55 protein-coding genes (2 of these 55 cut by a window edge) are annotated in these 57,671 nt (G+C 48.1%); 28 read left to right on the top strand and 27 right to left on the bottom strand.

Annotated features, from left to right (window positions below):
• The 4 genes from fmt to V5J35_RS12045 all read right to left on the bottom strand — a co-directional run.
• Positions 1 to 249, bottom strand: the beginning of a protein-coding gene (gene fmt / locus V5J35_RS12030; RefSeq protein ID WP_354007365.1) for a methionyl-tRNA formyltransferase. 696 nt of this gene lie to the left of the window's left edge; 249 of the gene's 945 nt are visible here — the first part of the coding sequence; it begins with the start codon at positions 247 to 249; its stop codon lies off the left edge, out of view.
• A gap of 115 nt (positions 250 to 364) precedes the next feature.
• Positions 365 to 2,026 carry a hypothetical protein gene (locus tag V5J35_RS12035; protein ID WP_354007366.1) on the bottom strand — a complete coding sequence of 554 codons (1,662 nt, stop codon included), beginning with the start codon at positions 2,024 to 2,026 and terminating at the stop codon, positions 365 to 367.
• 73 nt (positions 2,027 to 2,099) lie between these two features.
• Complete coding sequence (gene def / locus V5J35_RS12040; RefSeq protein ID WP_354007367.1) at positions 2,100 to 2,609, bottom strand: peptide deformylase; 510 nt, start codon at positions 2,607 to 2,609, stop codon at positions 2,100 to 2,102.
• Between the two features lie 137 nt (positions 2,610 to 2,746).
• The gene (locus V5J35_RS12045) at positions 2,747 to 3,169 is read right to left on the bottom strand and encodes a hypothetical protein (protein WP_354007368.1); all 423 of its coding nucleotides are present in this window, start codon (positions 3,167 to 3,169) and stop codon (positions 2,747 to 2,749) included.
• A gap of 212 nt (positions 3,170 to 3,381) precedes the next feature.
• Between V5J35_RS12045 and V5J35_RS12050 the strand changes: the two genes are divergently transcribed.
• Genes V5J35_RS12050 through dprA form a run of 3 tightly spaced genes read left to right on the top strand, consistent with a single transcriptional unit; the run spans position 3,382 to position 5,565 of the window.
• Positions 3,382 to 4,416 carry a LysM peptidoglycan-binding domain-containing protein gene (locus tag V5J35_RS12050; RefSeq protein ID WP_354007369.1) on the top strand — a complete coding sequence of 345 codons (1,035 nt, stop codon included), beginning with the start codon at positions 3,382 to 3,384 and terminating at the stop codon, positions 4,414 to 4,416.
• Positions 4,413 to 4,601: a hypothetical protein gene (locus tag V5J35_RS12055; protein WP_354007370.1), complete on the top strand. Its 189-nt coding sequence runs from the start codon at positions 4,413 to 4,415 to the stop codon at positions 4,599 to 4,601. Before V5J35_RS12050 ends, V5J35_RS12055 begins: the two co-directional genes overlap by 4 nt.
• Entirely contained in the window at positions 4,552 to 5,565 is a 1,014-nt protein-coding gene (gene dprA, locus V5J35_RS12060) for a DNA-processing protein DprA (protein WP_354007371.1), read from the top strand. Before V5J35_RS12055 ends, dprA begins: the two co-directional genes overlap by 50 nt.
• Positions 5,566 to 5,799: 234 nt before the next feature.
• Here the strand turns inward: dprA and V5J35_RS12065 are convergent, their stop codons facing one another.
• Complete coding sequence (locus V5J35_RS12065) at positions 5,800 to 7,242, bottom strand: hypothetical protein (protein ID WP_354007372.1); 1,443 nt, start codon at positions 7,240 to 7,242, stop codon at positions 5,800 to 5,802.
• 655 nt (positions 7,243 to 7,897) lie between these two features.
• Here V5J35_RS12065 and purE point away from each other — a divergent pair.
• From purE to V5J35_RS12095, 6 genes are all read left to right on the top strand, one after another.
• Complete coding sequence (gene purE, locus V5J35_RS12070) at positions 7,898 to 8,404, top strand: 5-(carboxyamino)imidazole ribonucleotide mutase (protein ID WP_354007373.1); 507 nt, start codon at positions 7,898 to 7,900, stop codon at positions 8,402 to 8,404.
• A gap of 1 nt (position 8,405) precedes the next feature.
• Positions 8,406 to 9,002, top strand: coding sequence for an L-threonylcarbamoyladenylate synthase type 1 TsaC (tsaC, locus tag V5J35_RS12075; protein ID WP_354007374.1), 597 nt, complete (start codon positions 8,406 to 8,408; stop codon positions 9,000 to 9,002).
• Positions 9,003 to 9,040: 38 nt separating this feature from the next.
• On the top strand, positions 9,041 to 9,970 hold the full coding sequence (gene hemF, locus V5J35_RS12080; RefSeq protein ID WP_354007375.1) for an oxygen-dependent coproporphyrinogen oxidase: 930 nt from the start codon (positions 9,041 to 9,043) through the stop codon (positions 9,968 to 9,970).
• Positions 9,970 to 10,821, top strand: a complete 852-nt coding sequence (aroE, locus tag V5J35_RS12085) for a shikimate dehydrogenase (RefSeq protein ID WP_354007376.1) — start codon at positions 9,970 to 9,972, stop codon at positions 10,819 to 10,821. Before hemF ends, aroE begins: the two co-directional genes overlap by 1 nt.
• On the top strand, positions 10,821 to 11,474 hold the full coding sequence (locus tag V5J35_RS12090; RefSeq protein WP_354007377.1) for a YiiX/YebB-like N1pC/P60 family cysteine hydrolase: 654 nt from the start codon (positions 10,821 to 10,823) through the stop codon (positions 11,472 to 11,474). The genes aroE and V5J35_RS12090 overlap by 1 nt, the downstream gene beginning before the upstream one ends.
• A 114-nt stretch (positions 11,475 to 11,588) precedes the next feature.
• Complete coding sequence (locus tag V5J35_RS12095) at positions 11,589 to 13,343, top strand: Fic family protein (RefSeq protein ID WP_354007378.1); 1,755 nt, start codon at positions 11,589 to 11,591, stop codon at positions 13,341 to 13,343.
• 69 nt (positions 13,344 to 13,412) lie between these two features.
• On the opposite strand, the gene speB is transcribed toward V5J35_RS12095, so the two are convergent.
• The 10 genes from speB to V5J35_RS12145 form a co-directional block, all read right to left on the bottom strand.
• On the bottom strand, positions 13,413 to 14,330 hold the full coding sequence (gene speB, locus V5J35_RS12100) for an agmatinase (protein ID WP_354007379.1): 918 nt from the start codon (positions 14,328 to 14,330) through the stop codon (positions 13,413 to 13,415).
• Positions 14,327 to 15,250, bottom strand: a complete 924-nt coding sequence (locus tag V5J35_RS12105; protein WP_354011287.1) for an adenosylmethionine decarboxylase — start codon at positions 15,248 to 15,250, stop codon at positions 14,327 to 14,329. The genes speB and V5J35_RS12105 overlap by 4 nt, the downstream gene beginning before the upstream one ends.
• A complete protein-coding gene (gene speA, locus V5J35_RS12110; RefSeq protein WP_354007380.1) occupies positions 15,250 to 17,262 on the bottom strand; it encodes a biosynthetic arginine decarboxylase in 2,013 nt (670 codons plus the stop codon). The genes V5J35_RS12105 and speA overlap by 1 nt, the downstream gene beginning before the upstream one ends.
• A 50-nt stretch (positions 17,263 to 17,312) precedes the next feature.
• A complete protein-coding gene (gene speE, locus V5J35_RS12115) occupies positions 17,313 to 18,209 on the bottom strand; it encodes a polyamine aminopropyltransferase (protein ID WP_354016532.1) in 897 nt (298 codons plus the stop codon).
• A 575-nt stretch (positions 18,210 to 18,784) separates the two neighbouring features.
• The gene (gene oppF, locus V5J35_RS12120; protein ID WP_354007382.1) at positions 18,785 to 19,780 is read right to left on the bottom strand and encodes a murein tripeptide/oligopeptide ABC transporter ATP binding protein OppF; all 996 of its coding nucleotides are present in this window, start codon (positions 19,778 to 19,780) and stop codon (positions 18,785 to 18,787) included.
• Positions 19,777 to 20,751 carry an oligopeptide ABC transporter ATP-binding protein OppD gene (oppD, locus tag V5J35_RS12125; protein ID WP_354007383.1) on the bottom strand — a complete coding sequence of 325 codons (975 nt, stop codon included), beginning with the start codon at positions 20,749 to 20,751 and terminating at the stop codon, positions 19,777 to 19,779. Before oppD ends, oppF begins: the two co-directional genes overlap by 4 nt.
• Positions 20,752 to 20,761: 10 nt before the next feature.
• Entirely contained in the window at positions 20,762 to 21,706 is a 945-nt protein-coding gene (gene oppC / locus V5J35_RS12130; RefSeq protein WP_354007384.1) for an oligopeptide ABC transporter permease OppC, read from the bottom strand.
• Positions 21,706 to 22,632 carry an oligopeptide ABC transporter permease OppB gene (oppB, locus tag V5J35_RS12135; RefSeq protein WP_354007385.1) on the bottom strand — a complete coding sequence of 309 codons (927 nt, stop codon included), beginning with the start codon at positions 22,630 to 22,632 and terminating at the stop codon, positions 21,706 to 21,708. Before oppB ends, oppC begins: the two co-directional genes overlap by 1 nt.
• A gap of 24 nt (positions 22,633 to 22,656) precedes the next feature.
• Positions 22,657 to 24,276: a peptide ABC transporter substrate-binding protein gene (locus V5J35_RS12140; protein WP_354007386.1), complete on the bottom strand. Its 1,620-nt coding sequence runs from the start codon at positions 24,274 to 24,276 to the stop codon at positions 22,657 to 22,659.
• Positions 24,277 to 24,525: 249 nt separating this feature from the next.
• The gene (locus tag V5J35_RS12145; RefSeq protein ID WP_354007387.1) at positions 24,526 to 24,984 is read right to left on the bottom strand and encodes a hypothetical protein; all 459 of its coding nucleotides are present in this window, start codon (positions 24,982 to 24,984) and stop codon (positions 24,526 to 24,528) included.
• Between the two features lie 177 nt (positions 24,985 to 25,161).
• Between V5J35_RS12145 and V5J35_RS12150 the strand changes: the two genes are divergently transcribed.
• Positions 25,162 to 27,045, top strand: coding sequence for a hypothetical protein (locus tag V5J35_RS12150; RefSeq protein WP_354007388.1), 1,884 nt, complete (start codon positions 25,162 to 25,164; stop codon positions 27,043 to 27,045).
• Positions 27,046 to 27,261: 216 nt separating this feature from the next.
• The gene (gene soxR / locus V5J35_RS12155; protein WP_354007389.1) at positions 27,262 to 27,762 is read left to right on the top strand and encodes a redox-sensitive transcriptional activator SoxR; all 501 of its coding nucleotides are present in this window, start codon (positions 27,262 to 27,264) and stop codon (positions 27,760 to 27,762) included.
• Between the two features lie 110 nt (positions 27,763 to 27,872).
• Here soxR and V5J35_RS12160 read toward each other — a convergent pair whose 3' ends face one another.
• The 3 genes from V5J35_RS12160 to V5J35_RS12170 form a co-directional block, all read right to left on the bottom strand.
• On the bottom strand, positions 27,873 to 28,463 hold the full coding sequence (locus V5J35_RS12160) for a YhgN family NAAT transporter (RefSeq protein ID WP_354007390.1): 591 nt from the start codon (positions 28,461 to 28,463) through the stop codon (positions 27,873 to 27,875).
• 104 nt (positions 28,464 to 28,567) lie between these two features.
• Positions 28,568 to 28,846, bottom strand: coding sequence for a hypothetical protein (locus V5J35_RS12165; protein ID WP_354007391.1), 279 nt, complete (start codon positions 28,844 to 28,846; stop codon positions 28,568 to 28,570).
• 60 nt (positions 28,847 to 28,906) lie between these two features.
• The gene (locus V5J35_RS12170) at positions 28,907 to 29,449 is read right to left on the bottom strand and encodes a gamma carbonic anhydrase family protein (protein WP_354007392.1); all 543 of its coding nucleotides are present in this window, start codon (positions 29,447 to 29,449) and stop codon (positions 28,907 to 28,909) included.
• A gap of 198 nt (positions 29,450 to 29,647) precedes the next feature.
• On the opposite strand from V5J35_RS12170, the gene prlC reads away from it, so the two are divergent.
• The gene (gene prlC, locus V5J35_RS12175; RefSeq protein ID WP_354007393.1) at positions 29,648 to 31,684 is read left to right on the top strand and encodes an oligopeptidase A; all 2,037 of its coding nucleotides are present in this window, start codon (positions 29,648 to 29,650) and stop codon (positions 31,682 to 31,684) included.
• On the opposite strand, the gene V5J35_RS12180 is transcribed toward prlC, so the two are convergent.
• Positions 31,685 to 35,095 carry a hypothetical protein gene (locus tag V5J35_RS12180; RefSeq protein ID WP_354007394.1) on the bottom strand — a complete coding sequence of 1,137 codons (3,411 nt, stop codon included), beginning with the start codon at positions 35,093 to 35,095 and terminating at the stop codon, positions 31,685 to 31,687.
• A gap of 226 nt (positions 35,096 to 35,321) precedes the next feature.
• Between V5J35_RS12180 and V5J35_RS12185 the strand changes: the two genes are divergently transcribed.
• Positions 35,322 to 35,603: a YheV family putative zinc ribbon protein gene (locus tag V5J35_RS12185; protein ID WP_354007395.1), complete on the top strand. Its 282-nt coding sequence runs from the start codon at positions 35,322 to 35,324 to the stop codon at positions 35,601 to 35,603.
• Between the two features lie 2 nt (positions 35,604 to 35,605).
• On the opposite strand, the gene V5J35_RS12190 is transcribed toward V5J35_RS12185, so the two are convergent.
• Positions 35,606 to 36,256, bottom strand: a complete 651-nt coding sequence (locus V5J35_RS12190) for a hypothetical protein (RefSeq protein WP_354007396.1) — start codon at positions 36,254 to 36,256, stop codon at positions 35,606 to 35,608.
• 1,131 nt (positions 36,257 to 37,387) lie between these two features.
• Between V5J35_RS12190 and coxB the strand changes: the two genes are divergently transcribed.
• Genes coxB through V5J35_RS12210 form a run of 4 tightly spaced genes read left to right on the top strand, consistent with a single transcriptional unit; the run spans position 37,388 to position 41,673 of the window.
• Positions 37,388 to 38,590: a cytochrome c oxidase subunit II gene (gene coxB, locus V5J35_RS12195; protein WP_354007397.1), complete on the top strand. Its 1,203-nt coding sequence runs from the start codon at positions 37,388 to 37,390 to the stop codon at positions 38,588 to 38,590.
• A gap of 10 nt (positions 38,591 to 38,600) precedes the next feature.
• Complete coding sequence (gene ctaD, locus V5J35_RS12200) at positions 38,601 to 40,184, top strand: cytochrome c oxidase subunit I (protein WP_354007398.1); 1,584 nt, start codon at positions 38,601 to 38,603, stop codon at positions 40,182 to 40,184.
• Between the two features lie 15 nt (positions 40,185 to 40,199).
• Positions 40,200 to 40,772, top strand: a complete 573-nt coding sequence (locus tag V5J35_RS12205; protein WP_354007399.1) for a cytochrome c oxidase assembly protein — start codon at positions 40,200 to 40,202, stop codon at positions 40,770 to 40,772.
• Positions 40,773 to 40,782: 10 nt separating this feature from the next.
• Complete coding sequence (locus tag V5J35_RS12210) at positions 40,783 to 41,673, top strand: cytochrome c oxidase subunit 3 (protein WP_354007400.1); 891 nt, start codon at positions 40,783 to 40,785, stop codon at positions 41,671 to 41,673.
• A gap of 9 nt (positions 41,674 to 41,682) precedes the next feature.
• Here the strand turns inward: V5J35_RS12210 and V5J35_RS12215 are convergent, their stop codons facing one another.
• Positions 41,683 to 41,898, bottom strand: coding sequence for a DUF2909 domain-containing protein (locus V5J35_RS12215; protein WP_354007401.1), 216 nt, complete (start codon positions 41,896 to 41,898; stop codon positions 41,683 to 41,685).
• A gap of 112 nt (positions 41,899 to 42,010) precedes the next feature.
• Here V5J35_RS12215 and V5J35_RS12220 point away from each other — a divergent pair, with 112 nt between their 5' ends.
• From V5J35_RS12220 to V5J35_RS12265, 10 genes are all read left to right on the top strand, one after another.
• Positions 42,011 to 42,727, top strand: a complete 717-nt coding sequence (locus V5J35_RS12220) for an SURF1 family protein (protein ID WP_354007402.1) — start codon at positions 42,011 to 42,013, stop codon at positions 42,725 to 42,727.
• A gap of 67 nt (positions 42,728 to 42,794) precedes the next feature.
• Positions 42,795 to 43,343: a hypothetical protein gene (locus tag V5J35_RS12225; RefSeq protein WP_354007403.1), complete on the top strand. Its 549-nt coding sequence runs from the start codon at positions 42,795 to 42,797 to the stop codon at positions 43,341 to 43,343.
• Positions 43,344 to 43,416: 73 nt separating this feature from the next.
• Positions 43,417 to 44,451, top strand: coding sequence for a COX15/CtaA family protein (locus V5J35_RS12230; RefSeq protein ID WP_354007404.1), 1,035 nt, complete (start codon positions 43,417 to 43,419; stop codon positions 44,449 to 44,451).
• 11 nt (positions 44,452 to 44,462) lie between these two features.
• Positions 44,463 to 45,350, top strand: a complete 888-nt coding sequence (cyoE, locus tag V5J35_RS12235; protein ID WP_354007405.1) for a heme o synthase — start codon at positions 44,463 to 44,465, stop codon at positions 45,348 to 45,350.
• 152 nt (positions 45,351 to 45,502) lie between these two features.
• Positions 45,503 to 46,462 carry a hypothetical protein gene (locus V5J35_RS12240; RefSeq protein ID WP_354007406.1) on the top strand — a complete coding sequence of 320 codons (960 nt, stop codon included), beginning with the start codon at positions 45,503 to 45,505 and terminating at the stop codon, positions 46,460 to 46,462.
• A gap of 104 nt (positions 46,463 to 46,566) precedes the next feature.
• Entirely contained in the window at positions 46,567 to 47,229 is a 663-nt protein-coding gene (locus V5J35_RS12245) for an SCO family protein (protein WP_354007407.1), read from the top strand.
• Between the two features lie 132 nt (positions 47,230 to 47,361).
• The gene (locus tag V5J35_RS12250; protein WP_354007408.1) at positions 47,362 to 48,270 is read left to right on the top strand and encodes a manganese-dependent inorganic pyrophosphatase; all 909 of its coding nucleotides are present in this window, start codon (positions 47,362 to 47,364) and stop codon (positions 48,268 to 48,270) included.
• A 141-nt stretch (positions 48,271 to 48,411) separates the two neighbouring features.
• Entirely contained in the window at positions 48,412 to 48,888 is a 477-nt protein-coding gene (locus V5J35_RS12255) for a lipid A-modifier LpxR family protein (protein WP_354016391.1), read from the top strand.
• Positions 48,806 to 49,369 (top strand): lipid A-modifier LpxR family protein, encoded by a 564-nt coding sequence (locus V5J35_RS12260; protein ID WP_354016392.1) that lies wholly within the window; start codon positions 48,806 to 48,808, stop codon positions 49,367 to 49,369. The genes V5J35_RS12255 and V5J35_RS12260 overlap by 83 nt, the downstream gene beginning before the upstream one ends.
• Positions 49,370 to 49,496: 127 nt before the next feature.
• A complete protein-coding gene (locus V5J35_RS12265) occupies positions 49,497 to 50,879 on the top strand; it encodes a MipA/OmpV family protein (protein ID WP_354007410.1) in 1,383 nt (460 codons plus the stop codon).
• A 62-nt stretch (positions 50,880 to 50,941) separates the two neighbouring features.
• Here the strand turns inward: V5J35_RS12265 and znuB are convergent, their stop codons facing one another.
• The 6 genes from znuB to V5J35_RS12295 all read right to left on the bottom strand — a co-directional run bounded on the left by znuB (position 50,942) and on the right by V5J35_RS12295 (position 56,269).
• Positions 50,942 to 51,730: a zinc ABC transporter permease subunit ZnuB gene (gene znuB / locus V5J35_RS12270; protein ID WP_354011288.1), complete on the bottom strand. Its 789-nt coding sequence runs from the start codon at positions 51,728 to 51,730 to the stop codon at positions 50,942 to 50,944.
• 14 nt (positions 51,731 to 51,744) lie between these two features.
• Entirely contained in the window at positions 51,745 to 52,503 is a 759-nt protein-coding gene (gene znuC, locus V5J35_RS12275; RefSeq protein WP_354007411.1) for a zinc ABC transporter ATP-binding protein ZnuC, read from the bottom strand.
• Between the two features lie 49 nt (positions 52,504 to 52,552).
• Entirely contained in the window at positions 52,553 to 53,062 is a 510-nt protein-coding gene (locus V5J35_RS12280; RefSeq protein ID WP_354007412.1) for a Fur family transcriptional regulator, read from the bottom strand.
• A gap of 107 nt (positions 53,063 to 53,169) precedes the next feature.
• Positions 53,170 to 54,702, bottom strand: a complete 1,533-nt coding sequence (locus V5J35_RS12285) for a hypothetical protein (RefSeq protein WP_354007413.1) — start codon at positions 54,700 to 54,702, stop codon at positions 53,170 to 53,172.
• Positions 54,703 to 54,758: 56 nt separating this feature from the next.
• Positions 54,759 to 55,757 (bottom strand): homoserine kinase, encoded by a 999-nt coding sequence (locus tag V5J35_RS12290; protein ID WP_354007414.1) that lies wholly within the window; start codon positions 55,755 to 55,757, stop codon positions 54,759 to 54,761.
• A 116-nt stretch (positions 55,758 to 55,873) separates the two neighbouring features.
• A complete protein-coding gene (locus V5J35_RS12295; RefSeq protein WP_354007415.1) occupies positions 55,874 to 56,269 on the bottom strand; it encodes a DUF2782 domain-containing protein in 396 nt (131 codons plus the stop codon).
• Positions 56,270 to 56,369: 100 nt separating this feature from the next.
• Here V5J35_RS12295 and polA point away from each other — a divergent pair, with 100 nt between their 5' ends.
• A protein-coding gene (gene polA, locus V5J35_RS12300) for a DNA polymerase I (RefSeq protein ID WP_354007416.1) crosses the window boundary here: on the top strand, positions 56,370 to 57,671 show its beginning. Its footprint extends 1,491 nt past the window's final position; only the first 1,302 of its 2,793 coding nucleotides appear in the window; the start codon lies at positions 56,370 to 56,372; the stop codon falls past the right edge of the window.

Below are 57,671 nucleotides of genomic sequence, written 5' to 3' on the forward strand. Positions count from 1 at the left end.
GTCGGCATCCAGGGCAGCCAGTTCCTGCTGTGCGGCTTCATCACGCAGCGTCTTTGGCTGGTAAACCGGAATGTTATGCAGCAATGCCAGCTCTTTGACCGGGCTCGGCTTCAGTTTGCGTCCCCGGCCCGCAGGGCGGTCTGGCTGTGTGTAGACCGCAATAACTTCATGGTGCGAATCAAGTACTGCTTGCAGATGTGCACTGGCAAACTCCGGCGTACCGGCAAAGACGATTTTCAGGCTTTTCATTTCGATATTCGGGACTTATGAATGGCTCCGCGGCAGCGGAATAAGAGATGACCGTGAATGATAAGGAAACTGCTACAGAGAGTAAAATCCTGGTTGTGGCAGAGCTTGAGGTACACTAGTACAGCTGTGTTTGCTCGAGGTCTGAGAGAGCGTCTTCAAACAGTTCGATTAATGTTGTGCTTCCATTATTGTTTTGCCACAGCTGTTTTCTGAACTTTTGCCATTCTACAAACGTTTGTTTCTGTTTTAGCAGTTTGGTTTTCTCTGTAGAAGAAAATGTATCGAAGTAATTTGTGAGTGTCATCAGCTGCTCATCCTCAGACATTTCTGATAGCTCAATAGGAAGAACAGATATATGAGGAACTCTTTCATAGTAAGGCAACTTTCCTATGGAAACGATGTCATAAAAGCTGTGATCTCCTGTACACCCGGCAACAGGCTGACTGGATGCAATGGCAACCAGGTCCAGCAGAGGCTTGCTTATTGGAAAAGGGTTGATCAGCCATAAAGTACGTCCTTTCTGAGTTGGGTGTATATATTCCGTGGAGCTATTATCACTGCCTGTCCAAAATACAATCCGTTGAATAGAGTTGTCTTCCATAACTCTGTTCAATAAGGTTTTTATGAATCTTTCGAGTCCTGGAGTTGCAAAATATTTTTTGAGTCTTTGAAAGCTTGTTACATATTTTATGTCCTTTGTCGGATCAGCAATGGGCAGTGTAGTTGATATAAAGTCTAATTTTGACAGGTCATCGTGCATATAGCTGAAAAAATAAGAGCCATCGTTTTGCAGCCATTTTATTTGATCTTCGGTACTGTCTTTCCCTGATAAGATACTTAAAAATGCATGATTTGATTTAAAGACACTTTCCGGAACTGTTTCGTATAGTTTGGAAATACTGAGTTCTGAGAAATTTTCAGCCATTATTTTTTGGCTTTCAGAGAGTAGTAAGCCTATTTTGTGTCGCCCTGATGTCTGTCCATTATATGAAAAGTAAGAGCTTGAGTGGTTGTCTTCGCAAAAAGAATTGACTTTATTTGAGTGTTTTGACTTTACCCCGAAAGAATAGTTTTTTTCTCCCAGTAAATTTATCCTGAGATTACTATCATTTTCTGAAGGTTCTTCATTTTCCAGATTATCATCTTCTTCATCATCGTCTTCATCGTTAAAAACATCCGCAGTGAACCACCAATTTTTTTTGAGGAGTGACAAATCGCTTTGTTCCAGATGCCAGCCATCATTCAAACCCGATATTGCTTCAGTAGCTACCGACATGCCGGGATCTCCGTCACAGTAAAACATTTCAGTAATATTGAGTTTTACAGAGAGGCCCAAATCATTTAGGTGTTTCACAAGAAATAAATTTTCTGGTTCTGAACCAACATGAGCCAGAACGGTATTGGTGGCGTTCTTTCCTTCTAGAAATTGAGATAATAATTTTCCTTCACCTGCGCTTATAGAGGGACTGGCTTCTTCTGAGCCTGTATTTGTAATCCAGATGACAGAATTTTCTTCAAACTCTTTTGAATATATTTTTAATACAGTTTCTTTTTTATGAGGTTCTCCATAGAGAATCAAGCTGACGTTTGCGTCCGTTATTTTGTTATTTAGCAGATGGTATATTTTGACACCATATGCGTAATCCCCCAGCCCTTTTGAGGCACTTGCTGCCATGAGAATTATATTTTCTTTATTCTTGCTTAAGTGGTTATCCTCTGCAGCCAGAGGTAAAACACTCAGGTAAAGTATTATGGCTGGTAATATTTTTTTTAACATTGTTGCATCCACAGTTTTTCTGTAGATGTTATCGGCATGACTCAAGTCTATGTAAGTCATGCCGGGCTAACAATCAGGCAGTAGTCAGGCGCTTGTGCTTAACCATCTTCTTGCGAATACGATCCTGCTTCAGTTTGGACAGATAATCCACAAACAGTTTGCCATTCAGATGGTCGATTTCGTGCTGAACGCACACGGCAGCCAGACCATCGAAATCCATAGAGTATTCTTTGCCGTCACGGTCCAGAGCGGTCAGGCGCACGGAGGCAGGACGGTCCAGCAACTCAAAAACACCCGGTACCGATAAACAGCCTTCGGAGATATCGGTCAGCTCGTCTGTCAGGGATTCAAATGTTGGGTTAATCAGAACCAGAGGCTCGCTGTTGTCTTCTGAGAAGTCCATCACCACGATGCGCTGGTGGATATTCACCTGAGTCGCAGCCAGACCAACGCCTTTGGCGTCATACATGGTTTCCAGCATGTCATCAACGATCTTGCGAACATCGTTGTTCACGTCGGCGACCGGGCTGGCGATGGTGCGCAGTCTTTCGTCAGGGTATTCCAGAATATCGAGCAGTGCCATGAGAGTCTCTGATAGAAAATTTTGATTAGAAACTAATTTTAAATATCTTTTTGGTATATAGGTAGTTTTAAGTACATTGGTACTCATCTGCAAGACTCGAAAGGGGGAGTTGCCAGAAAATTGTGGAGGTGTTGTGGTTACCTTACGACAGGCCAGTCTTTTGCCGACTGCCATAAACCAGCAATACTGCAATGGCCTGTATCTCCCGCATGAGAAATCATCAGGCCGACCAGCTGATCTACCGCCTCATCAACATAGCCTTTTTTTCTCAACAGGGACGCCATGGCAGGAGCGGCCTGGTTGATGATAAAAGAGGACTGTTTTTGCGGATCAAACTGGCTGTTCTGGCGGTAAGAAGGTGTATTCAGCACCCAGTTGATAAACGCGAGCTTTCGTCCCTGAAAGTCTTTAAGAGCCCGTAAAATGGCAGTGTTGATGATTTTGTTGGAATATCCTTTTGCCTGCAGTTCTGTTAATGCCCACTGGTAAAGCCTTTGTCTTGCTTTTGCCTGTTGAGAGGAAGAGTCATGAGCCAGTGTATTGGATGTGGTTTTATTCATTGTCGGAACAGGGAAAGTAATGACGCTTTAAGCCCTATCGGCCATCAACACCGGTCTTTCACTTTCCAGATGTCTGGTAACAGCAAAAGCGTATGCATATTCAGAAAGGGGTACTCTGGTCGAAACTGTAGATAACATTCATTGCTCGATTTGAGCGCTAATTGATACACTTCGGGCAATGATAAAAATAAAAAATCAAGGGTCGCTCTGACATGAGAAGCTTCGTTCTTGGGGTCTTACTAGCGTGTATTGCTATATCGGGTTCTGCCTTTGAAAGTCCGATCAAACCGGACTCCCCAAGAGAATATATTGTTACCAGAGGCGATACCCTGTGGGATATATCCAACCGATTCCTGAAAAGCCCCTGGCTGTGGCCGGAAATCTGGCATGCGAATGCCCAGATTCATAATCCGCATCTTATTTTTCCCGGAGATGTCATCAGTCTTGTGTATGTCGACGGTCGCCCACGACTGACGATTGTACGACGAGGTGAAAGTGGCCGGACGATAAAACTCAGCCCGAAAGTTCGCACACTCCCGGCAGAATCTGCCATTCCTGCTATTCCCCTGCAGGCAATAGACTCCTTCCTGAACAACAGCCGGATATTTAACAATATGCAGGAAATGGAGGCGGCTCCCTATGTGTTTGCGACCAAACAGCAGAGGATTATCGCCGGTACAGGAGACCGGATTTATGCCAGAGGTCAGGTGAAGGCCCTGTATGGACGAACCCTTGGGGTTTACCGCTCGGGTAAAGTGATTTCCGACCCTGTGAGTGGTGAGCTTCTGGGTGTGGTGGCGATAGACATTGCCAACGCAGCAATGGTTAAAACCTCCAGCGATGTTGCCACCCTGAGGCTGATTGACAGTAACATGGAGGTTCGTGCCGGTGACCGGGTGTTACCCGCCGATACCTTTTCGCAAATGACAGCCTTTTTTCCCCGTGCTCCGGATGCTCCTGTGGAAGGAGCCGTTGTGTCTGTGCTTGATGGCGTTGACAGAGTCGGTCGACTCAATACGGTTATTATCAACAAAGGCTTGCGGGAAGGTTTAAAACAGGGCGACCTTCTGACTGTCCATAAAAGTCTGCTGGTTAAAGACCCAGTCTCCGGACAGAACATTCAGCTGCCACCTGAGAGGGTGGGAATGATAATGGTTTATCGCCCGTTCGAAAAATTGAGCTATGGTATTGTGCTGTTAGCAAACGAAGACATCAGTATTGGGGATAACATAAAGAGTCCGGAATGACCCTTGAACTGGCCAGACAGAATGCCGAACATGAGGCATCGCAACAGCAGGAATGGCAACAACTGAGTCAGTGGTTGCTGCTTTCATTTATTCCCGGGCTGGGTGCCGTTCGCTATCGGTCACTGCTCAAAGAGTTTGGTCACCCTGAAGCTATCCTTTCAGCAACTCAAAGCCGGTTTACCTGACAAGCTTGCACAGTATATTGCCGGAAACCCGGAAACCCCTGATATCAGTGAACGGCTTACCTATACGCGCAACTGGCTGGAGTCCAGTGAAGCACACCATATCCTCAGCTTTAACTGCCCGGAGTATCCCGCAAGATTAAAAGAAGTTCCGGATGCACCACCACTGCTGTATGTGATTGGTAATCCTAAACTACTCTCAGAACCACAGCTGGCGATAGTCGGCAGTCGTCGTCCTACTCCCCAAGGGTGCAGGCTGGCTTATGACCTTGCGCTCGAACTCGGTAAAAGTGGCCTGGTCATCACCAGCGGTCTGGCGCTGGGGATTGATGCAGCAGCCCATCAGGGGGTTTTGAGCAGTTATGGCAGTACGGTGGCTGTACTGGGAACAGGCGTTGATCAGGTTTATCCCCGCAACCATCGCAACCTTTATTCCCTGATTGCCCAGCAGGGAGCTATCGTCAGTGAGTTTCCTCTGGGAACGTCTGCCAGCCCCGGACATTTTCCCAGACGCAACCGCATCATCAGTGGGCTGTCTCTTGGTGTTCTGGTGGTTGAAGCCGAGCAGAAGAGTGGTTCACTGATTTCTGCCCGTCTGGCGGCAGAGCAGGGACGTGATGTGTTCGCGGTTCCCGGTTCGGTATTAAATCCTCTCTCTAAAGGTTGTCACCAGTTATTACGGGAAGGCGCTGTTCTGGTGGAAAACCATGAAGATATACTGGCTGAGCTTCAGCCTCTGCTTGAGCCAATGCTGGAGGAAACAGAAGCAGAGTCAGAAATAGTCAGCGATGTGATTAACAGTCAACACCTGCATGTTCTGGACTGCATGGGTTTTGATGTGGCCAGTATGGATTTGCTCAGCCAGGTATCAGGACTGCCCTGTGAGGAGCTTTCTGTGGTTCTGACAGAGCTGGAAATGGAAGGACTGGTACAGTCGGTTCCCGGTGGTTTTCTGAGAGTGCGTTGAAGTTGTCAGCCATTAACGGCTCAAGCCTGCCTAATGTTCAGAAAGCGTAGTTCCCAGTAGTAACTCGAGCAAGTTGGCGCAGCAGGTGGTGATAACGCTCCGGCAAGAAATGTCGTATATAAAGAAAGCTCTCGAAGAACTGTTTTTTTGTTCTGAAATGAGCACGACTGCTTTCTTAAGGATGAATCGGTTGTATAAACTTATTCAGGCCTGGAAATATAAAAACCATCGTACCTATAATCCTTTAGGCTTGATGTAAGAGTAGTCGTCATTGCTTTGACCAACGGCATGGGAGACATAAAATCTGAACTCAAAAGGTTCAAAGTCAGGCATATCTCTGAAATTATCTTTTACGAATGTTCTATTCCTGTGTTCATAGGTGTCTGAATGAAGTACAACTTCACCTACAAGTTTGCTGCGGTCTTTTCTGATGTATCTCAGGGGAGTTTTTTGAACTAAAACGGGTGTTCTCGTTGAGAACTGAATTTCCTTTGTCACTTTTCTATTCCGGGATAAAGACAGGGTGGCCGTACCTTCGATTTTGGCGTTAAAAAGGTGTTTGTCAAAAGGAGTTAGTGTTAAAGTCAGCTCCCCTCCAAAAAGTCTTCTCATTGTAGTTCCATTCCACCGGGGGGAGTTCTTGCCGAATGGTATATCAGCAAATATTTCAACGGGGTTAATTCTTTCATCCTCGAAATACTCATACGTACCTATTCTGTCTTCCATAGCAGACGACCAATAAGCTTTGTTCTTAATGCGTTTCCAGGCTCTCACTCGTTTAGATAAATTCGTAGCTTGAAGATAGGTATAAAAGTCAGAGCTATGTGGAAATAATGGGTTATTTTCTATTTCAAAAAAAGTCAGACTGTATTTGCTTGCCTGCTGGTCATCAGTGTTATTATTAAAAGATACTAATTTATTGGTAGTGAAAGGAATAGCGCCAATTCTTTTATTGCCATTTATATAAATGGCCACCTTGATAACTCCAGACAGAGCAAAGTCATTGAATTTATCTGGTTTGTAATAATCGTGAGCATACAGCTTGAAGTGTTCCCTGCATAGCTTTTCTTCAAAAGAGTTAGGGTTTTGCCTAATATAGTTATCAAAGTCGTATACGGTTTCACTTTTTAAGGATTTGTCTAAATCTCTCGGTTTAAATGTAAACTGTTTGACTCCATGAGCGGTACAGTAAGAAATACCGCAGGTAAATGTGTAAGGTTTATAGTCACAGGGATAAATGCCGAAGTATTGATTTGGAATTGAAATAAAATTCTTCAAAGCCTCTGGAGGTAGTGTTGGAAATTTTCTAAAGATAAATGGTGTATCCAGATAAAATGATTTTGCAGGAGTGGTAGGTAAAGGCGTCGTTTGAGTTACTATTTGTGTTGTCGTTTGGTTTTGTTGAAGCATTTTTTCTCTTAATATTGCTTCTTGATAATGTTTGGGGATAGAACTTTTATTTAGCAAATTCCTGTATACGTTCTTAAAAGATTCAGAAAGTTGACTCCAGGGTATATCAACTTTTTTTCCATCTAACTTGTTGAACATGGACTTATCCGTTTCTGCTTTTTCACCGGCAAGACTGTATATAGCTCTGGAATCTGGTTGTGCAACCCATGGAAAAATGGAAATGACTAAGGAAGCACATTGTACAGAGTGTTTGAGCTTTGTTTTCATATAAACTACCTTCGTATTCTCACTTATTGACTCAGTAAGTTAGAGTTGACTGTATGCTTATTCAAAACATGAACTGAAAGTCTAGCCGAGAATCTTAGGATGGACATTAAGCTCAAGAAAACAGCATTTCCAGCGGCAGAATTCACCTTGAGCAGCCAGAATACGTTTGAACTACAGTATCAAAGCTGAACAAAAGTACTGCAAATAGTAGTAGATCAGTTGAAAAAACTGTAGACCTGTTTCAACCAGTCAGAACTCCTCGGGATAGCTGAACAACCGGGTTTCACTATACGACAGCGACATATACATCCTTTGGATTTTATCCTGTCACTTATTGCTGCCCTTGGTGATGATGGAAACTCTGACACTCCGGTTTATTTACACCGTAAATTTAACGGGTTGACTGACCTGAACGTGTCCTATCGCTCTTGGGCAAATCAGGCTGAAAAAGATGCTCTGCCCGCCCTTCGCACACGACTGGGATTGTGTCTAATGGGTGGGCTTAATGTCTACCTTTATTGTCGAAAGGGATGTTGAAATCAGTCATGAACCACTGGGTTTCCTTCTTGAGGTTCACTACAAGCTTCAACACTCAACATAGTTATAAAGACCTGATAGAATGCGACACTTGCTGATCAATCCAAATGGAAGTGTTATGACGAAGCCATTCGTTGCTATTCTAATGGGGTCTGATTCGGACCTGCCTAAGGTGCAGGCTGCAATCGATGTCCTGAAAAAACTGGATATTCCGGTTGAAGTAAAAGTGCATTCTGCACACCGAACTCCGGAAGCAACTCATCATTTTGTCACCGATGCTGACAAACGCGGCTGCGCTGCGTTTATTGCCTGTGCAGGCATGGCGGCTCATCTGGCAGGAGTTGTTGCTTCCCTGACCATCAAGCCGGTTATTGGTGTACCGATTGATGCGGGTCCACTGGACGGTCTGGACGCCCTGCTGTCTACCGTACAAATGCCGGGTGGCATTCCTGTGGCGACCGTTGCAATTGGTAAGGCCGGTGCTAAAAACGCAGGCTATCTGGCGGCACAAATCATTGCACTGGGTGACAAAGAGCTGGCTGACCGCCTGAAGATGGAGCGTCAGGCCAATGCTGAAGAAGTGCTGGCAAGAGATGCCGCCCTGCAAAATCAGTTGAACGGTTAATATGATTGCTACCCCTGATGTAACGCCTGAGGAAACTCCGGAAAACACTCTTACCGCACAGGCAGCGGTTGTCGTGGGTCAGGGGGGCATCATTGCCTATCCTACTGAAGCTGTATGGGGTCTGGGCTGTGATCCGTGGAACAGGGATGCGGTGTATCGCATTCTGGATATCAAAGCCCGCCCCATAGAAAAAGGCATGATTCTGGTAGCGGCGTCTGAGTCTCAGATTACGCCACTGCTGGAGCCGTTGACGACAACACAGCGGCAAACCCTTTCTGACAGCTGGCCAGGTCCATTCACCTGGCTGATTCCTGATATTAACCACTGGGTTCCGGACTGGGTAAAAGGCCAGTTTGATACCGTTGCGGTGCGTATCAGTGACCACCCGGTTGTACGGGCTTTATGTGAAGCTACCGGACACCCTCTGATTTCTACTTCTGCAAACCGGGCTGGAGAACCTCCTTTATTAACCGGGCTGGCGCTACACCAGCATTTTGGTACGCAGGTCGACCTGATCGTACCCGGGGAAACCGGTTCACAAAATACACCCTCTGAAATTCGTGACTTACGAACCGGGCAGATCATCCGGTCCGGCTAGGTTGCCGATATACGCCATCTACGCGTATGGGATGAAAAATGACAAAGATAAAAACAGAACAGGTCAAACACTATTTACTGTCACTGCAGGACGCTATCTGTGCCGCCATTGAAGAGCAGGATGGCGATTCGACTTTTCGTGAGGAAAGCTGGGAATACCACGGTGGCGGCGGAGGGCGTGCGCGAGTACTTGAAGGTGGTCGTGTATTTGAAAAAGCAGGTGTAAACTTTTCATTTGTTACCGGCGAACGGCTGCCTGCTTCAGCAACGGCTAAACGCCCGGAACTGGAAGGCCGGAGCTTTCAGGCCATGGGCGTGTCACTGGTTATTCACCCGAACAACCCTTTTGTCCCGACCTCTCATGCCAATGTTCGACTGATGGTGGCAGAAAAAGAAGGGGAAGAGCCGGTCTGGTGGTTTGGTGGCGGTTACGACCTGACACCTTATTACGGTTTTGAAGAAGACTGCAAACACTGGCACACCACGGCAAAGGCAGCCTGTGAACCTTTTGGTAAAGACGTTTATCCACGCTATAAAAAATGGTGCGATGACTACTTTTTCCTGAAACACCGTAACGAGCCAAGAGGAATTGGCGGGCTGTTTTATGACGATCTGAACGAATGGCCTTTCGAGCGTTGTTTTGAGTTTATGCAGGCCGTTGGCAGCAGCTACATTGATGCCTACATTCCTATTGTTGAAAAGCGCAGGCAAACCCCTTTCACTGAGCAGCACAAGCAGTTTCAGCAGTATCGACGTGGACGGTATGTTGAATTTAACCTGGTCTATGACCGTGGCACTTTGTTTGGTTTACAGTCAGGGGGGCGTACAGAGTCTATCCTGATGTCGTTACCACCGGTCGTACACTGGAATTACAACTGGCAGCCACAACCGGGAAGTGAAGAAGCACGCCTGTATGACTATTTTCTAAAGCCCAGAGACTGGGCAGACGAGCCTGAGGAGAGTCGTTAATGGCTGGCCCTGTTGACCTGTATGCTGTGATGGGAAACCCCGTTGCTCACAGTAAATCACCCTGGATACATACCTTATTTGCCAGCCAGACGGACCAGCGGCTGCATTATAACGCCCGACTGGTACCTGTGGACGGTTTTGATGAAGCCATTAACCACTTCTTTAAAGACGAACTTGGCAGTCACGGTTTAAGCATCACGGTTCCTTTCAAGGAGCAGGCGTGGGAGTGTGCGCAGCACCGCACTGTCCGGGCTGAAAAAGCCGGGGCAGTGAATACTCTGTGGATAAGTAACGACGGTGTGCTTCATGGCGATAATACCGACGGTCTGGGGCTGGTGCGTGATTTAACCGTGAATCATCAGGTTGACCTGGAAAACGCCCGACTTCTTATTCTGGGCGCTGGCGGTGCTGTGCGTGGTGTGCTGGAACCCATACTGGAACAGAAACCAGCGGAACTGGTGATAGCGAACCGCACCGTCAGCAAAGCTGAAGCGCTGGCTGAACTGTTTCCCGGTCAGCCTGTTTCCGCAGGTGGCTTTGCCGACCTGTCAGGGTCTTTTGACCTGATTATTAACGGTACTTCAGCCAGCTTACAGGGTGACCTCCCTCCCCTGCCCGCTGAGATTGTTGATGAACAGACCGTCTGCTACGACATGATGTACGCCAGAGAAATAACCGTATTCAACCAGTGGGGTCTGGCGCAGGGTGCCAGACAGGCGATTGATGGTCTGGGCATGCTGGTGGAGCAGGCGGCAGAACAGTTTAAGATCTGGCGTGGCGTACGTCCGGACACGGCTGCTGTACTGCAACAACTCCGGGAAGACATGGCTGTTTCAAAAGAGACTGTCTGATGAAACTGACTAACCTGCAAAAAGGCGACCTGCTGTTTCAGCTGCGTTCAGGCGGTGAGCTGGAGTACGCCATCAGTCGTGTTTTTGCCGGTTACAATGGTATGTTGCTGAACCATGTGGCGGTCTATTGTGGTGAAGGGAAGCGCGGTGAAGGAAAAGTGGTTGAAGCGACCATGCCGCAAGTGCGCTGCATCAGTCTGGAACATTTTCTACAACGTTCTGTTCTTGATACTTCCGGACGACACTGCGTTGTTCATGCCAGACTGTTGCCTGAGTATCTGCACCTGAATGAAAAAGCGGTAGGGTTTATTCTTGACCAGTTGGATAAACCCTATGACTGCCACTATACCAGCAAGGAAAAAGGCTGGTATTGCAGTGAACTGATTCTGGAAGCCTGGCGATTTGCCAACCGTGGTCATTTTGTTTTTCCACAAACCCCCATGGGTTTCAGGGATATGGAAACCCATGAACTGCTCCCCTACTGGGTGCAGCATTATAATAAAGCCCGCAAGCCAATCCCTGAAGGTGAACCCGGCTCTCATCCGGCTTTACTGTCCTGTTCGGAAAAAATAGACATTCTGAGTGTGACTGGGCAGTTGCCTTCGAGATTAAATTCATTCGGGATTATTGATTCTCCAGTACAGGTCGTTTGATAGCCATGCTGGTTCCCACCCAAAACATTATTTATAGAACAGGGGGACGAGGGGAACTTATACAAAAAAGGGGAATCTGATAGAAGCAAAAGAACATTAGAAGAGATACAGATTATGCAGTCTCTGGAAAGTACGTCCCCTAACAGTATATATGCAGGTACTTTAGAGAATACACAGCCAGAAAAAAAAAGTGGTGCTGCCCCTTTAGACGTTCAGACAGTATACCTGCCAGGACAATCAAGCCCTTATGAATACCCAGAAATAAAAAGCAGGGCTGTTGCCATAGAAACAGACTGTAGTCTGAACCATGACAAGCATTTTAACGCTATCTGGAATGCAATCCTGAATGGATTTTCAAATTCAGAATTTACAGGAGTGAGAATTTATCGTAACCAAAACATCCCTACAATAATGGTAAAGTCCCATGAAAGAGAGTCTCTGAAATCACTTTCTCAGCCTTTGACGGCTCTCACTGAAGATAAAGACATACCCATAAAACATAAGCATGAAATATTAAATTTAATATATGAGGAAATAGAAAAACATCAGGATTTCAATAAAAGTCAGAAGAGGTTTTTAAAAAACCTTATAAATGATGTAAAAATATACCAATCTATACACTTTGACTTTAATAAAATGCTTGAAAAAAGCTCGACTAAAGAAGATGAAAATTTATTTTTGCATAAGCTATTTATTGAAAGAGATAGAGCTGTTGATGAAAAAGGTAACGAATTTGGCGGTTTTGTTTTTGAAGATGAGCCATCTTTTTTAAATAAAACATCATTATGTTTTATGAGTCTTTTAAACTGCATAATAAGCAAAAAAAAAATAACCTATAAAGAACTTCGAATTGCTGCTTCAATACTTTATTCAGTTGAATCGACCCCTGGTAACTATTACGATTTAGTCCCTAAAGAAGGCAGTCTTGAGTCAATAAAAGACTTTCTGGAAGGTGGAGAAGTCATCGATATGGTTACTAATAATTACTACTTCAGAGAAAGTGTTAAGTTTACAGATTTTATGGACAGAATGTTTAATCAAGAACTCGGTTTATCTTATTGTGGAATCAGACGAACAAAAAACACGATTAATAAAAAATATGCCATCAGTGACAAAACAATAGATGAGCTACAACGGAGTGGCAATAAAATGTATGATTTTAAGATGAAAGATGAAGATAATGGTTTTTGGAGTTTAATGTCAAATAAAAAACTCTATGTATTTCTCGTGAATTATTACCCGAAATGCTATAAAGTTGGAAAAATTCCTTTATCTATATCAGTTGTCGTTAAGAAACCTTTTAGTGAGCACAAGCCAGATATTGTCAATTTATTATTAAAGAACTATTACGAGGATATTAAATCTGAAGACAGCAGTCTGGAGAAAATAACTAAAGTTATTAATCTGTGCTGCTCTATACAAAGACTTCATCCATTTATGGATGGTAACGGGCGATCCTGCTTTGCTGCACTGGTTCCTGCCTTACTGTTTGAGCGAGGTCTACTTCTCCACCAGACAATAAAAGACCCATGGAGCATGATCGATACCTGTAAACCTTCTCGTATTGCGGCTGAATTTCTCCCTTATTGTACAGATGCCCCCGTTCTTACAGAAGCAATTGACTTGCAGCCCTACCTTTCAAATGAGCAGAAACTCATTCTGGCTTGTGCTGAAGGTGACATAGAAGGAGTTAAATTCATTTTTGACAACTACCCTCATCTGGATCAGCCAGAGGTTCAAATTATACCCTGGAAAAAACTAAACCTTCTAAAGTGGAGTAAAGATCATGGTCAGAATGAGGTTTATAACTTTTTAAAGGAGCGTTATCGCCCTGCAGGCGGCTGCAGGCCAGGATGTAAAATTCAATAACCGTCCCAGAGCTGCAGACGCTTTTAAAAAAGGGAGAACTGCCCGATATCGGGCAGTCACCAAAAAGCTCTATTTACGGAAGCTCTGAAGATACAACAACTCCAGCGCAATCGTCGCTCCGGCCAGTGCCGTAATGTCGCTGTGGTCATAAGCCGGGCAGACTTCCACCACATCCATTCCAACAATATCCAGCCCTTTTAAGCCTCGCAGGATTTTCAAAGCCCTGTCAGTGGTCAGACCGCCACAGGCCGGTGTGCCGGTTCCCGGTGCGTAAGCCGGATCAAGGCTGTCGATATCAAAGGTGAGATATATACGACGATCACCAACAATTTGACGAATTTTCTCTACCACCTCATCGACAGGGGCATCATTAACATAGTCAGCCTCCAGTACATTAAATGGTGTGTTTTTATAGTCGTATGTTGTACGAATACCAACCTGTACCGAAGCCTGTGGATCAATCAGCCCTTCTACCTGAGCGTGATAAAACATAGTGCCGTGATCAAACTTAGCGCCATTGTCGTAATCATCGGTGTGGGCGTCAAAATGAACCAGAGCCATTTCACCGTAATGCTTTGCATGAGCCCGCATCAGCGGCAAAGAGACATAATGGTCACCACCGAAACAGAGTAATGTCTTGCCAGCAGCAATCAAGCCGTCAGCATGTTCAAACAAGTGGTCACACATTTGCTGGGCATCGCCAAAATCAAACACCAGGTCGCCACAGTCTTCGATGGACAGACGTTTGGTAATATCAAAATTCCACGGCCAGCGCCCGCCTTCCCAGGCCAGGTTCTTGGATGCTTTGCGGATGGCCTCAGGCCCCAGTCGACTGCCGCTGCGGCCTGTGGTGGCCAGATCAAACGGAATGCCGGTGACAATCACATCAGCACTGCTGTTCTGTGGATGGAAGTTCAAAGGCTGGCGCAGATAGCCAAAGGCATTGGCATACAGGGAGTGGTCTTCCCTTTGTCCTAAGGTACTCATAGTTTCTCCGCCTCCACCCGGGCATGTCCGGAGTGCTGATAATGTCTGAAACTCATATCATATCCACAACTCAGAGGCAGATCGCAACTAGACATGCACAGATAGTCCTGACCTTCTGGCAGTGTCTGCTCAGCGTTAAAGCCAATCAGGTCCCAGCAACCGGGATTCAGTGCTTCCAGCAGAATCCGGATGACATGATTGCTCTCCAGATCCATGTTGGTTTCAAAGCTAACGTAGGAACTGTCCTCCTGCGGTGTAATATGAAAGGTCGCATAACGATTCCCCTTAATCGCATTCAGGGAATAACCAAAGGGTTCAAACAGCCAGTCACTGATTGCAAAGCCCGGCAGGATCTCATCCAGTCTTAACAGGCTGCGAATTCCTTCAATGGTCTGGCCTTCAGTGCGCAGGTAATCGGCATTTTTACCTTTGATGTGGTACATCAACAGCTCACTGGTGCTATCGTCGGCTTCCGGCTGATAAGGCTTATCCAGATGAAAAACGTAGTTGTGATGACTGTCCAGATGACCCAGACGAAACGCGTAACCTTCGAGACGTTTACCCAGGCGCTCAATATCTTCCTCAAAGGAGCTTTTCTGCAGGTGTGACTGGTACTCGTTTTTACGTTGAAAACTGGCAAAATGGATGTGTTCCTGCGGGAAATGATCCAGAAAGTGCAGGGTCGCATCCACCAGGGTTGTGGTACCGCAGGTCAGCATCAGAAAGCGATCGTGCCAGACAAACAGGCTGGATTCAGACAACAGGTAAGCGTCGCAGTGTTCGTTGCTGATGGTATCCAGAATTTCTGCCTGGGCTTTGGTGACGACACCCGCCCAGAAATCTTTACCCATCGCACGCAGTGAGCCTGCTTCGGGCGCTGTTACCATTTCAACTTTCTTTTCCGAGCCTTCAAAAAACATCACAGCTCATTCCCTCCGACGTATTCGAGGTAGGTATAACCCCGCAGTCCTGATTCCAGTTCGGCCAGTGTGGCCTGTTGTTCGTTAAGTGGCAGGCTTTCCCTGACCAGCTGCCGGTAAGTACGCAAAAAGCTTTCCGGTTGCAGATTGACGTAGCGCAGCACGTCTTCCACCGTGTCGCCGGGCTGATATTCAGTGACTTCAACCAGTCCCAGATCCGTTATACGTACCGAAGCCGTATCCGCGTCGCCAAACAGGTTGTGCATATCGCCCAGAATTTCCTGATAGGCACCCACCATGAAAATACCAATCAGGTAAGGCTTATCAGGATGCCAGGTGGGTACCGGCAAAGTGGTTTCAATGCCCTGACCATCAACGTACTGGTTGATCACGCCGTCGGAGTCGCAGGTAACGTCAAGCATCACGGCACGTTTTTCCGGCGGCCTGTCCAGCCCGGACAGCGGCAGAACCGGAAACACCTGATCAATTCCCCAGGCATCGGGCAGAGACTGGAACAGGGAGAAGTTGACATAGAATTTGTCCGCCAGCTTCTCACTCAGCTCATCAATCAATGGCCGGTGCGCCCGGTTGCGGGTGGACAGGCGTTTTTTCAGGGTATGACAGATACGCAGGTTAACGTTTTCTGCCCAGGCCCGGTGTTCCAGCCCCAGCAGACCCATTTCAAACTGCGTATGTACTTCGGCAAGGTCAGCCTGACTGTCGTGATAGACTTCCACCAGGGCGCGCTGGCTCAACCCCCGGGCCAGATCCTGCCAGGAACTCCACATATTGTGCAGCAGGCGGGGAGCGTCGTCGGCAGGTGCATTCAGCAGTTCCGGCTCGTAGCTTTCCACACCGACAACATCGGTAATCAGTACGGCATGATGGGCGGTCAGGTTACGACCGGACTCGGAAATAATGCCCGGAGCTGGCAGGTCGTACTGTTTACACAGGTCGCCAATGGTATAGACGATATTGTTCGCATATTCCTGCAGGCTGTAGTTCATGGAACAGTGGCTCTGGCTGCGGGTACCTTCATAGTCCACCGCAAGGCCACCGCCAACATCCAGAAATTTCACCGGAGCGCCCATGCGATACAGCTCGGCATAAATACGGCCACATTCGCTGACAGCCTTGCGAACGTCACGAATGTTGGCAATCTGAGACCCAAGATGGAAATGCAGCAGTTGCAGGCAGTCCAGATGTTCTTCCTGTTTCAACCGATCTATAACATGCAACACCTGACTGGCAGACAGCCCGAACTTGGATTTCTCGCCACCGCTGGCTTGCCACTTACCTTTACCCTGGGAAGCAAGACGAACCCGTAAGCCCAGCCTTGGTTTTACGCCCAGTTTGGCGGCTTCAGCGAGCACCATATCCAGCTCGGTGAGTTTTTCCAGAACGATGTAAACCTGATGCCCCAGCTTTTCACCAATCAGAGCCAGCCGAACGTATTCCCGGTCTTTGTAACCGTTGCAGACAATAACCGAGCTGGCTCGTTTCGCCAGAGCCAGCACAGCCAGCAGCTCCGGTTTACTACCGGACTCCAGACCCAGCTGACGGTTCTGGCGGGCAGACTGGCTTTCCAGAATTTCTTCCACCACGGCGCGCTGCTGATTGACCTTGATCGGGTACACCGCCAGATACTGGTTGTCGTAACCATAGTCGTGAATGGCACGGTTAAAGGTATTGCACAGAGAATCGACCCGGTCATGAATAATTTCCGGGAAACGCACCAGCACCGGCAGAGACACCCCCTGCCGGGTTAGCTGATGGGCAATGGTGTCCAGGTTAACCGGAGGTTTGCCCTTCATATTCACTGTTACATTGCCATTGTCGTTCAGGTCAAAATAGTCCTGGCTCCAGTAGCGAATGTTGTAGGTGGAACGGGCTTCTTCCACGTTCCAGCTTTCAGCGACGCTGCTTTCTGTTTTCTGGTCAGACAGGGGTTCTCCCAGCACTGCCTGCGCCGGGAAAGGTCTGCTGTCACTAAAGTCTTCAGTGTTATCCATTTAGCTTTTTACTCTGGAAAAACCAGCCTCTTTTCGCTCATGGCTGCTTGTCACGAGGCTTCTTTTCTTGCGCTTTCTGCTTTCTCAATGGCTTCTTCAACGTAGCGTGGCAGTGCAAAGGCACCGTGGTGCAGAGCCGGTGTGTAGTAACGGGTGTTAATGCCGCTGGCTTCAAAACGACTGGTCAGCTCTTCAACGCTGACTTTGCGTGCTTCTGTGTCGTCCGTTCCCCATGCCAGGGTCATTACGCCACAGGCGTAAGTCGGAATGGCGGCAGCATAGAAATGACAGTCTTTAACGTAGCTGCCCAGACGCATTGCAGTGGTTTCCACTTCTTCCAGCTGCATCAGCGGTACGCCGTTTTGGGCGACGAAGATGCCTTTTTCAGTCAGCAGGCGTTTGCAGCCGTTGTAGAAATCGGAGGAGAACAGCACTTCACCCGGACCAATCGGGTCTGTGCAGTCAGAGATAATCACGTCGAAGCTCTTGTCCGCTGCTTTTTCCGGGTTGTTAACAAACTTGACGCCGTCGTCGATCACCAGGTTGACACGAGGATCTTCATAGGAACCGGCAGAGTGGTTTGGCAGCCACTGTTTGCACATATCTACAACCGCCTGGTCAATTTCAACCATGGTGACATGCTCAACACTCTTGTGTTTCAGCACTTCACGCAAAATACCGCCGTCACCACCACCGATAATCAGTACACGCTTTGCACTGCCATGAGCCAGAACGGGTACATGGGTCAGCATTTCGTGGTAAATAAACTCGTCTTTTTCGGTGGTCTGGATCACTCCGTCCAGCGCCATGACACGACCAAAGACTTCGTTCTCAAAAATAATCAGGTGCTGATGTTCGGTTTTGTCTTCAAACAGTACCTTGTCAACGGTAAAGCTCTGTCCGTAACCGGAGTACAGGGTTTCCAGATAAGTGTTGTCTTTGTGCATCATTGAATCCTTTAACAGCTCTTTAACAGCGATCAATGCAGAAATGCCGCCTCTTCATCCCGGTGGATGGGGCAAGCTCTCTGCCTGAGCGCAGTGATTCGCGCAGTAGATAGGGTAGTAGACCGTAAATACGGAAAACGGTTCTGACCTGTTTTGTTCAGGTCAGCCAGTCAGGGGTAGGTGAACAACCATGAGTGAAAAGAGGAAAGGTCACTCTTATGTGAAGAATGATGTGAAGAAGTCTTACGAATTCGATTGATGAAGTTGATAACTGAATCTGAATGCAGAGAAGCATTTCGGGCTGGCCGGGAAAGGGTGGCCAGTAAGCAGGTTGGTTTGTACATCAGAGTCACTCCACAATTAATTCCGCACGTTTGTTTCCCCGGCAGCGCTTTCATTGAAGAAAGTCGGGTCGATTTAACGCACGGTTCAGACTTTGAGAACCATAAGTTCCTCAGGTTGTTTGGTTTCAGGTTGCGTGTATCAGGAAAGGTGCGAATTAAACCTTTGAACTTATTTAAAGACAAGCAAAAAATGGAACAAATATAGGCGAACCCTATGCGGATTGCCGCAGTTCAGGTATTCGGGCAGGCGACTTTGTGCTGGTTACCTTTATCCTGAAAGTCCGGTTTTATCCGGGCGCAGTCCTGTTTGGCGACAGGGCAGCGGGTTCGGAAAACGCAGCCGGAAGGCGGGTTGATGGGGGATGGCAGATCGCCTTCGAGCAGTTCGATGGTCTGGTTATTCAATTTACTGCGTTCAAGGTGAGGGTCTGGCACTGATACGGAAGCCAGCAACGCCCGGGTGTAAGGATGCATGGGTTGAGCATACAGCTGTTCCGAATTCGCTGATTCCATTTCACTGCCAAGATACATAACCAGCACACGGTCGCTGATATGCTTCACGACACTGAGGTCGTGGGCGATAAACAGCAGTGCCAGCCCCATCTCCTGCTGCAATGCCTGTAACAGATTAATCACCTGTGCCTGAATGGAGACATCCAGCGCACTCACCGGCTCATCACAGATCACCAGTTGGGGTTTCAGTATCAGAGCCCGGGCGATGCCCACCCGCTGGCACTGACCGCCTGAAAACTCATGAGGGTAGCGGTTAATAACATTGGGCAGTAACCCTACCCTGTCCATCATTTCTCTGACTTGCTGGCGAACGACCGGCTTTGACAACTCTGGCTGATAGTTCCGCAGTGGTTCGGCAATGATGTCGCCAATGGTCAAGCGTGGGTTCAGGGATGCCAGCGGGTCCTGAAAGATCATCTGAATTTGCTGTTGTATGTCCCGGCGCTCCTGCTTCTTTAAACCGGTAACAGACCTGCCCTGCCAGATCACCTCCCCTGCTGTTGCCGCTGTCAAACCAATAATGGCTCTTGCCAGGGTTGATTTGCCACAGCCAGACTCCCCGACAATGCCAAGGGTTTCCCCTGCCGACAGGTCAAAGCTTATGCCGTCAACGGCTTTGAGCACAGGAGACTTCTGCCACGGCCAGGTTTTGTCACCCGTCACCGGAAAATGCACTTTGAGGTTTCGAACACTTAATAATGGAGCATTGTTCATGGTTTAACCTCGCTTTCCGGTTTCCAGAAACAGGCTCGTTGTCGCTGGTCTGCAAAGGTTCTGAGTTCAGGTTGTGAGTGTTGGCAGTTGCTTGAGGTATGTTGGCAGCGTTCCTGAAAGGGACAGCCCGGTGGCAGGTTCAGCAGATTGGGCGGGTTGCCGGGAATAGAAACCAGCTCTGTGGAATGACTGTCAATGCGGGGAATTGATGCCAGCAGAGCCTGAGTGTAAGGGTGGGAGGGATTGTAGAAAATATCGTCTGTTGTACCGTACTCCATGGTCTGGCCGGCGTACATCACCAGTACTTTGTCGCAGAGTCCGGCAATGATGCCAAGATCATGGGAGATGAGAATAATCGATGTGCCAAAGTCCTGCTTCAGCTCCTGCAGTAATACCATGATCTGCGCCTGAACCGTCACATCCAGAGCCGTTGTGGGCTCGTCAGCAATCAGCAGTCCGGGCTGGCAAAGCAATGCCATGGCGATGACCACCCGCTGGCGCATACCGCCCGAAAATTCGTGAGGATACATGGACATGCGCTGGCGGGCTTCCGGCATTTTTACGGCATCGAGCATTCTGACGGATTCTGCAAACGCCGCTTTTTTATTCATACCCTTGTGATGCTGCAGAACTTCCATCAGCTGGGGTCCCACTTTCATATAAGGGTTCAGGGAAGTCATTGGGTCCTGAAAAATCATGGCGATCTGGTTAGCCCTGATTTTATTCATTTCAGAATCAGGCAGGGCCAGCAGGTTTTGATCTGAAAAGATGGCTGAGCCTTTCACTGAACCGTTTTTTGCCAGCAACCCCATCAGGGCGAACGCGGTCTGTGTTTTGCCGGAGCCGGACTCGCCAACCAGTCCAAGGGTTTCACCGGCCTGCAAAGAGAAATTCAGCCGGTTCACCGCGACGACTTCACCGTCAGGGGTATTGAAGCGAACTTCCAGATCATTAACCGTTAACAGGCTCATTCACTTCTTCCTATCGTTCTTTAGGGTCAAGGGCATCCCGCAAACCATCGCCGATAAAATTGAAGCAGAACAGGGTGACCACCAGAAATGCCGTTGGAAAAATCAGTTGCCAGATGGCGACTTCAATAGACAGCGAGCCTTCATTCACTAATGCGCCCCAGCTGGTCATGGGCTCCTGAACACCGAGCCCCAGAAAACTGAGGAAAGACTCGAACAGAATCATACCCGGCACCAGCAACGAGGCGTAGACCACAACAATTCCCAACAGGTTAGGAATCAGATGACGAAACAGAATCTGTCTCGTATTGGCACCACTGATAATGGCAGCGTCAACAAACTCTCTGCGTTTCAGGCTAAGCGTCTGCCCCCTTACAATACGGGCCATATCCAGCCAGGAGACTGCACCAATAGCAATAAAAATAAGCAGTATGGAACGTCCAAAAAAGGTAACCAGTAGAATCACCAGAAACATGAAAGGAAAAGATTCAAGAATTTCTACGACACGCATCATCACCACATCAATTCGCCCGCCAAGATAACCGGCAATGGAGCCATAGACGGTACCGATAATCACCGCAACCAGCGCACCAAGGACTCCCACCATAAACGAAATTCGCCCGCCTTCCAGAGTACGGACAAACAGATCGCGCCCAAGGTGGTCTGTACCAAAGTAATGACCGGTTTCAATGGAAGGGGGACTGGTCATATTCGACCAGTCAATTTCGTCAAAAGTGTACTGACTGATTGATGAGCCAAACAGGACTAACAGCAAAATCACCATCAGCATGATCATGCTCAGGACAGCAGCACGGTTGCCTAGAAAACGACGGAGGGCGTCTTCCCAGAGGCTACGGCCAGCGACTTGACTCTGTTCCTCAAGAGTTTTAGAAAACTGTTCAACCGCTGTCTGGCTCTGGTTGCTCAATGGCGTGTTGATGGACGTCTTTTTAGCCATTAGTGTTTTATTCTGATTCTGGGATCAATCAGTCCGTAGAGTATATCGACCAGGGTCGTAAACAGGATGGTCAGCGCGCCAACGATAATAGTCAGACCCAGCACCAGCGAGTAGTCCCGGTTCAGCGCACCGTTCACAAAGTGTTGCCCTATGCCCGGTAAGCCAAACACGGTTTCAATCACCACTGAACCGGTGATAATGCCAACAAAGGCGGGTCCGAGGTATGACACAACCGGAAGCAGCGAAGGTTTTAGGGCGTGCCGTAATACGATGCGATGAGCCGGAAGCCCTTTTGCCCGTGCTGTCCTTATGAATGGGCTGTTCAGGGTTTCAATCATACTGGAGCGCATGATGCGTGCGACAGAAGCAATATAAACAATGGTGAGTGATGCCACGGGCAACACCATGTTCTGCCAGCTGCCATCATTCCAGCCGCCAGCGGGTAACCAGCCTAAAGTGACTGCAAACAGCAGCACCAGAATTGGCGCAATAACAAACGATGGTAGTACGACACCTGTCATTGAAAAACTCATCACCAGATAATCGACCAAGGTATTCTGCCGGATAGCTGCAACAGTACCCAGGCTGACGCCCACGGTGACCATAACGACAAAAGCCGTTAATCCGAGTTTGATGGACAGGGGCAGACTCTGGGCAACCAGTTCGTTGACCGAGTAATCCTGATATTTAAACGAAGGACCAAGGTCGCCCTTCAGCAGGTCGGACAGATAGTAGAAGTATTGCCGGTGCAGCGGTTCGTCGAGCTGGTATTTGGCCTCCAGGTTGGCAAGGATCTCCGGGGGCATATTAAAGTCCCCCGTAAACGGGCTGCCCGGCGCTGTCTGAATCAGAAAAAACGACAGCGTCACCAGTATTAACAGGGTGGGAATCGCCAGTGCCAGTCGTTTCAGAATGAATAGCAGCATCTACTCTCTCTGTTGGAAGTGTATTTAATGCTCTTTTATATACAAATCTTTTGTGTAAATGGTGCCTTCAACATTGTTGATTGGATAACCGCCAACGTAGGGTTTGACCAGCCTGCTGTTAACATACTGGTAAATAGGCGCAACCGGCATTTCTTCCGCAAGAATCTGCTCGGCCCGGGAGTAGAGGGCGTTGCGCTCTTTCTCAGTTTCTGCCCGTCGGGACTTTTTCATTAATTCATCGTATTGTTCGTTGCTGAAGCGGGCATCGTTCTGCCCATGACCGGTTGTATGCAGATCCAGCATGGTTGATGCTTCATTGTAGTCGCCCATCCAGCCACCTCTGGCAATTTCAAACCGGTTATTGCGTTTCATATCCAGAAAGGTTTTCCACTCCTTATTTTCCAGTTTTACGGTTACCCCCAGAGGTTTCCACATCTGGGCAATGGCTATCGCCAGTTTTTTGTGTGCCTCACTGGTGTTGTAAATAATAGTGACTTCCAGAGGCTTGTCGGGACCATACCCGGCTTCACGAATCAGCTGGGCGGCTTTCTGGTTGCGCTCTTGCTGGGTCAGTTTGCTGAAGCTTGTTTCCGGTGGTGTAAAACCATTAATGCTTTCCGGAGTAAACGCATAAGCAGGCTTTTGTCCCTGCCCGAGAATGTAGTCCGTTATGGCGGACCGGTTAATGGCATAAGACAGAGCTTTACGAACCCTGACATCGTTCAGGGGTGGCCTGGTGGTATTAAAACTGTAGTAATAGGTACCCAGCTCCGGAGAGGTTTTTACCTGCTCAGGGATGGTCTTCATCAGGTTTTTATAATGTTCCAGCGGTACGGTGTCGGTCATATCCAGTTCGCCGGTTTTGTAACGGTGCAGTTTGGCGGAGTCGGAAGCGACTGGCAGGAACGTGACCTGGTTAATGATGGTTTCTTTATCATTCCAGTACTGCCGGTTGCGCTTGAGTACAATCTTGCCGTTGACGACCCATTCATCCAGCCTGTAAGCGCCGTTAGACACCATTTTGCCGGGGCGGGTCCATTCGTCACCGTATTTTTCAATGGTGGCTCGATGGGTTGGAAAGGTCGTATGCTGTGCCAGCATCTTAATGAAGTAAGGAACCGGTTGCTCCAGCGTAATCTGGAAGGTTCTGTTATCCAGCGCTTTTACCCCCAGTGCTGACGCCGGTTTCTCACCACGAATAATGGCTGAGGCATTTATAACGGTGGTTTTTTCTATGTACCAGCTATAGCGGGAGCCTGTGGAGGGATCAACCGCCCGCTGGAAGCCATAGACAAAATCATGGGCTGTCACCGGAGAGCCATCAGACCATCGGGCGCTGTCACGAATCTTGAAGGTAAAGACCTTGTTGTCGTCGGAGACCAGCCAGCTTTCGGCCTGTCCGGGAACAATATTGCCATCGGCATCCTGATTAACCAGCCCTTCAAACAGGTCGCGGGTTATGTGGCCTCCGGGCGTCCCTTCAACCTTGTGCGGATCAAGGGAGGCGGGTTCTACACCGTTGTCTCTGACCAGCTCCTGCACGTTGGCGAGTTTAACGCCGGGCGGAACGACGGCAGCATTTGAGGCTGGAATCAGTAATACGGTCATAACGGCAACGGCCGCCATCATGGACAAGCACTTCATTATTATTGTGTTCCTCTCTACCTGTTTTTCTTTAGCTATGGTCATTTGTAATAGCGTTCAGGCAAGGCTGTAAAGCCCATCTAACTAGATGTCTGAAGATGGATCAAGTATCAGGTAATGCAAGTAAAAAAACAGTCACTGTAGAAATATCTCAGTCTGGGTTGTAGTTGCCCTGAGTTTTTCTCTGGCATCACCCGTTCATGTTATACCGATAGCGTCTGCTTATGCGGTCTGGCGCAGGGTTCTGTTTTACTGGTTACCTTTAATGTGCTTGATCAATGCGCAGAAACAGCTTTCGCGCACAGAGGGCGCTTCATTCACCAGTGGTGTGTGCGGGGTTGTCGGAGCCTTAACAAAAGCAAAAGGGCTGTGAAGCTGTAATGGTGGCCCTGAATAGGGGGAAGGTACAAAAGTGTCACCTTCTGATGGAGAGCTTGGAGTGATAACCCGAATAACCTCTGAATGGTAAGATCTTCTCTGGAATATATAGGTAACTGATTCCGGAAAAAACATCCGTTCTCCCAGCTGTATGTTTTCTACGGGTACAGGAATTGGGGTATTGTTTGGAAACAGTTCAATATATCCCATGTCAGAACCGGGTTCACTGGACAGGAACAGATTAGAGGTAAGTCTATCCTGAAAAGGATTTTGGATAACATAACCCATATAGTTGGAGAGCAGCTCTTCATGGGAAATATTGTTGGGCATAAAGACGTAGACACCTGTTCACGATGACCAAAATACCGACTCAGCGGAGAACCACTTGCCTGTCGTAGTCTTGTGTGCGGTTTACCGGTCAATAGAGCCGTATGGAACATTTTTCAGTTTAAACTGTCTTAATGCTTTGAGCAGAAAAAACTCTCTTTAGTTCAAAGGATTATGTTCATGGATAGAATGACGGGTCTTCCCTCCCTTCCCCAGATGAGTACTGAAGGCAAGCAGCAGGCGTCGGGTGGTGATGACGGTACTGAAACGGGATTGTTTGCTGGTTATCGCCTTCAGAAAAGCAGCCTGAAGCACGTTTGTGCTTATAGCCCAGAAGTTCAGGTAAAAGAAATAGCCGCTAAGAAAAAAAGAACCGTAGATGCCACACAACCTTCTGAAGGATTACCCGGCAATATGCTGCTCTGTCCGGTAAATAGCTCTCAAGGGGTTTATGATCGTCAACCCATAGCACCTGAAAGTAGCCCATTAGAAGCAAGTACGAAGAAGTCCGGTGGAGAAGATGAAAGAACACGCCTAAAGAATAGGTTGATTAACGAATACGCTAAAGCAAACCCGCTCTACGGTGAATATGTAATCGAAACGTTGAATTCACAAGTATCTTATAGTGCGATATCTGAAACAGAGACTTTGTCTGGATTGGAAACAGGGGCTGGAGTCATTACTGAAAGTAATTCTCCTTTGAGTCATTCCGAGCAAGCGTTAATGCCTGCTTACCTGACTCTACTTACTGGTCCTATTGAAGAGGCTGTTGGAGAACAATCAGGTACAGCTGGCAGTGAAAGTGAACAAGACACTTGTACAGTACCTTATATAAAATCAGAGTCAAAAAAAACGGCAATAAAAAAGAAAAGAACGACTTTAAAAACTAAAAAAAAATCAGTAACTAAGAAAGAGAAAAAAAACATCCAGTTAAAGATTGAAAAAAAATATGGAGAAGGGTTTCTGGAAGCAATACGCGATGCTTTAAGAAATGAATTTTATAATAAAGTTATGTTCGATAAATCCTACATCGAGAAACGTTTGGATGACTATGTAAAACAGTTTCCGGCAGTGTTTGAAGAGTTTAATCATGATTTTGGTAAAATTGCAGAACATCTTATTGAAGGTGATGATAACCAGGTTATAGGGAAAGACAATATATATGAAATGCGTAGACTGTTTATTAGTCACTATGAAAAAAAACGCGACAGATTTATTCGTGCCAATATAATGAGATTGAATCATCCTGAGAAATATACTTCAAGTGATGATTTTATTGAAGTGCAAATACCAAAGAGTAGTGCAAAGTCTGATTGGGAAACTAAAGTAGTGAAACTTCCACTGCCAGTAGATAAATTTGATCAGAAGACTTTGAGTAGTAACACTCCAGAAATAAGCAAATTAGAGAAAAAAAGGCTTAGAGCCAGATTAACTCAACAAGCAATAAGAAATAGAAAAAAAGAGCGTTTTATAAGAGAAGCAAGTACTTCTGAATTAAAATGTTCAAATAGAGAGAAACGTGACTCTGAACAATATTTGACTATTGATAATATATTGAAATGTTTAGATTACTATAGGGAAAAAGAACATGGCTACATTATTGATGAATATGCTGAAAGAGTAGAAATCCCTGCTTTAGCAGACATGATTTTCTATGGTTCCAGACAAATGAAAAAAAACGCAGAAGAAATTTTTAAAAGAGATGTCAGTGATGATGAACTGAAGAATATATCTGGATTAAGTAGAAAAGTACGTAACAGGCTTGCGGCAGCCTGGAGCAGAGCAAAAGAAAAAGCTTTGGCAGCTAATAGTACCCCCCAATCAAAATTGTTGTCTGGAAGTACAGAGCAGTACTTATCTGGCAAATCTTCGGATACTTGTCCTGAAGCCAGAGAGACTACCGAGGATTGGAAGACGTTAGAAGAAATGTTCGAGGACAACTTAACAAGAGATTTTGATATTGGTGATTTTTATATTGGCGATATTGACGATATTGAGATGGGTGACCCTGAAAATTTTGGTGATGACGATTTAATGCGAAACCTTGGGCTTAACTTACCGTAGTCGTCTGCTGTAGGCTCAGGGTTATTAAATCTCACAATGTTACTGTCCTTATGTATCATCTGGCCTGTCCTGAAAAATATCGAAGAGTAGATGATTAGCTGGTTCGATTATGTGCTTTCTTCAGTCAATTAGTGCAAGTAAAAAGGTAACTATGGAAAAATCTCTGTCTGGATTGTAGTAGTCTTGTGTTTTTTTACTGACTAGTCCGGTAGTTTGATGCGTCGCAATGATAAGTTCCTGACCATTAGTGAAGTGGCTGAGCGCACAGGCGTAGCCCCTTCAGCCCTGAGATTTTATGAGACCAGGCATTTGATCCGTTCTGTCCGGACGGCTGGCAACCAGCGGCGCTATCATCCGTCCATGCTGCGACAGATTTCAGTAATACAGATAGCACAGAAGCTTGGGGTGACATTAGAAGAAATTGCCCAGGCGTTTGCTGCCCTGCCGGATAACCGAACGCCAAACAAGAAAGACTGGGATATTCTGGCCCGGCGCTGGGGCAGGCAGCTTGATGAACGAATTGCCATCATGCAGCGTTTGCGTTCACAGCTCAATGGCTGCATGGGTTGCGGTTGCCTGTCTATGAAGCATTGTGAGCTGGTGAATCCGAACGACGCTGTGGCCTCACACGGTGCTGGTGCGCGTTATGTCATGGAAGCCCCGGAAGAACGGTTTGCTGAAATCAGTTCTGAGAATAAGAATTCCGACTTGACTTAAAGTGGGCTGAATTATTAGTTGTCTGAATGGGTAAGCCTGCAAGCCACACCGTAATGGAAAATTCATTGCCAGAGCCATCAGCAATAATCCAATGGCTCTGTTCGGTTTAATTAGTGGATGTAGCTGGTAATACCATTAATCAGCATCTGCACCGACAGCATGATCAGGATCATACCCATCAGACGTTCAATCGCAAATACGCCACGAGTACCCAGCAGCTTCATAATACGGTTTGAGAACACCAGAATGGCAGAGCTGACAAACCAGGCCAGCAGAACCGCTGCAATTAATTGAGTTTCCTGTCCCGGGTGCTGATTGCCCAGAAGAATCAGGGTGGCAAGAATGGACGGGCCTGCAATCAGAGGCGTGGCCATCGGCACGATGAAAGGCTCGCCATCCGGTGTGTCCCCCATAATGCCGCCCCCGCGCGCAGGAGGAAATATCATTTTCAAGGCAATCAAAAACAGGATCACGCCGCCTGCAATGCTGACCGCTTCCTGTTCAAGACTCAGCAGAGTCAGCATGTTGTCGCCGACAAACAGGAACACGAGCAGAATCAGCAGAGCGATAAGCAACTCACGAATCAGAACTCTTGTTCTTCGCTCCTCAGGCACGTGTTTTAAGACTGAGATAAAGATGGGCATATTGCCCAGTGGGTCCATGATCAGGAACAGCAGGACTGCAGTAGAGAGAATATCCATTTATAAACAACCATGATCAGTTATGAATCTTGGTCAGGCTTATATCATCGGAGTTTTAAAAATCCAAGATAGGGGATATGCAGGCAAGATGGCGATTCTGAATGTTAAATCGCCAAATTTTGCTGGTGTATCAATAAAGCCAGTCTTGCCTTTTTATCTTTAACGGAACCATGAATGATGTCGGCGCTGGTTTGAGCCTGACTTTCACGGGGCTTTTCAGTCTTCAGGCTGCTTTTGCTGATGTCCTGCGTTCCTGTTTGCTGATCCGCCACCATAAGGGCGCTCTGACTTATCTCGTTGACCGGGGCTGAGCTGGGAGTGATTGACTGGCTCATGACTACATCTCCAAAATCATCCTTGATTTCACAAGCATAGGGAGCCATTTAGAGAGTGTCTGTAAGACTATGGGCTAAATTTTAATAAAGAGAATATAAAATTATTTTTTAATTCATTTCAGCAATATACTCATCCTTCAGTTTTACGTAATTGACTGCACTGTAGGAAAAGAAGCTGATTTCCTGTTCGGTCAGCGGACGCACCATCCTGGCCGGGTTGCCTTTATAGAGGAAACCACTCTGCAGGCGTTTGCCCGGAGGCACCAGGCAGCCTGCTGCCACTATGACTTCTTCTTCAACCACTGCACCGTCCATTACAATAGAGCCAAGACCGATCAGGCACCGGTCATGAAGTGTGCATCCGTGCAGGGTAACGCTGTGACCCACGGTAACATCGCTGCCAATAGTCAGAGCATGGCCTTTTGGGTTGTAATGGCTGGCGTGAGTAATGTGCAGAACTGAACCATCCTGAATGCTGGTGCGTTCACCAATTCGAATGCTGTTCATATCTCCCCGAACAACGCTCATAGGCCATATCGAGCTGTCTTTGCCAATCACCACATCGCCAATGACTAATGCAGTCGGATCAATAAACACTCCTTTGCCGGTAACCGGCGTTTTCCCTTTGAAGGTTCTTATGGCAGGGTTCATGGCGCTTCTCGCTCTGGCACTGAAGATTAGAGTTCGGTTTTAAAACTATTCTAACAGGCTCTCTGTTTTTTAGTGGCTCAGGGACGTATAAACAGTCAGGAGTAAGAGAAAATTTGAATGGCCGATACACAGCATGCTTGAAATAGCGTTCTGATGTACCCATTGTGATAAATAAGAACAGATCAGAGAGCATTACACATGAGCAACCCGCTGCTTCAGTCTTCCGAACTGCCTCCTTTTTCAAAGATCAATCCTGAGCATGTGCAGCCAGCGGTTGAAACCATCATTAAAGAAAATGAGCAGGCAATAGAATCGTTGCTGGCAAACACGTCCAGCTTCAGCTGGCAGTCTTTACAGGAACCCATGGATGTTCTGGGTGATCGCCTTAACCAGGCATGGTCTCCGGTAGGACATATGAATGCAGTGGTGAACAGCGATGAGTTGCGTGATGCCTACAACGCCTGTCTGCCCATTCTTTCCGAATATTCTACACGCATTGGACAGAATCAGGCTTTGTATGAAGCCTATCGCCAAATTGCGGAAGCGGGTGATTTTACGCAGCTCGACAAAGCCCAGCAGAAAGTGGTCAATGACTATCTGAGAGATTTCAAACTGGCTGGCGTTGCCCTGCCTGAAGACAAAAAAGCTCGTTACGGCGACATCCAGAAAGAACTGTCTGAGCTGACCAGCAAGTTCTCCGACAATGTTCTGGACGCTACCATGGCGTGGTCAAAGCTGATTACCGATGAAGACGAATTAAAAGGGTTGCCGGAATCTGCACTGGCTGGCGCACGCCAACTGGCTGAGGCAAAAGGCCACGATCAGGGCTGGATGCTGAACCTCGACTTCCCAAGTTTCTTCCCGGTAATGACCTACTGCGATAACCGGGAACTGCGTGAAGAAGTTTACACCGCCTTCTGCACCCGGGCTTCTGACCAGGGACCCAACGCAGGAGAGTTTGATAACAGCGAAAACCTTAAAAATATCCTGAAGCTGCGCCATGAACTGGCTCAACTTCTGGACTTTGATAATTATGCAGAATACTCGCTGGCCACCAAAATGGCTGAATCACCAGACCAGGTGGTGGCTTTTCTGGAAGACTTGGCGGCACGCAGCAAACCTCAGGCGGAAAAAGAGCTGGCAGAGCTAAAAGCCTTTGCCAAAGATGAATACGGTGTTGAAGACCTGCAGGCGTGGGACATTGGTTACTACGGCGAAAAGCTGCGTCAGAACCGTTATGCCATTTCTCAGGAAGAGCTGCGCCCGTGGTTCCCGGCAGAGAAGAGCATTGATGGCATGTTTGCCGTGGTCGGGAAACTGTTTGACATCACCTTTGAAACGGCGACCGATGTGGATGTCTGGCACAAAGATGTGCGTTTCTACAACATTAAACGCGATGGTGTTGTGATTGGTCGTTTCTATCTTGATCTCTATGCCCGTGAGCACAAACGTGGCGGTGCCTGGATGGACGAGTGTCGTGTACGTCGCAGTGTTCCCGGACAGAAAAAAGTGCAGCTACCTGTTGCTTACCTGACCTGTAACTTTACGCCGCCTGTTGGCGATAAGCCTGCACTGCTGACCCACGACGAAGTGGTTACCCTGTTCCATGAATTTGGTCACGGCCTGCACCACATGCTGACGAAAGTGGATTACTCCCCGGTGTCTGGCATTAATGGCGTGGCATGGGATGCGGTCGAGCTGCCAAGCCAGTTTATGGAAAACTGGTGCTGGGAAGAAGAAGGTCTGGCACTGATTTCCGGGCATCACGAAACCGGTGAGCCGCTGCCCCGGGAAATGCTGGATAAACTGCTGGCCGCTAAAAACTTCCAGTCCGCCATGATGATGGCGCGTCAGCTGGAGTTCGCCCTGTTTGACTTTAAACTGCACAAAAATTACGCGGAAGGCAAAGCCGTTCAGGAGGTATTGAATGAAGTGCGACAACAGGTTTCTGTTGTGATCCCGCCTGCTTTCAATCGCTTCCAGCACAGCTTCAGTCATATTTTTGCTGGCGGTTATGCGGCAGGTTACTACAGCTACAAGTGGGCTGAGGTATTGTCGGCTGATGCGTTTTCCCGTTTTGAGGAAGAAGGCATTTTTAACCGTGAAACCGGTGAGTCTTTCCTGAATGAAATTCTGGAGAAAGGCGGCTCTGCTGAACCCATGGAACTGTTTGTAAACTTCCGTGGCCGTGAGCCTGAGATTGACGCTCTGTTGCGTCACAGCGGTATTGCCTGATCACCCTGATGCCGTTTCCATGCTTTGCATGGGGGCGGCATGCTGCATCTGTTTTTCCAGCTTGATACCTTTATTCTTTAATATCCTGAACGCTTGATTAAATGTCTTATCCTTTACAGATATCGGTAAACTAAGCGTTGGGTGTCTTTGTAGTGCAACTTCTGCCGCCCTTTCATCTGACAGGGATCTCCATGCATAAGAAAACAGCTGTTCATAAAGGGGAGCCAGAGACGGGATAACCGGTTGTTGAAACAGCTCTAATGCTTTGTAAACAGCAATACTGCTCAGGCTTAGTAGTAATCCGTGGTCATCAAAACCAAAATGCTCAAGGTATTGCAAAGCGATTCCGTGACCAGAAGGTTGCTGATGCTTCAGGTTTAAGCCCTCGACACTTTTCAACCTGAAAGGAGCTGGCGCCGTAGTGTTCGTTCTTTTAATAAGGTCTGCTATACGGGCAAAGTTAAAACCCTCTTTCTGGCACCACGTCTTAAGCTGTTGAAAATAATCTTCTTCTCCTTGTCCGGTACATTCTGTCAGGCTGGTTTTAAGTTGATGAGTTCTACCTATGTCTCTCCTGTCGTACTCTTGAACGTCAATACCAGATGTCCTTAAAAATCTGTAAACATCCTGAAAAGTCCAGCTCGCAGACTCCCTGCCCTGGCGATCACTGTTTTCAGAGGCTGCCAGAAAAGGTTTCCCTTTGTAATTGACAGGCAGCGGGAGGCCTGGAAGAAGTTTGTAGAGCTTTCTCCTGATCTCTCTCTGTTTGGGATCCTTTAAGTCGAGAGTATCGCCTGGCTTTAAGCCTGTTGCCATTTTTATGTAATGCTCAAGCATGTCTTCATAGGCTGTTGATGCCGGTTCCAGTGTTTTCAGGCACATTTTTAGCTTGTCCAGACTTGTATCGCTGTCTGACTGAAACAACCGCCTGAAAAGTTCAAAATGTGATGAACTCCACCTTTGGCCTGCTTTAAATACACCGTTTTGAGGCAATGGAAGAGCCTCTCTGTTTTTTGTTCCATTCCAGTCAAAAGCTGTCATTCTGGGGGTTGCGCTTAAAGAGACGGCATACATGGCAATTGCGGTAAAATATTCGTCCGAGCTGGGGTTCAGCTGTCGTAAAACCGGCAGGTTGAGAATTTCTCCGTCAGCCACTTTGGCTTTGAACAGGGCATAGCGGACGTTATCGGGCGTCCACTTAGTCTTGTCTCCGGTCCACTCAGGCATTGAGGGTAAGGCTGTTTCTCCTAGGGCGGTGACAACAGATGCCATGTTCCCTTTGGGATCCCTTTTATCCAGCAGTTCCAAAGCTGTTTCCCGGCTGCGGATCTGAGGTGCCACCAAACGATCATACTCATCAGGACACTGGCTCTTAAGAGTCTCCCAGTGACGCTCCTCGTATGAAGCCAGCAATTCATCTCCCTTTTTGAGAGGTTGCAAAGCCTGAACATAAACAGTACTAAGACGGGGAAAAGCAATCATCTTCACATTAGGCGGTGAAAAGATGTTGATCCCGTCATTGATAAAGGCTCCTCCGCCCTCTCCCCGGGCAGGTTTTTCAGGGGACTGAATAACCGTATGCTGATCCAGGCTAATCCTGTGTCTCCAGCTGTTACCGCCTTGCCGGTCGCTATCGCTGACTTCCATAACGTCGCCGCCATACCAGGTAATATAATCGCCCTTGTCAAAATTTCTGTTCGCAAAAAGCCCCTTGCTTGCACCGGGAATCCTGCTTGGCAGAACCTTCAGGCCACTGCCAATGGAGCAGAGGTCCCTTTTGTCTGGCAACTGTTTCTTTCGTTTAGGCAAATGAGTGTCGACCGGTGGAGCGCTTTGCCCGGATGAACTGACACGCTTGCGAAGGTTATATCCGGAACCAGAAGGTTGAGTATCAGTCTCCGTGATAGGTGGCTCCTCCCCCGGTGGAGCACTTTGCCCGGATGAACGGATACGCTTGCGAAGGTTATATCCGGAACCAGAAGGTTGAGTATCAGTCTCCGTGACAGGTGGCTCCTCCCCCGGTGGAGCACTTTGCCCGGATGAACGGATACGCTTGCGAAGGTTATATCCGGAACCAGAAGGTTGAGTATCAGTCTCCGAAACAGGTGGCTCATCCTCCGGTGGACTTTGTGGTTCTGTATTTATAATACCCTGCAGGCTGGTAAATGATTTCAGGGCATTAGCTAAACGTTTGGCATGTCGATGATGTTTCGCCCCTCCCAGGTTGTCCCTGAAGTCTTTCGTCGTTTCTAAAAGCTGATACAGGTTACTTATAAGCTGTGTTTCTTTTAACAGGTGGAGAAGCTTTTTGACATCGGATGGAAGGTTCAATGGGGTTTCTGGTAAGGCTTTTCCTGACAGCTGGTTACAAAAAAGAGTCAATGAGCTCAGCAGGCAGACAATAGCGTTAAATTCTTCAACAACTTTTGGCCTGCTCCAGACTGCAGAGGAATCTGAGTAAGAGGCTGTGATTTTCGACAATTTGCTGGTGGTAATGGAGGCCAGTTCCTGCCAACTGACCTGGGTACTCGCACTGATTTCTACAGCGCCTGTTTCCATAGGGTTTATGAGTGTTTTTGTGTCATCCCAGCATCGTAGCGCTTTCACCGGAACAGTCACCCTGACAGGGTAGTTGGATTCCTGAGTTGACGACTCCCTGAATGCGCCGGGATGATTAAAGCAGGCTCTGGTGCTGTCCAGCCTGATGTTGTCGAAAGAGTTTGACCTCATATAAGAAGGCAGCACCTCACTGGTTTCTGCTTTATCAGTCTGGTTTCTGGCTGTATTTGTGAAAGCCTGATGCGTGTTGTGGCAGATTTTTTTTATGAGACACAGCTCTTCTATCGCTTTATGACAATGCTTTTTTTTACTCCAGTACTGTTTTCTTTCTCTTTCATCGAGTGATTGCTTTTGCTTTTTTTCAAGCCATTCGCTGTATCTGTAAGCACCCTCAAGGATCAGGGAGACGCACTGTTCAAGGCCTTTTAATTTAGTATCGAAATCTGACGGAGGAAGGCGTTTTTTCAGCGCAACTGAAAGCTCTTCAAGTCCGTCCTCCAGCACATCCACCATTTTGCTGGTTTTTATCAGAACATTCTGAGTTGAGGGGTATATATCTTCTGGCAGGCCAAGGTCTTGCAGACAGGCACCCGGCACATCGATGGCTAACATCTTTGCTTCTGACTGTATATGGTTGCCAGAGTCTGGTTCATAGTGGTCGGCAGAAGGAGCGGTAACGGCAATGTTATAGCTCTCCATCGACTTTTCCGGCAGCACTTCGCAGGGCGCCGCTTCAGGTATATAAGTAGCAGGAGAGAATGGTCTGGTCACACTCTGGCGTTGACCACTGGTTTCAACGATTGGCTGCCCTGTGTTTTCTCTTAATGTTAATGATAATCCCAATCCATCCATAGTTGGTTTCTACCAGTTTTGTCACTGTTTATGTAGGACTCTTGCAGGCAAAGAAAGTTCCGACAAGCTCTCCGTTAGAAGGCTGCCCGATATGTTAGACTTTGTGGCGTAAAACCTTGCCTTCATGCCTTGCAAACTGAAGCTGGGAATCTGTCGGATGTCTGTAGTTGACCGCCCCTCCATTACCGGGTAAGGATTGCTGGATGAGCCTTATGGAATTTCAATCATGACAATAAAACGGTTTATAGCTGGTGCAGTTTGCCCTGCCTGTGGCGTTCAGGACTCTGTGCGTGTTTTCCGGAAAGAAGACCGCGACATCAGGGAATGTGTTGACTGCGGTTTTTCTGATGCAGTGCAGGAAATGCCCGCTCTGGTGGGAGAGCTTCCGGAAACCAGGGTCTCGAAAACCCGGCTTTTGAAAACCAGAGCCTCCCACGAAGGCGAAGGCAGGCATGACACTGTAAATGAAGACCAGAACGTTCAGGTGGTTCGTATACTGGACAGCTAGTGTCAGGCCGCGGAAGTAAACTTCAGGTCAATGCCCATCTGATGGGACATACAGTTCCATTTCGACCAGGTGTTAACCCACTCTTCCGGATCTCTCTGGTTGATAAACTGCTGGAATTTTTCAGGGCTGAAAATAGCCTGGGAACGCATCATATGCCGTACTGTCTGCGCCACTATTGAGTCCAGTTCATTGCCAAACTCTTCTCCCAGAATGGCGTGGATGATCAGGTTGGGCCAGGTCATATTCATGGGGATCAGAGTGCTGCCGGTTTTTGCCAGCCAGGTGTCATTGACTTCTTCAATCAACCGGTGGGCAAAGTAGGATTTTTCCAGCAGCTCATACATATCAATGTCTGATCGTGACTGAAGGACAGGAGCCATAAAGTTTTCATTGATGATATCCAGGAACGGATAGATGAAGCCTTCAATTCCCAGTTCTTCAGAGGCTTTTTCAAGCGTTCTCAGAAAGTCGGGAACATGGTCTATGTATTCAGCGACGAACTTCAGCAGAGTTTCGCATGCGTTCTCTTCAGGTAGTTCTATGGTGTGGTGCAGCTGGTCGAGCTGCTTTTCCACCAGTGAACTTAAATGCATGCTCTGTGCTTCGAGTTCTCTTGCGTGATCGATAAGATCGCTGATCGCCTGCACGTCCATTTGTGCCTCCATTGACAGTGGCTGGTACTGACTAATGATGATGAGGTTCCGGGGTTCCCTCTTGTAAAACGAGTTATTGAACAGGTGCGTTTTAAACACACGGCTCTGGATGTAAATCCAGACAAATGTTCATCGGGAACGAAACATAATTGACCATAGAGACAGATTCAGTACAAGCAATTTTAAATACCTCTTTTTCATAAAAAATATTACTTTTAGAATAAAAAAAGAAAATAAAAAAATGCCTTGATTTATAAGCTATTTCTTATTTTTAGAAGCTGTTGTGTAGTCAAAAAAATGACACACAACATAAGCTGATAATGACCATTGCTTCATTGCTTTTCACAAGACAGTCCGGGAAGATATTCTCTGGAAAAAATATGATGTGAATGAAAATAATTTTTTGTTGTTGTGACTTCACTCACAATTAGTTCCTGACGGCTTTTAATTGGCATGGTAATTTCCAGAAAAGATAAATGACGGAACTAAAACGCAATTGTCACAGAACTTAAAAACGTCTTTTGTCGTTTAATTTCAGTCTGGTTTTTACTATGAAAATGTATTTTCCCTCTTCTGGTTGCCAGGAGAAAAAGTGCAAGAATAATTTCCTTTTTTTTATCCATGTTGTTTAATGGAGTTCTGGGACTATACTCTTTGGATCATTATTGTCAGATCCTAGGGGTATTTATTGCAGGTTGTTCCTGCGATTTGGGTTTAGCAAGCCGGGGTACAGATTGACACCTGTTTTACCCGGGTACTCAGGCACTAATGTCTTGGTAGCTTATAAACAGCTAGCTAGGGTGTAGTTAATTTGCAGTGTCCAGGTAGTGTGACTTTGTCTTCTAATGTGAAGGCGTTTTGAATGGTCGCTCTTGCATAGAAATTTACCCTTTACCACGGTTTAGAGTTCCGCTGGTTGGTGTGTGGGGAAAGCGTTTTTCAGGCAAGATGCTGTAATGACCAGGGTAGGTCGATAAGGACAATAACAGAATCAGTTAATGACGTTTGTTGACTGATTCACACCTCTGAATGCAGGGCTCTGGGTCTGCTCAATAATAATAAGAAGTTTCCGCCTCGACTCTCTGAGACCGGGTGCGGATCGTCAGGGGATGTAAGGGAATGATGCAGCACATGCGAGCACTTTTTCTTCTTGCTGCCGGCTTACTTGGCAGCTTGTTGCCCGTGCGCCTTATGGCGGACTGGCAGGTCAACATGACTGAGGGGGTGACGGCTATCAGCCGTTCCATCTACGGTCTTCACATGACTATTTTCATCATTTGCGTCGTTATTGGCGTACTGGTGTTTGGTGTCATGTTTTATTCAATCATCATGCACCGGAAGTCCCGTGGCGTTGAACCACAGCATTTTCACGAAAGCACGCTGGTTGAGATTGCCTGGACCACGATTCCATTCCTTATTCTGGTTTTAATGGCTATTCCTGCCACCAGAACCCTCATAGATATTTACAACACGGATGAAGCCGAAGTGGATATTAAAATCACTGGCTACCAGTGGAAGTGGCAGTATGAATATCTGGGGGAAGGGGTTTCGTTCTTCAGTAATCTGGCGACACCTAAAGAACAGATTTACAACGTCCGCAACAAACAAACTAACTACCTGCTGGAAGTGGATGAGCCACTGGTATTGCCCGTTGGCCAGAAGGTTCGTTTTCTTGTCACCGCCGCAGACGTTATTCATTCCTGGTGGGTGCCGGCTTTTGCCGTTAAACGCGATGCCATTCCCGGGTTTATTAACGAAGCCTGGACCAAAATTGAAAGACCCGGCATTTACCGCGGGCAATGCGCGGAACTGTGCGGCAAGGATCACGGCTTTATGCCGATTGTAGTGGATGCCAGAACACCTGAAGATTTTGAAGTCTGGTTGTCGGAGAAAAAACAGGAAGCAGAACGCATTAAAAAGCTGACTGAAGAAGACTGGGACATGGATAAGTTGATGAAGCTGGGTAAAACCACTTACGAAAAAATCTGTGCAGCCTGTCATCAGGTGGGTGGAGAGGGAATGCCTCCAGTGTTCCCGGCATTAAAAGGCGCGGATATGACGGTTAAGGCTGACGGACTTAAAGACCACGTTGATATCGTGATGAATGGCAAAAAAGGGTCAGCTATGCAGGCATTCGCCAACCAGCTGAATGAAGCCGAGCTGGCCGCCGTTATTACTTATGAGCGAAACGCCTGGGGTAATAACACGGGGCAACTTGTCACTCCGAAACAGATTCTTGACTACAAGAAGACAGGAGAACTGAAGCCAGACGACAGCGCCAAACCAGCAGCAAACCAGCAGCAAGCTGCTCTTGAAAAGCAAGCATCGCTGTGAGGACGCCATTATGACCGAACATACACTTGCACATCACGACGATCACCATCACGGTCCGGCAAAAGGCTTAATGCGCTGGGTGCTGACCACCAACCACAAAGACATTGGTACGATGTATCTGTGGTTCAGCTTCATCATGTTTCTGACGGGTGGTGCCATGGCAATGGTTATCCGGGCGGAACTGTTTCAGCCCGGGTTACAGATTGTAGAGCCGGCATTTTTTAACCAGATGACCACCATGCATGGCCTCATCATGGTCTTTGGTGCGGTTATGCCTGCTTTTGTCGGGCTGGCTAACTGGATGATTCCGATGATGATTGGTGCGCCTGATATGGCATTGCCAAGAATGAATAACTGGAGTTTCTGGATTCTGCCGTTTGCTGCCCTGATGCTGGTCAGCACTCTGTTTATGGAAGGTGGCGGCCCTAACTTTGGCTGGACCTTCTATGCGCCGCTGTCCACTCATTATTCTCCGCCTTCAACAACCTTCTTTGTTTTTGCCATTCACATGCTGGGTATCTCATCGATTATGGGAGCGATCAACATTATCGCCACCATTCTCAACCTGCGGGCTCCCGGCATGACCATGATGAAAATGCCTCTGTTTGTCTGGACCTGGCTGATCACTGCCTATCTTCTGATAGCAGTGATGCCGGTGCTGGCGGGTGCGGTGACCATGGTTTTGATGGACATTCACTTTGGCACCAGCTTCTTTAACGCTGGCGGTGGCGGTGACCCTGTACTGTTTCAGCATATCTTCTGGTTCTTCGGGCATCCGGAAGTGTACATCATGATACTGCCTTCTTTTGGTATCGCGTCTGCGATCATTCCTACCTTTGCCCGAAAACCACTGTTTGGTTACACGTCAATGGTCTATGCCACCAGTAGCATTGCATTCCTGTCGTTTATTGTGTGGGCGCATCACATGTTCACAGTAGGGATTCCGCTGGTGGGTGAGCTGTTCTTTATGTATGCCACCATGCTGATTGCTGTGCCAACGGGTGTGAAGGTCTTCAACTGGGTGACCACCATGTTCCGTGGAGCCATGACCTTTGAAACACCCATGCTGTTTGCCATTGCCTTTGTGGTGTTGTTCACCATCGGCGGTTTCTCCGGGCTTATGCTGGCAATTGCACCGGCGGATTTCCAGTACCACGACACTTACTTTGTGGTGGCACATTTCCATTACGTTCTGGTACCGGGCGCTATCTTTGCCATCTTTGCCGCTGCGTATTACTGGTTACCCAAGTGGACGGGTCACATGTACGACGAAACGCTGGGGAAAACTCACTTCTGGCTGTCGTTTATAGGCATGAACCTGACGTTTTTCCCAATGCATTTTGTTGGTCTGGCGGGCATGCCCAGACGTATTCCGGATTACGCCCTGCAATTTGCCGACTTTAACCAGATTGCCAGTATCGGTGGCTTTCTGTTTGGAGCCACACAACTGTTGTTCCTGTTCATTGTGATCAAGTGCATTCGCGGTGGTAAGAAAGCGGAAGCACAGGTCTGGGAAAGCGCTGAAGGGTTGGAGTGGAGTGTACCCTCCCCGGCTCCCTACCACACCTTTACGACACCTCCTGATGTGAAGTAAGGCAAGGGTTGCGGTATGACAGAGAAGGATAAAGCGAAAGAAGAAAAAGTCGTCGATCTGTCAAAGCGAACCATGCTGCGTACCGGGCTGGTTGCGGGTGGTATGTTTGGTTTTGGCTTCGCCCTGGTTCCGATTTACGACGTTTTCTGCAAAGTCACGGGTTTGAACGGCAAGACGGACCCGAACCCCTATACCGGCAAAGCGGTGATGGATACCAGCCGCACGATCAAAGTGCAGTTTGTGGCAACAAAAAATGCAGGGATGAGCTGGGATTTTCATCCGGATATTTCTGAAGTCGAAGTGCATCCGGGCCAGGTAGGAGAACTCAGCTTTTACGCTCGTAACCCGACCAGTGAACGAATGATCGGCCAGGCAATACCCAGTGTAACGCCGTTTCAGGCCACTAATTATCTGCACAAGGTGGAATGTTTCTGCTTTACCACCCAGACCCTTGATGCAGGTGAAGAAAAAGTCATGCCGCTGAGAATTATTGTGGATCAGGAATTACCCCGGCATATCACCAAACTAACCCTGTCGTATACTCTGTTTGATGTGACGACCATGGGGGAAAGGACGCAGAAGTCTTGAGGAGAGTTTAATGGCTGACGAAGGTAGCTATTACGTTCCGGCACAGAGCAAGTGGCCAATCATAGCCTCTGTCGGCATGTTTATGACGCTTGCGGGTGCAGGCATGATGATGAACGATATGTCTGCCGGTGTGAAAGATTCTTATGCACACTACGTGTTGTTTGGTGGTGCGCTGATTATGGCTTATATGCTGTTTGGCTGGTTTGGCAACGTGATCAGTGAGTCCCACGCCGGTCTCTACAGCCCGCAGATGGACCGGAGTTTTCGCTGGGGGATGAGCTGGTTTATTTTCTCGGAAATCATGTTCTTCTTCGCCTTTTTCGGTACGTTATTTTACATTCGAATGTATGCAATCCCCTGGCTGGGCGGTGAAGGGCATGGGGAAATGACAAACCAGCTGTTATGGCCGGAATTTACCGCCGAATGGCCTCTGATGAAAACACCGGATAATGAAACCTTTCCCGGACCTGCCGCGATTATAGATCCTTTTCACCTTCCACTACTGAACACGCTGCTGCTGGTGACTTCCAGTATCACTCTGACCATTGCCCATCACGCCTTGCGTAAAGATGAGCGTACCAAAGTTAAAGTCTGGCTGGTGGCTACCCTGATACTGGGTTTTGCGTTTCTGTTCTTTCAGGCGGAAGAGTACATTCAGGCATACAACGAGCTGGGGTTAACCCTGAATGCGGGTATTTATGGTTCCACCTTCTTTATTCTGACGGGATTCCATGGAGCGCATGTAACCCTTGGGGCGCTGATGCTGACTGTTATGTTTTTCAGAATTCTCAAAGGTCACTTTGAGCCTGAAAAGCACTTTGCCTTTGAGGCAGCCAGCTGGTACTGGCATTTTGTGGATGTCGTCTGGATCGGGCTGTTTATCTTTGTCTATCTGATATGATAAATGCAACTATCGGTATAACCAGGGGGCATTGCTGTGAATATCACCGTGCAGCCATGCCAGCACAATGATCAGCATGATCAGAACCGTCAGGGTGATACGTGCCGTCAGGGAGTTAACGAGTTTGGCTGACCCGCTTCGGTCGGTGATTAGGTAGTAAAGTCCCCGACCCAGGCAGACGAGCACGGCGAAGAAAAGAATAAGAATAATAATTTTTAACCACATACCAGACTTCCATTGCTTAAATTAGAGCTGAACGAGCGCTTGCACGAAAGCTTAAAGAGCCTCGTAAGAGGCTAAGAAAAAAGCATAACAGTGGAACTGGATTGAGCACCAGATGTTGAAGTATAGAATCAAGTTGTCGCTGTTGGTGATGCTGTTGCTGCCCTTGCTGATATCCCTTGGGCTGTGGCAGCTTTCCCGCTATGAGCAAAAGCTGGAACTTGAACAGATGCTGGCAGAGCGTCTGGTTATGTCCCCCCTGCTTTACTCTGAGGTAAAACGCTTTCCTGACCCCATGTATCTCCCGGTTAAAATTCAGGGGCGGTTTGACGCCTCCCGTTATTTTTTACGTGACAATCAGGTCTATGCCGGACTGGCAGGGTATGAGCTGATTATGCCCTTTACGACAACTGACGGGCATTCCCTGCTGGTTAACCGGGGCTGGCTGAACAGTGAATCCAGAGAAATCTTGCCTGATGTTAAAACGCCTGAAACTGTGGTTGAGCTGACGGGTACGCTTTATCGCCCCTTAGGTAAAGCCTTCACCCTGGGCGAAGATATCTGGGCCGGGTCCTGGCCCAAGCGCATCCAGGCGCTGGACTTCAAAAAAATGAAAACAGCACTAAACCTTGAAATCCCATCTATGCTGCTGGTTCTCGCTGACCAGCAACCGGGGGCTTTACAGGTTCGCCCGATCACGATGAAAACAACATCCGGCAAGCACCTTGGCTACTCATTTCAGTGGTTCACCATGGCGCTGGTGCTACTCGGACTTTATCTCTGGCAAATGATTAAATTCAGGAAACATCAGCATGCAGGAAGCCACACATAGCCGAAAAGGCACAAGTAACAAAAAAAAGCCGAACAGCCAGCCTGGCCGAGCGAAAGGTCGGTTGCAGATGCTACTGATTTTCGCAATTCCCGCCCTAGCCATATGTCTTTCCTACCTGATGTACTTCACCGGTGTATTCGTTCCTGAAGGTAAAACCAATAAAGGTCAGCTGATTCTGCCACCCAAATCGCTTTCACAACTGAACCTGACACAGGGCGATCAGACATTTTCTGAAGCAAACCTTGAGGGACGCTGGGCAATTTTAGTGCTGGGGAGTAAAGACTGTTCGTCTGAATCCTGTAAGGAGGCTATGTACCAGACCCGGCAGGCACACATTGCACTTGGCAAGGAAACAGACAGGGTTGTGAGAACGTTTATTGCAGATGAAGAGCTGTCTTTGAGTCAGAGCTTTCAGCAGGAACATCCCGATATTTTCTGGCTTAAAGCCAATAAAGCTGGTTTGCTGAAGGAGCTTGATCTCAGGGAGTGGCCAACAGGGCGTTATTTTATTGTGGACCCTCTTGGCAATGTCATGATGGGGTATGAGTCAGCGCAGTATGGGGGGGATCTGCTTAAGGACTTAAAGCGGTTACTGAAAGCCTCGAAAATCGGCTAGCACTCTTCATAGTAAGAGTCATAGCAAGAGTCATCGTAAGAATAACGACAGTAGCAGGATAAAAGGGTCAGATATGGGAACGGTTAAAAAGAAAGGCTTTTATCTGGCATTGTTTGCCACCACTCTGGCAATGGTTGTAGTGGTACTGGGGGCTTATACACGGCTGGTTCATGCGGGGCTGGGCTGCCCTGACTGGCCTGGCTGCTATGGACAGCTAACCGTTCCTGAAACCGCCAGGGAAATAGCCGTAGCAGAAGCTTTATTCCCCGATTCTCCTGTAGAGGTTGAAAAAGGTTGGGCGGAAATGATTCACCGCTACGTAGCCGGTCTGTTGCTTCTGGTGGTGTTAAGTATTGCACTGATTTCGTGGAAACACCGGAAAGAGCCGGGGCATCCAGTTATTCTCCCTTTCTTTATCCTCGGGCTTATTATTCTGCAAGCCGCTTTTGGCATGTGGACGGTAACGCTGAAGCTGTGGCCTCAGGTAGTGACGTTGCACCTGCTGGGAGGCTTCGCCACCTTCAGTCTGTTGTTCCTTCTGACGCTTCGGCTGTCTGGCATGGGCTGGAAAAAACTGCCTCCAGACGTTGTTGAAGGTTTAAAAGGTTTGGGCATGGCTGGTTTGCTGGTGGTGATTGTGCAAATCACTCTGGGTGGCTGGATCAGCTCAAACTATGCAGCGCTCGCCTGCCCTGATCTGCCAATGTGTCAGGGACAGTGGCTGCCACCCACTGACTTTGCCGAAGGATTTGATATTACTCAGGAGATTGGCCCGAACTACCTGGGAGGGCAGATGGACTCTGCTGCCCGAACCGCTATTCACCTGACTCATCGAATGGGTGCTTTAATAACAGTGCTGGTGTTATTGCTGCTATCAGTCAGAGTGTTCCGACACAGTGGACAACTGCCTTACAATTCACGCTCCGGTCTGAAAAAAATAGCAGCCAGCGTGGTGTTTATTCTGACGGTTCAGGTGCTTCTGGGGCTCAGCAATATTGTCTGGCATCTGCCACTGCCGGTTGCTGTTGCACATAATTTATTTGGGGCTTTGCTGCTGCTGTCTCTGGTGGCTTTAAATTATCGATTGCGTGTTTCAGGGGATGAATGAGGATGCGTGTTATGAACAAGGTAACGTACAGCGAACCAGTCCACTGGAAGGACTATCTGGAGTTAACCAAGCCCAAAGTCGTTGCGCTGATAATGCTGACGGTGGTGATAGGCATGTGTCTGGCAACGCCCGGTATCGTGCCTCTGGATATATTGTTCTTTGGTAATATCGGCATCGCTTTGTCTGCGGCTTCAGCAGCAGTGATCAACCATGTGGTTGACCGGCGCATTGATAACATCATGGCCCGCACTCACAAGCGGCCAGTAGCCGAAGGACGAATTGCCCCCGGACAGGCGATCACCTTTGCCTTTGTACTGGGCGTAACGGGTATGGCTATGCTGGTCTGGCTGGTAAACCCTCTGACAGCCTGGCTGACTCTGGCGTCTCTGATCGGTTATGCCGTCGTTTACACATCGTTCCTGAAGCGTGCGACGCCACAAAATATTGTGATTGGCGGGCTGGCCGGAGCCGCCCCTCCTCTGCTGGGCTGGACATCGGTGACAGGACAGTTTGATGGTAACGCCCTGCTGCTGGTGCTGATCATCTTTGCCTGGACACCGCCGCACTTCTGGGCTCTGGCTATTCACCGTAAAAAGGAATATGCCAGGGCTGACATTCCCATGCTGCCAGTCACCCATGGAGAGGCGTATACCAAACTTCACATTGTGCTTTATACGGTGATCATGATTCTGGTCAGTGTACTGCCATTTCTGACCGGAATGAGTGGTTTACTTTATCTGGCAGGTGCTTTGGGGCTGGGAGGTCGTTTCCTGTACTGGTCAATTGCCCTGATGCGTGACAGCCGACCTCATGCTGCCATTAAAACGTTCAAATACTCCATCACGTATCTGATGCTGCTGTTTGTATTTTTACTGGCAGACCATTACACGGCTTTTTAAGAGTTCATTTTTTAAGTACCCAGCTACGCTGACTGCATTGTTACCCGTACTAACAAAAAATGAATGTTCAGTCATTTAAGTGGTCTGAATAGGCACAATAAGCTTAAGGGGTACTTACACCCTGTTATTAAATATTTTCAGGGAGCATCGCTGTGGATATACGGCCCAACTTAACTGAACTTGCATTGCCAGATAAAATTTTCGAGTCAGATGATGATGATGAGGGGAGACCCTCGGATACTGGTTCATTCATGGGTATTAAGGTTGAGAGTCGACCCGTGGAAAAAAACTTTATTTCACTGGTTACAAATGACCAACCACTACCTATGGAGAATTTCTTAGGGAAACTCCCGGCTGTTAATTTCGAACTGCCCACAGCTATGGGCATAGATGATGGCTTTGAAGTAGAGCCAGCTTCCTGGGTATCTGATCACACTTACGGTAAGAAACTCCCTGATAACGGTGAGGGGATTTCAGGAGGCACAGGTTTGCCCTTCAAAAACGAACAGTTAAATCAGCCGCCACAGACGTCTTCTATGGTAATTAAGAAGGAGCCTGAATACATTGCGCTGTCAGGCTGCGGACAATCAGCTTTCCCCTCTGGTTTTGCAGTAAGTTCTAAGTTGGCAGCGATTGTTCCTGAACGTGCAAAGCGTTTTCGTTCTTCTGATATGACACCAGAGGATTGCTGCCGCAGAAGGGAAGAACGTAAGCGTAAGAACAGGGAGTCGGCACAGAATTCCAGAGATAAAAGGAAAGCAAAGGAGAAAAACGATGCTTATACCATAGAGTGTCTTAGTGTTGAAAATGCTATTTTAAAAGCCAGGATTGATGAAGCTGGAAAATTATATTTCGGACACATTGACGGGTTTAAAAAAAAGCTTGAAGAATACGATACAAGTTTAGATTACCTTAAACGTTCTTTACAAGAAAGTCATGAGCAAACGGATGATCTTAAGCGTACCCTGCTCGAACTTGAAGACGTCATTGGTGGGCTGAGAGATAAACTCCAAAATCGTGATAATACGATAGCCGAGCTCAAAGAACTTCTCCGGAAACATGATATAGAACCCCATCGGTCTGAAGAAAATGCCGACTCAAATGCCCCGTAAGCCCTGAAGCCTGAAACTACCATTGTAAAGCTCCTGTTCGTGCTCATTTCGGGTTACTATTACAGGGCGTTCGGACTACCAGAGTGGACAAAAGAGAGAGCCGCATGAAAAAACAGATAAAGGGCAATGTCAGTACAACCGTACTGTTACTTCTGGCGGTTGTGGCTATGGTGCTTGGTTTAACGTTTTATAAATATACAACCAGGCCGTCAATTTCTCTCGAAGACCTGCAGAAAATGGGTACAGTTGTGTTTGATACTCCCCGGTCTTTCCAGATGGCAGACCTGACAGACCACAATGGCAAAACATACAACAGTGGCAGTCAGCAGGGCCAATGGACACTGATGTACTTTGGCTACACATTCTGTCCGGATATCTGCCCCATTACACTGAGTCAGCTGAATGGAATGGATAAACAACTGAAGCAGGATAATATAAATCTGGCTCAACAGATGAGGTATGTGCTGGTGTCCGTTGACCCTCGTCGGGATACTGTTGAGAAACTGAAAGGCTATGTGCCTTACTTTAACAAAGACTTTATTGGTGTGACCGGTGAGGTAAAAAATATTCATGACCTCACGGTACAGCTTAATATTCCCTACACACCAGTGCTTGATCCTGAGGATGAATTTTATCTGGTCGATCACGGTGCCAATCTGGCCATCATCAATCCGGCAGGCCAATACCACGGTTTTATCCGCCCTCCTCTGGAGCCCGCAAAACTGACCCGGATCATGACCGCTGTTGATGAAAACTACAGGCGTTAGGCGATATATGGCGAATTACTTATATTGAGCCAGACCTTTACTTCGTAAACTGCGTCTTCTTTTGCAGTCCTGTGCCTCGCCCTGTGGGACAGGCACAGGCTTAGATTGTCAGTTTATAAACACGAGAACATAATGATCCAGGTTGTAGGTCACAGTAATCCCGATTCCGATAGTATTTGTTCAGCCCTGGCTGCTGCCGAATGGCTGAAAATTTCCCGCGGCGTTGAAGCAGTTGCGGTTGCCCAGGGCGAAGTCACTGGCGAAACGGCTTTCATCCTGAATGAAGCTGGAGTTGAGGCGCCTGCTCTGTGTGAAAGTGTTGAAGGCAAAAAAGTATGGCTGGTGGATTTCACCGATCTGGGTCAGGGGCCGGAAGGTCTCGATAAAGCCGATATCATGGGCGTTATTGACCACCACCGTCTGGGCGACCTGACCACTGTTAATCCGCTGGAAATGTGGATCTGGCCTGTGGGTTGCAGCTCTACCATCCTGTTCAACCTGTTCCGTATGGAAAACGTGAAAATCGAGCGTTCCATTGCCATCCTGATGCTGGGAGCCATCATCAGTGACACGGTTGCTTTCCGCTCTCCAACCTGTACCGATAAAGACCGCGAAGCCGCCAAACAGCTGGCTGAAGAAGCGGGTATCAGCCTGTATGACTTTACTGACAGCCTGCTGCGTGCCAAGACTAACCTGGACGGCCTGACCATTGACAGCCTGGTAGACCGTGACCTTAAGCAGTATGCCATTAACGGTGCCAATGTGGTGGTAGGCCAGGTTGAAATCGCCAGTTTCGAGCAGGTTGAAGATAAAATTGAGGCCCTGGACGCAGAGCTGCAGGCTCGCTGTGAGCAGGAAGGTTTCAAACTGGCTTCCCTGATGCTGACGGATATCACCTCCTCAACAACCCGCCTGCTGGTGAAAGGTGAGTGGGCTGACAAGCTGAAGTCCGACAGTGCCGACCGCTGGGTGCAGATGGAAGACACCCTGAGCCGTAAAAAGCAGGCGTGGCCGTGGATGCAGAAGGTTCTGGCAGCATAATCATACCTTGAACTTCAAACCACTCATCTCAGTATGAGTGGTTTGTAAAATACGATACAAGACGTGCAACATCTGTTGTTTTAAAGATTGGAGCAGCTATAAGATAAAAGAGAGGAAAATAATAAAAAGCAGGTAAGCGCCATGAAGCCTGAACAATACCGGCTCTTTCCATTGGTGGCTCTTCTGTCTTTGAGTGCCAATGCATCAACCTTGCAGTTCGGCATGGATAACGACGTACTCTTCAAGGTCGATGGCGATTATTCGAATGGGCTGTTTTTCGGTTACAGCTCCTCCCCTTCCCCACTCAACTCAGACTCAGTGCTACCATTTGATCCTACAAAAAAATACCAGACAAGCTGGTCAGTTTCTGTTGCCCAGAAAATGTGGACGCCTTCCGACATAAAACAGATAACCCCAAAAGAAAATGAACGACCCTATGCCGGGCTGTTGGCATTAGATTCCGGAATTGTTGCAACTAACGGCAAAACTGCGCACAGCCTTGGGCTTTTGCTTGGACTGACTGGCCCTGACTCTGGTGCCGAGGAGGGGGCAGAAACGTGCGCATCGGCTGTTTGGCAATGCCATTCCCCGGGGGTGGGATTATCAGGTAAAGAATAAGGCTGTGATTGATGCCAGCTATGAGTTTGATCAGCTTCTGTATCGCTCAGCCCATCAACCCTACCAGAATGAATTTAGTGGTTATGGTCGTGTAGTTGCAGGCAATTTTCAGCCGGAAGTTGCTGCAGGATTCGGCTGGCGCTGGGGAAGCAATCTTCAGAACAGTTTCAGTTCGACGGCTTTGCGCCCATACCGTCAGCGGGTTATGGCTGCTGATAGTTTGTATGATGGCTGGTATCTCTATGGCAATGTCGAAGCGCGCTATCGCTTTGATGATGCAACGATTACCGGGAGTACACAGAAACCGGTTCCTGACGTAGAGTTGGAAAAAGGCCAGATGACGGCGGCTTTGGGAGCTGTGTATTTTTATCGACAGTTTGGTATCGGGCTGTCTGCTGTTGGTTACTCAAAAGCCTTCAAACAGGATAAAGATGACTGGCATTTCAGGAACTCACTCATGTTCTACTGGCTGTTTCAGTAAACAGGTTCGTTAATTCTCAATAGTTATAAAAAATAATTTGGGTACAATCATCCGGTTTTGAAAGAAGTGTTTTGAGCAGCAAGGAAAACTGCTTACAGTAAAATCGATTGAATAACCCGAATTATCTATGACCAACAACAATGTCTCTGGCCTGCGCAGAAAAACAACTCATAAAACGATTCAGAAAACGATCGCCTCTATCCTCTCTGTAGCAGCCTGTTCGACAGCAATAGCTTCTACTGCAGAGACAGGACGATGGGGAATCGGCGTTTCAGCCCGTCACGGCACGATTCCTTATAACACGGATCGTGCAGATTCTGTTCGAACGACAATCCCACAGATTTTTTATGAAGGTGAACGCGTTTTCCTGCGCGATCTGGAATGGGGTGTAAAAGCCTATGAAGAAGGTGACAATCGCATTAATGCGGTGGTCAAACGGCGCTTTGTAAGCATCCCTCGTCGTATGCAAAATGAGTATCAGGAAGACTCTCTGGACTGGGGGCTACAATGGATTCACCGGGTAAACGACGAGCGCAGCTGGCGGTTTGAAGCACTGACAGAAACGAAATCCAGGTCACAGTTTTATGCCGGTCATGACTGGCAACTGCAATACGGTGATCTGGAACTTAATCCAAGTGCAGGCCTGCGTTACAAATCCAGAAAATTTAACAGTTATTATTATGGCCTGAGCGATTATGAAGAGTTCAATGGCCAGAAAGTCGGTGCAGGCGTTGAGGCTGAAGCGGGTGTCAGCCTTCGTTATCCACTGATTGGCGGGCTGTATTTAACCGGTGCGCTGGAGTACGTTTACCTTGACTCCAATGCTCGTAAGTCTCCTCATGTGAACAGCAACGGTCATGGCGCAATCCGGCTTGGTTTTATCTACTTTGATGAGCCTTCCTCCGGCACTGGAACCGCGCCCGCTATGGCTGAAGGTTCTTACCTGCGAGGGGCTCATGGCTGGGCAACACCGTCGGATATGAACGAAATACTTCGTTTTAAGTCTGAGCGCGATGCTTACAACAACCAGATGAGTTCTGTTTTTTATGGCCATCCATTACGACAGGACTGGCTGGGGCTGCCGGTTGATGTGTACCTTCACAGTGGTATCGTCTACCACTATGAAAAAGACAAAGTAGACGAGAATGGCAGGAAGGTTCAGGACCCGGTCTGGGAAGGGGTGGTTTCCATCAAGGCTTATTACAACTTCACCTGGCCGACTCGCTGGCGCTTTGGTATTGCTGAAGGCTTGTCTTATGTCAGCAGGCTGACCTACAACGAATGGCAGGAGATGGACAAAAAAGGTAATAAAGGCAGCAAACTGATGAATTACCTGGATGTCAGCTTCGACGCTAACGTTGGCGATCTGTTCCGCAGCAAGTCTCTGGAAAACCTGTGGGCTGGTTACAGCATGCATCACCGGTCTTCTATTTTTAAACAGGCATCCCAGTTTGGTCGTATAAAAGGCGGCAGTAACTTTAATACCCTCTACCTGCAATACCACTTTTAATAAGGGTGATATGCCAGAAAAAATCACCCGGCCATTAAAACCGGGTGATTTAAGAACGGGTATTACTCTCTTAATGTCGTGTAGATCATGCTGAACAGAAACAGTATAAAGCAGACGACAACAACCGACGGACCAGCGGGGGTGTCCAGATGCCAGGAGGCTGATAGTCCACCGCATACGCCCAGCAAGCCAAACCCGCTGGCCAGAACCGCCATTTGTTCCGGGGTGCGTGCAAATTTCTGGGCGGTGGCTGCAGGAATGATCATGAGCGAGGTGATCAGCAGAACGCCAACAATTTTCATGGCAATAGCAATCACAAGCGCCATCAGCAGAGTTAACACCAGTCTGGCTCTTTGTACCGGAAAGCCTTCTACCTGGGCCAGCTCAGCGTGAATGGTCATGGCAAGCAATGGACGCCAGAGCCAGATAAGAGCACCAAGCACGATTACCCCGCCGCCATAAATCCAGAACAGATCTTCTACACCGGTTGCCAGCAGGTCGCCGAACAGATAGGACATCATATCGATCCGTACATTGCCGGCAAAACTGATGGCGACAAGACCTATGGATAAGCTGCTGTGAGCCAGTATGCCCAGCAGGGTGTCTGAAGCCATGCGTTTCTGGTTTTGCATCAGTACCAGAATCAGGGCCAGAAGCAGTGAGCAGAAGATAACGGCAAGGTTCAGGTCAATATCCAGCAATAACCCAATGGCAACCCCGAGCAGGGCCGAGTGAGACAGCGTGTCGCCAAAGTAAGCCATACGCTGCCAGACCACAAAACATCCCAGGGGGCCGGCAATCAGGGCCACACCAAAGCCCGCGAGCATTGCATGGAACAACAGATCAGAAATCATGAGGTCAGAAATCATGGCGTGTCTCCAGTATCATCAGCCTTGTGAACAACGTTTCCGTCAACGGTGTGTTCATGGTCGTGATGATGGGTATAAACCGCCAGTTCGTCAGACTCCCTGCCGAACATTTTGTGATAGGCCGGGTCCCTGCGAACCTGCTGCGGAGGGCCGGAGCAGCAGATGTGATGGTTCAGACAAACGACCCTATTGGTAGAAGCCATGACCAGATGCAGGTCGTGGGACACCATGAGTACCGAACAGCCCTGCTCGTTCCTCAGTTCTGTGATCAGATGATAAAGTTCTTTCTGCCCATTGACATCGACACCCTGAGCCGGTTCGTCCAGTACCAGCAGGTGTGGGTTGTGAAGCAGCGCCCTGGCCAGCAGGGTTCTCTGCAGTTCACCTCCGGACAGAGATTGCACCGGAGAATTGATGACATGCCCTACCCCGGTTCTGCCCAGGGCATTTTTGATATCTGAAACAGGCTGGTTGGTCAGGGACAGGAAGCGCTTAACCGTCAGAGGCATGGTGTTATCCACGTAAAGCTTCTGAGGCATATAGCCGATTTGTAAACCACGTTTGATGGTCCTCTGTCCTGAATCAGGTTTCTGCAAGCCCAGAACTATACGAACCAGCGTCGTTTTTCCTGCTCCATTCGGACCGATAAGCGTCACAATTTCCCCCGGGTTCAGATCCAGAGAAATATTGGAAAGCACGGTTCGTTCCCTGTACGCCAGATTGATGTTGTTAAGGCTTATTAGTGTTTGTGACATCGTAATCCGTGAAAAATAGGCTGACCTGAGAAGGTAAAAACCGCTCTGGTCATGACGGTTCATTCATGTCGGTATCAGGCGTGTCACCGGAGGTAACACAATTACGACACAGACCGGTTAATTCAATGGAGCTTTCGGAGACAACAAAACCCTGCTCAGACGCACAGGACTGAATGGCATTATTTATAGCAGCATGATCCACTTCCTGGGTGGTTCTGCACTGTTTGCAGATCAGGAAAGTGCCATGGTGTAACTCGCCCGGGTGTGGGCAGCCAATAAAAGCATTCAGTGAAGATAATCGGTGAATAAGCCCCTGTTCCAGCAGAAAATCCAGAGCCCGGTAAACGGTGGGAGGCTGCGCAGGCCTGGCTTCCAGTTTTGCCAGCTGGGCTAAAACATCGTAGGCCCCAACGGGCTGATGGCTTTGCCAGACCAGTTCCAGAACGGTTTTTCGCAGAGGCGTAAGACGAACCCCGTTGCTCTGGCAGATATCAGAGGCTGTCTGAAGTGCCTCTTCTATGCATTCGTCATGATTGTGGGGGTGATAAACACTGCTCATTGTTTGGGATATATAGCGCCGGGTTAATGACTCGAAAAATGTAATGTTACATTATAACCCGAATTGGTATGGATTTAATCGGACAGATGTCTGCCCGATGGTTACGCTTATTCATTATCCAGTGGAGGTGGTTCCGTGGGATGCCAGGATGAAGAAGTAGAGCCGCCTGAAGGTTTTTGTACCGGCTTTCTCAAGGGTTCATGTCGGGAGAAAGAGACATCGTCTGTTTCGTCTTCACCGGTCTGAGTGGATGCAGAGAACGTTCTGAATGGCACCTCTACAGGCTCGATTTTCCTTTGGGAAAGGAAGTTTTCCAGATGCTCTCTCAGCTCCTGCTCCCGAAAGGCGTTACCCTTTGCTGCCAGTGAAGGATAGGCATTTTTCAGCATAGTTATGGTTTGCTCTATTGCTTCGCCCATTGGCAGTTGCACGTTATCGTAGTACAGAGGGCGACTGATCCTTTGTGCCGCTAAATCGCGATATTCCTGTGGGAAGTGACTGTTGTCCGTTATGCCCCGGCCCTCCAGTTTTTCGACTTTTTGCATGGCTTTCAGCCGTGATCTGGACCAGTAAGCGGTTTGAGTCTGTTGAACCGCCCCGGCTTTTTCTTTCTGCAGCTTGGCATGGTCTTTTGAGCGCAGGTGAACTCGTTCCAACAGAATCGCTTTTTTATGATCTTCTGGCGATTCGCTGTTCAGAAGCTCTATTGCCTGCTTTGCCCAGGGCTCGTTAATTCTCTGGAGCTCCCTGATCTTTCGGGTTATGTGCTTGCCTTCAGGGACATCAGCACGGTCAATAGCTTGCTCACCCTCCTCAAACATCTGGTCGACAGCCAGTTCTGCCGGAGACTGGTATTTGAAGCTGTCCTGATGAGGCGTGTCGGCCATTTCACGCTTACGGCTCCAGTCTTCTTCCTGTTCTTCTGATGGCGTACGGGGGACAGGAGCGTTTTCTTCTGATGGTGAAGAGCTGCTCCAGCTTGTTGGAGGGCTGTATATTCTTCTGGCGTACTCACAGGCTACGTTGTACAGCGCCAGCTTGACGGTCTGGTCGTCAAGGGCTTTATCCAGCCGTTCTATCGTGGCTTTTTTTATGCCAGCCTGAGATAAAATCTCTGTGACGCCTGAGCGCAGCTCCTGCATTTGCGTCACACGACAGATTTGTTTACTGTCCACCGCCATGTCCGCTACTTTTTTGGCTCCGTCCAGAGGGTCACCCACCATTTCTGAGGGGTGTGTAACCGCGTCGGTGATTCTGGCAATGGTCTGGTCAAATGCTTCCCGTTCAGTTTGAGAGTCTTTCAGAAGTGCTTTGACATCGACCACCATCAGGCTGGACACGGCTTTATAAGGCCGTGTCGTGCGTTTTGAGATAGCCCCGGCAAGCGCCCTGGCAAAGGCTTGTTCTTCCTGTTTGCTAATCTCTTCAAACTTTGCCTGTCTGGCGTCCAGAAACTTTCTCTTCCAGCTGGTAGGGGGCCAGAACAGTTTGACCAGCATGCCTTTGAACTTTTGCGACCCGGTTCCCTTAAACTCACCCGCAACGATTTTGCCGTTGCGAAGCCGGAGTACCTGGTCGTCATTGTATTTTTGAGTGAATCTTTCTGCTTGTTGAATCAGATTGGCAGGTATACCAAGCATGCTGCATCCTTGCTGTTTTTTCTGTTCTTGCTGTTGTCCCTTAAAGCAAGAATAGGTCAGGGAAGTACCGGGATGTTTTCCTGACTTCGTAAAAACACCATTTTTTTAAATTCATCCGGGTCCTTGAAGTTGAGAACCTGGTTTTCCTTATGTTCTTTATCTACTTCCTGCTCAGGATGAACAAAGGTAATAATGCGGGAAATCCAGAAGCGGAAGGCTGCAAGGCGCAACATCAGGGGCCATGCCTCTCTTTCCTGTGGCGTAAATGAACGAACCTGTGAGTAGGCATGGGTTATGGCCGTCAAGCGATTGTCGTTCAGCGAGAGGTCGGGATTAATGCACCAGTCATTGACGGTCACTGCCAGATCATAAAGCAGACAGTCGTGGCAAGCGTTGTAAAAGTCGATAATGCCGGTAATCTTTCCCTGATCGAACAAAACATTATCGTGGAACAGGTCGCCATGGATCAGCCCTGCTGGTAGCTGGCTGAATGTGGATCGCTCATAGGTGGATAGCTCAGAAGTGATGTCCTGCCAGAGCGTCAGCATCTGTCCTGCCTCTTCTGAAGGCACAAGTGAACTGAGTCGATTAACCTGAAGCTTCAGCCACGGGATGCCCCGCTGGTTTTCCTGTTGCAGGCTGGATTTTTGCCCAATCCGATGCAGCTTTGCCAGCTGTGTACCAACCTGGCTGCAATGTTCAGCACTGATCGTAGTCAGATGTCTGCCTGAAAAGCACGGACTGATCAGACAGGGCTTACCTTTTAATGTATGCAGGGCCTGTCCCTGCCTGTCTCTGATGGGCGCAGGAACCCGGATGCCCCCCTCACTGAGCTCTGTTGTGAAGTTAATGAAAAAAGGCAGGGTCTCTTCAGGCAGGTATTCAAACAGCGTCAGAACATAGCGTTGTTGTGTACTGCCGGACTTCAGGTCGATGAAGTAATTGGTATTCTCGACGCCGCTTTCGATACCTGTAAAATCGTACAGGGCTCCAAGATCATAATGTGATAACAGCGATTCTATGTCACTGGCTGACAAGTGGGTGTAAACAGACATAACTTCCTTAATGTGTTCCCTTTCAGGCCCTTATGCACTCTCTATATGCACTATTGCGCTTGCACTGGTGTTGTATTTATTGGTCGTACTCTTTATTGGTCGTACCCTGGCGGGTTTCATTTCCATTGGAAAATGGTCCACGATGGTACCAGCATGCCGGGTTTGTCGGCCCGAATAAAGTTTCCCTGATTATCCGCAGCAATCAGAAAGTACGGGGGGCCTATCTTCGGTGTCACATGAATGGCGTACAGGAAAGGGCCGATACGGTATTCTCGAATGGTTCGGTCTTCTCCTGAGCGAATCACAACGGTTGTGTCATCGCGTTGTTCAAGCTCTTCCGGTCGCAGGTTTTTGGAGATTTTCTGGAAGTCCGCTTCACTGATCACATTGGCTTCAGGGCTGACTTCTGGTGGCCTTTCCAGGTTGGCTTGTTCTGAATCCGGCGCTCTGGTCGCGCACCCTGTTATGAAAAGACTGGCAGCCATCAGCGATACTGTGAGTTGTTTCTTCATGGTGTGTCTCGCTCATCATCCATTAGGGCATTAAAATAGCCGCAGTAGCTGAGTTTACTCGGAATTCTCTAACCCGAATATCTTTTAAAAAGTAATGACTATGTCAGAACCATTGCCAGAACAAGAGTCAGAAGCAGTTTTAGAACAAGAGTCAGAAGGCACTTCCAGGCAAGAGACAGCCCCGCTGATTCTTGTTGATGGCTCTTCCTACCTTTATCGTGCATTCCATGCGTCTGAACGGGCCAACCTGCGAACCTCAGATGGTCAGCCGACCGGTGCAATCCGGGTAATGACCAATATGCTGCGCAAGTTGAGCAATGAATACCCCGGCAGCACCGTCGTGGTGATTTTTGATGCCAAGGGGAAAACCTTCCGTCATGACATGTACTCCGACTACAAGGCTACCCGTAAGCCCATGCCGGATGATCTGCGCTCCCAGGTTCAGCCGATTCACGATATTGTTCGTGCGCTGGGCATGCCGTTGCTGATGATTGAAGGCGTTGAGGCGGACGATGTCATTGGAACCCTTGCCCGCGAAGCAACAGAAAAGCAGGTGGATACTATCATTTCCACCGGTGATAAGGATATTGCCCAGCTGGTTTCCGAACATGTCACCCTGATCGACACCATGAAAAACGAAGCCACCGACCTGGCCGGGGTGGTGGATAAGTTTGGCATTCCAGCCCACCTGATTGTGGATTACCTTGCCCTGATGGGCGATTCCAGCGATAACATTCCGGGCATGCCGGGGGTCGGGCAAAAGACGGCTCTGGCGCTTTTGCAGGGGATTGGCAGTATTGATGATATTGCTGAGCGATTGGAAGAGGTTCCGGCACTGGGCTTCCGTGGCAGTAAAAACTTTGCCGCCAAGTTTGCTGAACATAAAGACGTGGTGCTGTTATCCCGTGAACTGGCCACTATCAAAACGGATGTTGAACTGTCTGCCAGTGTGGACAACCTGAAAGCTGACCCGATCGACAAAGAAGCATTGCTGGCGTTATTTCAGCAGTTTGAGTTCCGGTCCATGATCGCTGAACTGGACAGCGACGCAGAAGGTGCGGCAGAAGCCCAGACACCAAAGGCTGAAGCCAGCTATGACAAGGTTTTGACTGAAGCTGAGTTCAGGCACTGGCTGGAGCAGCTGAACAACGCAGAGCTGTTTGCCTTTGATACTGAAACCACCAGTCTGGATTATATGGTGGCAGAGCTGGTGGGTGTTTCCTTTGCTGTTGAACCGGGTAAAGCGGCTTATGTACCGGTAGCTCACGATTATATGGGCGCGCCTGAGCAGTTGGACCGCGACTGGGTGCTGGAGCAGCTGAAACCGTTGCTGGAAAGTGACAGGAAGAAAAAAGTCGGACAGAACCTGAAGTATGATCAGAGTGTTCTGGCTCGCTACGGT

Source organism: Endozoicomonas sp. NE40 (assembly GCF_040549045.1).
Lineage (GTDB): Bacteria > Pseudomonadota > Gammaproteobacteria > Pseudomonadales > Endozoicomonadaceae > Endozoicomonas_A > Endozoicomonas_A lisbonensis.

Coding starts and splice junctions, on each gene's coding strand:
- V5J35_RS12035 (WP_354007366.1), bottom strand. CDS start 2,026: ATGTTAAAAAAAATATTACCAGCCATAATACTTTACCTGAGTGTTTTA.
- def (WP_354007367.1), bottom strand. CDS start 2,609: ATGGCACTGCTCGATATTCTGGAATACCCTGACGAAAGACTGCGCACC.
- V5J35_RS12045 (WP_354007368.1), bottom strand. CDS start 3,169: ATGAATAAAACCACATCCAATACACTGGCTCATGACTCTTCCTCTCAA.
- V5J35_RS12050 (WP_354007369.1), top strand. CDS start 3,382: ATGAGAAGCTTCGTTCTTGGGGTCTTACTAGCGTGTATTGCTATATCG.
- V5J35_RS12055 (WP_354007370.1), top strand. CDS start 4,413: ATGACCCTTGAACTGGCCAGACAGAATGCCGAACATGAGGCATCGCAA.
- V5J35_RS12065 (WP_354007372.1), bottom strand. CDS start 7,242: ATGAAAACAAAGCTCAAACACTCTGTACAATGTGCTTCCTTAGTCATT.
- purE (WP_354007373.1), top strand. CDS start 7,898: ATGACGAAGCCATTCGTTGCTATTCTAATGGGGTCTGATTCGGACCTG.
- tsaC (WP_354007374.1), top strand. CDS start 8,406: ATGATTGCTACCCCTGATGTAACGCCTGAGGAAACTCCGGAAAACACT.
- hemF (WP_354007375.1), top strand. CDS start 9,041: ATGACAAAGATAAAAACAGAACAGGTCAAACACTATTTACTGTCACTG.
- aroE (WP_354007376.1), top strand. CDS start 9,970: ATGGCTGGCCCTGTTGACCTGTATGCTGTGATGGGAAACCCCGTTGCT.
- V5J35_RS12090 (WP_354007377.1), top strand. CDS start 10,821: ATGAAACTGACTAACCTGCAAAAAGGCGACCTGCTGTTTCAGCTGCGT.
- V5J35_RS12095 (WP_354007378.1), top strand. CDS start 11,589: ATGCAGTCTCTGGAAAGTACGTCCCCTAACAGTATATATGCAGGTACT.
- speB (WP_354007379.1), bottom strand. CDS start 14,330: ATGAGTACCTTAGGACAAAGGGAAGACCACTCCCTGTATGCCAATGCC.
- V5J35_RS12105 (WP_354011287.1), bottom strand. CDS start 15,250: ATGTTTTTTGAAGGCTCGGAAAAGAAAGTTGAAATGGTAACAGCGCCC.
- speA (WP_354007380.1), bottom strand. CDS start 17,262: ATGGATAACACTGAAGACTTTAGTGACAGCAGACCTTTCCCGGCGCAG.
- speE (WP_354016532.1), bottom strand. CDS start 18,209: ATGCACAAAGACAACACTTATCTGGAAACCCTGTACTCCGGTTACGGA.
- oppF (WP_354007382.1), bottom strand. CDS start 19,780: ATGAACAATGCTCCATTATTAAGTGTTCGAAACCTCAAAGTGCATTTT.
- oppD (WP_354007383.1), bottom strand. CDS start 20,751: ATGAGCCTGTTAACGGTTAATGATCTGGAAGTTCGCTTCAATACCCCT.
- oppC (WP_354007384.1), bottom strand. CDS start 21,706: ATGGCTAAAAAGACGTCCATCAACACGCCATTGAGCAACCAGAGCCAG.
- oppB (WP_354007385.1), bottom strand. CDS start 22,632: ATGCTGCTATTCATTCTGAAACGACTGGCACTGGCGATTCCCACCCTG.
- V5J35_RS12140 (WP_354007386.1), bottom strand. CDS start 24,276: ATGAAGTGCTTGTCCATGATGGCGGCCGTTGCCGTTATGACCGTATTA.
- V5J35_RS12145 (WP_354007387.1), bottom strand. CDS start 24,984: ATGCCCAACAATATTTCCCATGAAGAGCTGCTCTCCAACTATATGGGT.
- V5J35_RS12150 (WP_354007388.1), top strand. CDS start 25,162: ATGGATAGAATGACGGGTCTTCCCTCCCTTCCCCAGATGAGTACTGAA.
- soxR (WP_354007389.1), top strand. CDS start 27,262: ATGCGTCGCAATGATAAGTTCCTGACCATTAGTGAAGTGGCTGAGCGC.
- V5J35_RS12160 (WP_354007390.1), bottom strand. CDS start 28,463: ATGGATATTCTCTCTACTGCAGTCCTGCTGTTCCTGATCATGGACCCA.
- V5J35_RS12165 (WP_354007391.1), bottom strand. CDS start 28,846: ATGGCTCCCTATGCTTGTGAAATCAAGGATGATTTTGGAGATGTAGTC.
- V5J35_RS12170 (WP_354007392.1), bottom strand. CDS start 29,449: ATGAACCCTGCCATAAGAACCTTCAAAGGGAAAACGCCGGTTACCGGC.
- prlC (WP_354007393.1), top strand. CDS start 29,648: ATGAGCAACCCGCTGCTTCAGTCTTCCGAACTGCCTCCTTTTTCAAAG.
- V5J35_RS12180 (WP_354007394.1), bottom strand. CDS start 35,095: ATGGATGGATTGGGATTATCATTAACATTAAGAGAAAACACAGGGCAG.
- V5J35_RS12185 (WP_354007395.1), top strand. CDS start 35,322: ATGACAATAAAACGGTTTATAGCTGGTGCAGTTTGCCCTGCCTGTGGC.
- V5J35_RS12190 (WP_354007396.1), bottom strand. CDS start 36,256: ATGGACGTGCAGGCGATCAGCGATCTTATCGATCACGCAAGAGAACTC.
- coxB (WP_354007397.1), top strand. CDS start 37,388: ATGCGAGCACTTTTTCTTCTTGCTGCCGGCTTACTTGGCAGCTTGTTG.
- ctaD (WP_354007398.1), top strand. CDS start 38,601: ATGACCGAACATACACTTGCACATCACGACGATCACCATCACGGTCCG.
- V5J35_RS12205 (WP_354007399.1), top strand. CDS start 40,200: ATGACAGAGAAGGATAAAGCGAAAGAAGAAAAAGTCGTCGATCTGTCA.
- V5J35_RS12210 (WP_354007400.1), top strand. CDS start 40,783: ATGGCTGACGAAGGTAGCTATTACGTTCCGGCACAGAGCAAGTGGCCA.
- V5J35_RS12215 (WP_354007401.1), bottom strand. CDS start 41,898: ATGTGGTTAAAAATTATTATTCTTATTCTTTTCTTCGCCGTGCTCGTC.
- V5J35_RS12220 (WP_354007402.1), top strand. CDS start 42,011: ATGTTGAAGTATAGAATCAAGTTGTCGCTGTTGGTGATGCTGTTGCTG.
- V5J35_RS12225 (WP_354007403.1), top strand. CDS start 42,795: ATGCTACTGATTTTCGCAATTCCCGCCCTAGCCATATGTCTTTCCTAC.
- V5J35_RS12230 (WP_354007404.1), top strand. CDS start 43,417: ATGGGAACGGTTAAAAAGAAAGGCTTTTATCTGGCATTGTTTGCCACC.
- cyoE (WP_354007405.1), top strand. CDS start 44,463: ATGAACAAGGTAACGTACAGCGAACCAGTCCACTGGAAGGACTATCTG.
- V5J35_RS12245 (WP_354007407.1), top strand. CDS start 46,567: ATGAAAAAACAGATAAAGGGCAATGTCAGTACAACCGTACTGTTACTT.
- V5J35_RS12250 (WP_354007408.1), top strand. CDS start 47,362: ATGATCCAGGTTGTAGGTCACAGTAATCCCGATTCCGATAGTATTTGT.
- V5J35_RS12255 (WP_354016391.1), top strand. CDS start 48,412: ATGAAGCCTGAACAATACCGGCTCTTTCCATTGGTGGCTCTTCTGTCT.
- V5J35_RS12265 (WP_354007410.1), top strand. CDS start 49,497: ATGACCAACAACAATGTCTCTGGCCTGCGCAGAAAAACAACTCATAAA.
- znuC (WP_354007411.1), bottom strand. CDS start 52,503: ATGTCACAAACACTAATAAGCCTTAACAACATCAATCTGGCGTACAGG.
- V5J35_RS12280 (WP_354007412.1), bottom strand. CDS start 53,062: ATGAGCAGTGTTTATCACCCCCACAATCATGACGAATGCATAGAAGAG.
- V5J35_RS12285 (WP_354007413.1), bottom strand. CDS start 54,702: ATGCTTGGTATACCTGCCAATCTGATTCAACAAGCAGAAAGATTCACT.
- V5J35_RS12290 (WP_354007414.1), bottom strand. CDS start 55,757: ATGTCTGTTTACACCCACTTGTCAGCCAGTGACATAGAATCGCTGTTA.
- V5J35_RS12295 (WP_354007415.1), bottom strand. CDS start 56,269: ATGAAGAAACAACTCACAGTATCGCTGATGGCTGCCAGTCTTTTCATA.